Below are 57671 nucleotides of genomic sequence, written 5' to 3'. Positions count from 1 at the left end.
GGTCTTCATGCTCGCACGGCAGAGCTACCTGACCGAGGCGATCCCGGTGCGCTACCGCGCGCGGGCGTTGTCGACGCTCGGGGGAGTGATGCGCGTCGGCATGTTCCTGGGCCCGTTCGTGGGCGCGGGCGCCATGGGGCTGTGGCACCTGCGGGGCGCGTATGCCGTGTGCGTGGTCGCGCTCGCCCTGGCCGGCGTGCTCGGCGCGACCCTGCAGGACCTGCCCCCGCACGTCGACGAGAACGGAACGCCGGCGGCGGTGACCGTCCGGCGGGTGCTGGTCGACCACCGGAAGGTCTTCCTGACCGTCGGCATGGGAGTGCTGCTGGTCTCGATGATCCGTGCGACGCGCCAGGCCGTCATACCGCTGTGGGCGGAGCACATCGGGATCTCGGCGCAGACGACGTCGATCATCTACGGCATCGCGGGTGGCATCGACATGCTCGTGTTCTACCCGGCGGGCAAGGTCATGGATGTCTTCGGCCGGCGCTGGGTGACGGTGCCGTCGATGATCGTCATGGGATTGTCGATGATGGCGATCCCGCTCACCCACGGGGCGGTCGTGTTGTGCGTCGTCGCCTGCGTGCTCGGGTTCGGCAACGGCATCGGTTCCGGCATGGTGATGACCCTGGGCGCCGACTTCTCACCCAGTCTGGGGCGCGCCCAGTTCCTGGGGATCTGGCGCGAGCTGTCCGATGCGGGCTCGTCGGTCGGCCCGGCGGTGCTGTCCTGGGTGACCGCCGCGATCGCGCTCAGCGCGGGAATCGTGGTGTCGGGCGTCTTCGGCCTGCTCGGCGCCCTCGTGATGTGGTTCTCGGTCCCGGCCAAACGCCGTCGCAAACCGCCTCAGGACTCGAAACTCTGCTCCGCTGAAGGGAACTCGCCGGACGCGACCTCGCGGGCGTAGTCCTGTGCCGCGCGGCTCAGCTCGCCGCGCAGGTCGGCATACTTCTTGACGAAGCGTGGCGCCTTGCCGCCCCGCAGCCCGGCCATGTCCTGCCAGACCAGCACCTGGGCGTCGCAGTCGGGGCCGGCGCCGATGCCGATCGTCGGTATGGCGAGCGCCTCGGTCACCTTCCGCGCGACCGGTGCCGGCACCATCTCCATCACCACCGAGAAGCACCCGGCTTCCTGCAGCGCGAGCGCATCCTCGAGCAGTCGTGCGGCACCGTCGCCGCGACCCTGCACGCGATAGCCGCCGAGCACGTGCTCGCTCTGCGGGGTGAAACCGATGTGCCCCATCACCGGGATGCCGGCACGAACCAGCAGCTCGACCTCGGGCACCATCGCCTTGCCGCCCTCGAGTTTGACGGCGTGCGCGAGACCCTCCTTCATGAAGCGGGTGGCGGTCGCGAGCGCCTGCTGCGGGCTTGCCTGGTAGGACCCGAACGGCAGGTCGGCGACCACCATCGCGTGCGAGGTGGAGGTCGCCACGGCCCGCACCAGCGGGACGAGGTGGTCGACAGTCACCGGCACGGTGGTCTCGAAGCCGAACACGTTGTTGCCCGCAGAGTCCCCGACGAGCAGCACGGGGATGCCGGCCTGGTCGAAGATCTCCGCGGCATACATGTCGTATGCCGTGAGCATGGCCCACTTCTCGCCCTTGGCCTTCTTCGCGTGCAGGTGCGGCACCCGCACCCGCCGTTGCGGTGCCGTTTGCGCCCCGGTGCCGTAGGGCGCGGGGACTTCCGAGGTCTGCTCCGTCATGGCACCCGAGCCTATCGGCGCGAGCACGGTAAAGAGACCGTCAACGACATGCATGAACACCTTAAAGAAACCTGGATATTGCCTCCTGGTCGGCCGTGAAACGGAAAGGCTGCTGATCGCGCCGCCTCACATCCCCGTCCGAGGCGGCCTCTGTATTGGAGGAACAGTGACCAGACGCGTCTACCAGACAGCAGCCGGCGTCACGGCCTGCGCCGCGACCGCGGCGTTCGCCCTCGCCGGCGTGGCCCAGCCCGCCGACGCCCAACCCAGTCAGCCGGTGGCACCCGGCGCCGCGCACCGAGCGGACAACCTGCCCAACCCGCGCGCCGAACAACAGGCCGCCCAGCGCCAGGCGGCGGTCGACCAGCTCGTCAAGGGCCAGGCGAAGCTGAAGACCATCAACGGCAGCAAGGTCATCGAGCTGCAGGCGCCCGAGAGCAGCGCGAGCCACGACAAGCGTGGCAAGGGCACCAAGCCGAAGAAGGGCAAGTACGTCCAGTACGACGCCGAGCAGTCGACCAAGATCTTCACGACGCTCGCGGAGTTCGGCAACCAGAGCAAGCCGGCGGCCGGCGGCACCGAGGGGCCGCTGCACAACGCCATACCGAAGCCCGACCGCACCGAGAACAACTCGACCTACTGGGTCGACGACTTCAACCAGGCGCACTACAACGACCTGTTCAACGGCAGCGGCGAGTCGTTCCGCAGCTTCTACAAGGCGCAGTCGCTCGGTCGCTTCGACGTGACGACCGAGGTCGACGACTGGGTGCAGGTGCCCTACAACGAGGCTCGTTACGGGCACAACCCGGTCAAGGGTGACGGCACCAGCGAGGCGGAGGGCTACTGGTCGTTCGTCAAGGACTCACTGACCGCCTGGTACAACAAGCAGGTCGAGTCCGGCAAGACCGACGAGCAGATCAAGCAGGGCCTGCAGCAGTTCGACACCTGGGACCGCTACGACTACGACGGCGACGGCAACTTCAACGAGCCGGACGGCTACATCGACCACTACGAGGCGATCCACGCCGGCGAGGGTGAGGAAGCGGGTGGCGGAGCACAGGGCGCCGACGCCATCTGGTCGCACCGCTGGGCCGTGCAGACCGGCATCGGCACGACCGGGCCCGAGGGCAACAAGTCCGGTGGCGTGCAGATCGGCAACACCGGCATCTGGGTGCAGGACTACACCACGGAACCCGAGAACGGCGGACTAGGTGTGTTCGCACACGAATTCGGCCACGACCTGGGTCTGCCGGACCTCTACGACACCAGCGGTGGCGGCGACAACACGGTGGGCTTCTGGAGTCTGATGAGCAGCGGCTCGTGGCTCAACCACGGCCGGGACTCGATCGGGACCACGCCGGGTTACCTGGACGGCTGGTCGAAGGTGCAGCTCGGCTGGAGTGACCTGCAGACCGTGCAGTACGGCGACGCGGCCGACATACACCTCGGTCCGGCGGACCAGGACAACCGACGCGAGCCGCAGGCGGTCGCCGTGAGCCTGCCCGACAAGAAGATCACCACCACCTACAACACGCCGAAGTCCGGCTCCTACGAGTGGTGGAGCGGCGGCGCCAACAACCTGAACAACACGCTGTCGCGGGAGATCGATCTCACCGGCGCCACGTCCGCGTCGGTCTCGGCGGCGATCTGGTACGACATCGAAGAGGGCTACGACTACCTCTACGGTCAGGTTTCCACCGATGGCGGCGCCACCTGGACGACCGTCGGCAACGGCGTCACCGGCACCAAGAAGTCGTGGAGCACGGTCAGCTTCGACCTGGCGCCGTATGCCGGCAAGAAGGCGCTCTTCCGGTTCGCCTACCAGACGGACGGCGGCGTCTTCCTGGACGGCGCGTTCCTGGACGACCTCACGGTGACCGTCGACGGCCGGACCACCACGGACGACGTGGAGTCAGCGACGTCGCTGTGGACGCCGAAGGGCTTCACCCGGATGACCGGCAGCAACACCGTCACGGCCACCAACTACTACCTGGCCGAGTCGCGCCGCTACGCCGGTTACGACACGACGCTCGAGGTCGGGCCGTACAACTTCGGCTTCCCGGACAAGCCGGACTGGGTGGAGCACTACCCCTACCAGGACGGGCTGCTGGTCTGGTATGTCGACAACGAATACGCCAACAACAACACCTCGCAGCACCCGGGCCACGGACTGGTGCTGCCGGTCGACGCCCACCCGAGTCCGGTCGTCTGGCCGACCGGTGAGCTCGCGTCCAACCGGATCCAGTCCTACGACTCGACGTTCGGCACCGACAAGACCGACAAGTTCACGCTGCACCGCAAGGGCACGACGCTGAACATGCCGAAGCAGGCGGGTGTCGCGGTGTTCGACGACTCGAACCCGGACGCCTACTGGTCGGCGGGCAACCCCACCGGTTCGGTGAAGGTGGCCGGCAGCGGCACCCGGATCGTCGTCCAGCACAAGCAAGGTGACGGCCTGCGACTGCAGGTGGCGTTCCGCAAGTAACGGTCACACCCTCCGCCGAGAGGCTCAGAACGCGCCCACAGGCTCAGTTGCACGGGCCTGACCCGGCCGCATGTCTGAGCCTCTCGGTGCGTAGGTGAGCCTCTCGGCGTGCGGTAGGGCAGGATTCAGTCATGGATCGTCAGCAGGAATACGTGCTCCGCACCATCGAGGAACGCGACATCCGGTTCATCCGCCTGTGGTTCACCGATGTGCTGGGCACGCTGAAGTCGGTGGCCGTGGCGCCGGCCGAGCTGGAGGGCGCCTTCGCCGAGGGCATCGGCTTCGACGGCAGCTCGATCGAAGGACTGGCCCGCGTCTACGAGTCCGACATGCTGGTGCTGCCGGACGCCGACACCTTCCAGGTGTTGCCGTGGCGCGGCGAAAACCCAGGCACCGCAAGGATGTTCTGTGACATCCGGCTGCCGGATGGGTCGGCCAGTATGGCGGACCCGCGCTACGTGCTGCAGCGAGCACTGGCCAAGGCGGCGGACAAGGGACTGACCTTCTACACGCATCCGGAGATCGAGTTCTACCTGTTCGAGAAGGACCTGCGGCCGGGGCAGCCGCCGACGCCGATCGACAACGCCGGGTTCTTCGACCACGTCCCGCACGGCACCGGTCACGACTTCCGCCGGTCGGCGATCACCCTGTTGGAGCAGATGGGCATCTCCGTGGAGTTCTCCCACCACGAGGCCGGCCCCGGCCAGAATGAGATCGACCTGCGCTACGCCGACGCGCTCAGCACCGCCGACAACATCATGACGTTCCGCACGGTCATCAAGGAGGTCGCGCTCGAGCAGGGCGTCTTCGCGTCGTTCATGCCCAAGCCGCTCGCCGACGCGCCCGGCTCCGGCATGCACACCCACGTGTCGCTGTTCGAGGGCGACCGCAACGCGTTCTTCGAGGCCGGGGCGCCATACCAACTCTCCGCAACCGCAAGGCGTTTCATCGCCGGCATCCTGCGCCACGCCGGCGAGATCAGCGCGGTGACCAACCAGTGGGTCAACTCCTACAAGCGCATCTGGAGCGGGGCCGAGGCGCCGCCCTACGTCTGCTGGGGACACAACAACCGCAGCGCGATGGTGCGGGTGCCGATGTACAAACCGTCCAAGGGGCAGAGTTCGCGCATCGAGGTGCGTTCGCTCGACTCCGCGGCCAACCCCTACCTCGCCTACGCCGTCGTGCTGGCTGCCGGCATGAAGGGCGTCGACGAGGGGTACGAGCTGCCGCCCGAGGCCGAGGACAACGTGTGGACGCTCACCGACCGTGAGCTGCGCGCGATGGGCATCGACCCGTTGCCGGCGTCCCTGGACCACGCCATCCACATGATGGAGCACAGCGAGCTGGTCGCCGAGACGTTGGGCGAGCACGTCTTCGACTTCTTCCTGCGCAACAAACGCGCCGAGTGGGCCGCCTACCGGGACCAGGTGACGCAGTACGAGCTGGATCAGTACCTGGGCCGGCTGTAACGGTGGGTGTTTCCCTCACTCGGCCGGTTCTGGCGCGGGCCGGCTTCACCGAGCCGGAGCGGGCGCTCGGCATGCTCCCGGAGCTCGTCGTGCCGCCGGAGAGCATCGGCTCGCTCGCGCAGGCAGCATCCCCGGATCATGCGCTGCTGGGTCTGGCGCGCCTGGGTGAGGTGTTGCCGGACCGCGAAAAGGACCGGCTGGCAGCGCTTTTCGATGATGACCGGGCCGGCTGGGACCGGCTGGTGATGTTGCTGGGCGCCTCCACCGCGCTCACCGATCACCTGGTGCGCCACCCCGAGCACTGGCACGACGTCGTGAACGCCCGGGTGCGCAGCAAGGCGGAGCTCTACACCGCGCTCGCCGCCGCGGTCGGGGACGCCACCGGCACCGAGGCGTATGACGCGCTGCGCGTCGCCTACTACCGCCAGCTGCTGCAGATCGCGGCGGTCGACCTGACCGGTGATGCCGTCGCCCAGTTCCCGGAGATCTCCGAAGCGCTCGCCGAGCTCGCCGGCGCGGCCGTCGCGGCGGCGCTGCAGATCGCGCGGAACACGGTGGACGGCGCCGACACCTGCCGGCTCACCGTCATCGGCATGGGCAAGTGCGGCGGCCGGGAACTCAACTACATCAGCGACGTCGACGTCATCTTCGTCGCCGAGCCGGCCGACGGTGTCGCCGAGGCCGACGCGATGGAGGTCGGCAGCAAGCTGGCCATGGAGATCATGCGCGCCTGCTCGGTCGCGACCGGGGAGGGCGCGCTGTGGCAGGTCGACCCGGCGCTGCGGCCGGAAGGCAAGCAGGGCCCGCTCGTGCGCACGGTCGAGTCGCATCGCGCCTACTACGACCGGTGGGCCAAGACCTGGGAGTTCCAGGCGCTGCTCAAGGCGCGGCCGATCGCCGGTGATGAGGAGGTCGGGGCGGCATACCTGACCGCGATCCAGCCGCTCGTATGGCGGGCCGCCGACCGCGACCACTTCGTCGAGGACGTCCAGGCGATGCGCCGGCGAGTGGAGGAGCACGTCCCCGCCGCCGAGGCCGGGCGTCAGCTGAAGCTCGGGCCGGGCGGCCTGCGGGACATCGAGTTCAGCATGCAGCTGCTGCAACTGGTGCACGGCCGCACCGACGAACGGCTGCGCAACCGCGGCACGCTCGCGGCGATGGAGTCGCTGTCCCGCGGCGGTTACGTCGGTCGCGTCGACGCGCACGAGCTGGACCAGGCCTACCGGCAACTGCGCGTGCTCGAGCACCGCATCCAGCTGTCCCGGATGCGACGCACCCACCTGATGCCGAACAACCTCGCCGAGCTGCGGATGCTCGGCCGGTCGGTCGGCCTGCGCGTCGATCCCGAGACCGAGGTCGTCAAACAGTGGCGCGACCGGGCGGCCAACGTGCGCCGGTTGCACGAGCGGATCTTCTACCGGCCGCTGCTCACGGCGGTCGCCAACCTGTCCGGCGACGACGCCCGGCTCACCCGGGAGAACGCCGAGGACCGTTTTGCCGCACTGGGGTTCCGCGACGCCAAGAGTGCCGTGCGGCACCTGGAAGCACTGACGGCCGGGGTCAGCCGGCGCGCGGCGATCCAGCGCACCCTGCTGCCGGTCATGCTGCAGTGGTTCTCCGAGGAAGTCGACCCCGACCTCGGGTTGCTCGCCTTCCGCAAGCTCAGCGACGCGCTGGGCTCGACACACTGGTTCCTCAAGATGCTGCGCGACGAGGGCCGGGCCGCCGAGACACTGGCGCGCTCCCTGGCCGCCAGCCGGTATGTCGGGCAGCTGCTCGAGAACGCGCCCTCGGCGGTGCGCGTCTTCGGCTCCCATCACGCCCTCGTGCCGCTCACCCGCGCGCAACTGCTCACCGTCATGCGAGCCGCGGTCGACCGGCAGCCGGACGACGACGAGGCGGCACTGCTCGCGATCCGGTCGGCACGCCGCAACGAGCTCATCCGCATCACGGTCGCGGACCTGACCGGTGCGCTCGACCTGGACGCGGTCGAGCGCTCGCTGACCGACCTGGCGGCGGCCACGTTGCAAGGCACGCTCGAACTGGCCATCCGGCATGTCGAAAAACAAAGCCGGACAACGCTTTCCACCGCGATCACGATCATCGGCATGGGTCGCCTCGGCGGCCGTGAGATGGGCTACTCGTCCGACGCGGACGTGATGTTCGTGCACGATCCGCTGCCCGGCGCCGACGCCCAGCTCGCGCAGAGCCAGGCCGAGGAGGTGGCGACCTTCCTCAGCACCGGCCTCAGCGCGGCCGGCCCCGACCCGGCGCTGGTGGTCGACGCCGACCTGCGCCCCGAGGGCAAAGCCGGGCCGATCGTGCGCACCCTCGCGTCATACGCCGCCTACTACGAGCGGTGGTCGGAGGGCTGGGAGGCGCAGGCGCTGCTGCGGGCCCAGCCGATCGCCGGGGACCAGGCGCTCGGTAGCAGGTTCACCGACCTGATCGATCCGCTGCGGTGGCCGGAGGGCGGCATCGACGCGTCGGCGGTGCGCGCCATACGCATGCTGAAGGCCCGGATGGAGGCCGAGCGGCTGCCGCGCGGCGCCGACATCCGCACCCACTTCAAACTCGGTCGCGGCGGGCTGTCCGACGTCGAGTGGACCGTGCAGCTCGCGCAGTTGCAGCACGCCCACGAGATCCCGGAGCTGCGGCATCCGGGCACCACGACCCCGCTGCGCGTGATGGCGCAGCACGGCCTGCTCGAGGTGCGGGACGCCGCCAAGCTGCGCGAGTCGTGGACGCTCGCGAGCCGGTTGCGGAACGCGTCCGTGCTGTGGCGGGGCCGGCCGGTCGACTCGCTCCCGGGGTCGATCGCGGATGCCGACGGCATCGCCCGGATCCTCGGTTCGCCGGTCGGTGCGGGGCACGAGCTGTCCGAGCGTTATCTGCGCGTCTCCCGTCGTGCTCGGGAGGTCGTCGAGCGCGAGTTCTACGGCACCGATCCCGACGAGGTGCGGGACACCGACCCGACGCGCTGAACTGCGATCGCACCCTCAGCGGCGCGCGAGGATCCGGCGCCGGACCGGGCGGCGCTGCGCTTCGCGCGCACCGATCGCGCCGAGCTTGCCGTGGATCGTGAGCTCGGTGGTGAGCAGCACGGCGATCGCCTGCGCCACGAGGAGCGCCACGAGCACGAGCAGCTGCACGGCCGCCGCCTCCAATGCGCTCGCACCACCGAGCAGCGCGCCGACGAACGCCCCCGGCAGGGTCACCAGCCCGACCGTCCGGGTCTGGTCCATACCGGGGATCAACGCCAACGCAGCGTCGTCGCGGGCGACCACGTCGGCCGCCTGAGCCGACGTGAGCCCGATGGACAAACCGGCCTCGAACTCGCCGTACCGGCTGCGCAGGGAGTCGTGAATTCGTTTGCCCGACAACGACGTCGCGACCATCGAGTTGCCACCGACGATGCCCAGCACCGGGATCACCGCGATCGGCCTGATGGGCACCAGTCCCGTCGCGAGCATGCCGAGCACGCCAGGCACCACGCCGCCGCAGATGGGCACCAGCGTCCACCACGTCGCGTGGCCGAGGATCCGGTGGGCGCTGGTGTATGCCGCCACGGACAACATCAGCGCACAGAACAGCAAGGACAACGGCCAGGACCGGAGCACCGCGCCCACCACGAGGCCGACGGCGGCCAGCTGGACGCAGGCGCGCACACCGGCCGTGATCTGCCCGAACCCGCTGCCGAGGCGTCCCCACCGCACGATGCCGGCCGCCAGGAACGTCGCGACGACGGCGAAGAGAAGCACCACGACGGCGTCGTGCCAGCCGTGCATCTGGACCAGGGTCATGGGTGGAGTATCCCGGTCGCGGCTGCGCCTCTGCCCCACCGGCGCGCGTGATTCCGGGGAGCGGACGCGACGCGGAGCCACTCCTCGCGGCAATTAGACTTGGCCGCGTGATCAACCGCCTTGACCTGCGCGGTGCGGCGCTTCGCGGCATGGACGCCCTGGCACTGCGCAACGCGCTGCCCCGAGCCGAACTCGACGTGGAGGCCGCGCTCGACATAGTGCGGCCCATCTGCGAGCAGGTCCATGCCGGCGGTGCGCAGGCGGTGCTCGAGCTGGACGAGAAGTTCGACGGCGTCCGGCCGCCCTCGCTGCGGGTGCCTGCCGACGTCATCGCAGCAGCGGTCGCACAGCTCGACCCGGCGCTGCGTGAGGCGTTGCTCGAATCCATTCGTCGCGCCCGCATCGTGCACGAGGCGCAGCGCCGCACCGAGATCGTCACCGAGGTGGTGCCCGGCGGCACCGTGACCGAACGGCACGTTCCGGTCGAGCGTGTCGGTCTCTATGTGCCCGGCGGCCAGGCCGTCTATCCCAGCAGCGTCGTGATGAACGTCGTGCCGGCGCAGATCGCCGGGGTCGGCTCGCTCGCGGTCGCCAGTCCACCGCAGCGCTCCAACACCGGCGACTTCGCCGGATACCCGGATCCGACGATCCTCGCGGCCTGCGGCCTGCTCGGTGTCGAGGAGGTCTATGCCGTCGGCGGCGCCCAGGCGGTCGCCATGTTCGCGTATGGCGCCCTCGACGAGTCCGGGCAAACCGTCTGCGAGCCGGTCAATCTGGTCACCGGCCCCGGCAACGTCTACGTCGCGGCGGCCAAGCGGCTGCTACTCGGTGTCATCGGCATCGACGCCGAGGCCGGGCCGACCGAGATCGCGATCCTCGCGGACGAGACGGCCGACGCACAGCTCGTGGCGGCCGACCTGATCAGCCAGGCCGAGCACGACGAACTGGCCGCCTCCGTACTGGTCACCGACAGCGAGGAGCTCGCGGCCGCGGTCGAGCAGGCCCTGGAGGAGCGGGTCGCTCTCACCAAGCACGTCGAGCGCGTCCGCACGGCGCTCGGCGGTCCGCAGTCGGGCATCGTGCTCGTCGACGGACCGGACGAGGGTGTGCGCGTCGTCGACGCCTATGCCGCCGAACACCTCGAGATCCAGACCCGTGACGCCGCAGCGGTCGCCGCGCGGATCCGCAACGCCGGCGCCATCTTCGTGGGTGACTACGCACCGGTGAGCCTCGGCGACTACGCCGCCGGCTCCAACCACGTGCTGCCGACCGGTGGCTGCGCCTGCCACAGCGGCGGGTTGTCGGTCCAGACGTTCCTGCGGGGCATCCACGTCATCGACTACTCCCGTGACGCGCTGGCCGAGATCGCCGACACCGTGGTCACCCTGGCGACGGCGGAGGACCTCCCGGCACACGGTGATGCCGTGACCGCGCGATTCGAATGAGAAGCCTCCAGGAGCTGGTCCGCGCCGAGTTGCGCGGACAGACGCCGTATGGCGCGCCGCAACTCGACGTGCCAGTCGCGGTCAACACCAACGAGTCGTCCTACCCCGTGCCGCAGGTGGTGGTCGACCAGATCGCCCGGGACGTCGCCGCGGCGGCCGGCTCGCTCAACCGCTACCCGGACCGCGAATTCGTCCGGCTCCGAGAGCTTTTGGCCGGCTACCTGCGGCGCACCACCGGCGAGCCGGTGACAGCCGAGCAGGTCTGGGCGGCCAACGGCTCCAACGAGGTCCTGCAGCACATCGTGCAGGCGTTCGGGGGAGCGGGCCGGACCGCGCTCGGCTTCACCCCGTCATACTCCATGCATCCGCTGATCAGCAGCCGCAACGGGACGACCTGGATCGACGGGCTGCGCGACGCCGACCCCGAACGGTTCGATCTGGACGGCGACCTGGCGGTGGCGCAGACCCGCAAGCACGACCCCGAGTTGATCTTCCTCTGCTCGCCGAACAACCCGACCGGCACCGCGCTGGACCTCGAGGTCGTGCAGCGTGTCTACGACGCCACGGAGCGGGCGATCGTCGTGGTCGACGAGGCCTACACCGAGTTCGCCCGCGAGGGCACCCGCAGCGCGGTGACCCTGCTGCCCGGCCGGAACCGGTTGGTGGTCAGCCGCACCATGTCCAAGGCGTTCGCGTTCGCCGGTGCCCGGCTCGGATACCTCGCAGCAGCACCGGAATTCACCGAGCTGCTGCGCCTGGTGCGGCTGCCCTATCACCTTTCGACGGTGACGCAGGCGGTCGCCTGCGCGGCGCTGGAGCACACCGACACGATGCTGTCGATGGTCGACAAGATCAAGACGACCAGGGACGAGCTGGTGGCCGGCTGCGCCGAACTCGGGCTGCGTCCGGTGCCGAGCGACGCCAACTTCGTGCTGGTCGGTGGCTTCGACGACGCGGCGGCGACGTGGCAGGCTCTGCTGGACCGCGGCGTGCTGGTGCGCGACGTCGGCATACCGCATCACCTGCGGATCACCGCCGGAACACCCGAGGAGAACGACGCCGTGCTGCGTGCGCTCAGATCACTGGTCGAAGGAGAACAGGCATGACGACGGAGCACCGCACCGCGCACATCGAGCGCGCGACCAAGGAGAGCCAGATCGACCTGACTCTCGACCTGGACGGCACGGGCGCGGCCGACGTCTCGACGGGAGTGCGGTTCTACGACCACATGCTGGAGAGCTTCGCCAAGCACAGCCTGATCGACCTGCAGGTCAAGGCGACCGGTGACCTGGACGTCGACGCGCACCACACTGTCGAGGACACGGCCATCGTGCTCGGCCGGGCGGTGCGCCAGGCGCTGGGCGACAAGAGCGGCATCTCCCGCTTCGGTGACGCGACGGTGCCACTGGACGAGGCGCTCGTGCACGCCGTCGTCGACGTCGCCGGCCGGCCTTACGTCGTGCACACCGGCGAACCCGAGGGGCAGGTCTACGCGATCATCGGCGGCAACTACACCGGCGCGCTGACCCAGCACGTGCTGGAGAGCTTCGGGCACCACGCCGCGATCGCGCTGCACGTCCGGGTGCTCTCCGGACGCGACCCGCACCACATCGTCGAAGCGCAGTTCAAGGCCGTCGCGCGAGCGTTGCGGGCAGCCATCGCGCGTGACCCGCGGGTGGTCGGCATCCCGAGCGCCAAGGGAGCGCTGTAGGCCGCATGCCACAACCTCGCTCCCGGGGCACCGGCCTGTTGCTGTTGCACGGTGACGTCAAGACCGCATCCGCCTGGGTGCGTCAGGGAGTCGTGCCCTCGTATGTCGTGCCGCTCGCCGGCTGGACCGCCGTCGTCCCCGGCGGACCGTCGCAGGCCGGCACGCCGTACGACGACGCCGTCCGCGTGTTGCTGGCACGCCGCGTGCCGTCCCGCATGCGCGCCGCCATCGGGCTGTTCCGGCTGGACGACCGCGGCGTGCTGGTCGTGCATCCGCGCGGCTGGCGCGCGCTGCCCCGGTGGCTCGTCTGGGAGCGCGGTGAAGGGGTGTCCGCGCTGCCCGGTCACCCGGCGGCCCGGCCCGGCGACATGGCGATGGCCGCAGGTGTCGTGCCGGAGTCGGTGCGCGCCATACGGGACATCCTCAACGACCGCACAGCGCTGCTCGACGACGTCCTCGCCGACCTGATGGGCGCACTCGCTCTTCCCGGCGAGCGGCTGCTCAGCGGTCAGGTCAAGGACGCCGAGGGTGCCGCGCTGGTCGAGCCGGTGGCCAAGGCGGTCGAGCGTTTCTCGCGAGTCACGAAGGAAGACAAGGAAATCCGGACCGAGTTGGAGCAGTTGTGAAGAGGCGCATCGTGGTCTTCGACTACGGCAGCGGCAACGTGCGTTCGGTGGTCCGGATGCTCGAGCGGGTCGGTGCGGACGTCACGCTGACCGCCGATCGGCAGGCTGCGCTCGACGCCGACGGCCTCTACGTGCCGGGCGTGGGCGCCTTTCACGCGTGCATGATCGGCTTGCGTGATGCCGGGGGACCGCAGCTGATCGCCGAACGGTTGCGCCTCGCACGTCCGGTGCTCGGAGTCTGCGTGGGCTTCCAGGTGCTCTTCGACGGGTCCACCGAGCCGACCTCGATCCAGCCGCCTCCGCCGGGCCTCGGCCATTTCGCCGGGATCGTCGAACGACTCTCCGCACCGGTCGTCCCGCACATGGGCTGGTCCCGTGTCGCACCCGCTGCGGGCTCCGCGCTCCTCGCCGGCATCGAGGACGAGCGGTTCTACTTCGTGCACTCGTATGCCGCCGCCCAGCTCCTCGCCAGCCGCGTGGCCGGCAACCCGCTGGTGACCACGGCCGAGCACGGCGCCGGCTTCGTGGCGGCCGTGGAGGACGGCCCGTTGGCGGGCACGCAGTTCCACCCGGAGAAGTCCGGGGACGCCGGCGCGCACCTGGTGGAGAACTGGCTGGCCGGCCTGTGACGCGCGTCGGTCGACCTCGCCTCTCGCGTCGGTCGAGCGCCGCGCCGAGCGCCGCGCCGAGTAGCCCGTGAGGAACGAGCGGGCGTATCGAGGTGTAGCCCGTGAGGAACGAGCGGGCGTACCGAGGTGTAGCCCGGAGCGCTAGCGGAGGGCGTATCGAGACCCGCGCATGCCTGACTTGAAACACACGCACTAGGAGGAGAATTCGATGGTTGACGAGGCGCCGAGGCTCGAACTGCTGCCCGCGGTCGACGTGGCCGGCGGGCAGGCCGTGCAGCTCGTGCAGGGCGTGGCGGGGACCGGCGGACAGTTCGGTGACCCGCTGGCCGCGGCCCGGGCCTGGCAGGACGCGGGCGCCGAATGGCTGCACCTGGTCGACCTCGACGCGGCCTTCGGGCGAGGCAGCAACGCGGAGCTGCTCGCCGGCATCATCCGGCAGCTCGATCTCAAGGTCGAGCTGTCCGGCGGCATACGGGACGAGGCGTCGCTGACCGCCGCGCTGGCGACGGGGTGTCGCCGGGTCAACCTCGGCACGGCCGCGCTGGAGGACCCCGAGTGGACCGCGCAGGCCATCGCGGCCCACGGGGACCGCATCGCGGTCGGGCTCGACGTCCGCGGTACGACGCTGGCGGCTCGTGGCTGGACGAAGGAGGGCGGCGACCTCTGGGAGACGCTCGACCGGTTGGACCGCGAGGGCTGCGCTCGCTACGTCGTGACCGACGTCGCGAAGGACGGCATGCTGCAGGGGCCCAATATCGCTCTGCTGCAAGAGGTCTGCGCCCGCACGGATCGCCCCGTCGTCGCGTCCGGCGGCGTGTCGACGCTGGACGACATCCGGGCGCTGCGCGAACTCGTCCCGGCCGGGGTCGAGGGCGCGATCATCGGGTCCGCGCTCTACCGGGGCGCGTTCGAGCTCGGCGACGCGCTCGATCTGGCAGGCCGTCCGCAATGAGCGACGGTCGCGCGGACTCGGCCGGCCAGTCCTTCTCGGGGCGCTCGCTGTCCGGCACCGGTTTCGATGACGACGACGGTTCGATCGACCCGCAACTCGCGCTGGCGCTGGCAGACCCACGCGACGAGGAGCGGCTGATGGCGGCGCTCGCCCGGGCACGGCTTCTGGTGCCGATCGTGGCCGCGCCGACGGACGTCGACGAGTCCGGCGAGCACGCTGTGGAGAAGAGCACTGACATGGCGGTGGTGACGCTGACCGCACCGTCGGGCGAGCGCGCGCTGCCGGTCTTCACCGACACCGCGGCGCTGGCCGCCTGGGACGCGGCCGCGAGACCGTCACCGGTGCGGGCCGACCTGGCCGCGCAGGCGGCGATCGCCGAGCAGTGTGACGTGATGGTGCTGGACGTCGCGACGCGGTCGCTGGTGTTGCGCCCGAGCATGCTCTGGGCCCTGTCCCAACGTATGACGTGGCGACCGCCGCACCTGGATGCCCATGTCCAAGCAGCGGTTTCGCAGGCGACTCTCGACGAGCCGGACATCGCCGCGGCGAGGTGCGAGGCCGGTGGTGCGCCGGGTGAGTTGCGCGTCGTCCTCAGCGTGCTGCCCGGTCTGACCCAGCAGGAGCTGCAGGCGCTGGCCCAGCGGGTCGGTGAGCAGATCGCGACAGACGGGGAGACCCGCGCCCGCATCGACGGCCTGGCCTTCTCCGTCGTCTCCGCCACTCCCTGACCCACACCCTCCCCTCACCGAGAGGCTCAGCAATGGCCGAGAGGCTCAGTAATTCCGCTCCTTCGACGGCGGATTGCTGAGCCTCTCAGTGTGTTTCTGAGCCTCTCGGCGCAGTGAGGCCGGGGTTGGTCAGTGGGTGGGTGGGAGGTGGTGGCGGGCGTGCCTGGGCAGCAGGAAGGTCAGCGCGAACGCGACGCCGACCGCCGCGATGGCCACCCACGCCGTGACCTGCGTAGCGTGGCCGAAGAGGGCGGCGAGAGAGCTGGTGGTCCCGTCGGCCTGGCTGAAGAACACCGTGCCGAGCACGGCCACACCGAGGGAGCTGCCGATCTGCTGCACCGCGGTCATCGACCCGGACGCGGAGCCCGACTCGTGGTCCTCCACGCCGCTCATCACGATGTCGAAGAAGGGCGTCATCGCCATACCCATGCCGAGGCCGATGACGGCCAGCGCCGGAGCCAGGCGCAGCCCGTCGATTCCGGCGCCGGACCAGCCGATCGTGCCGATCATCACGGCCAGGCCGACTGCGACCACCACGTAACCGAGGTGCATGGTGGTTCGGCCGAGTCGCGCGGTGAGCGGCTGACCGAGAACGAAGCCGACCATCATGGCCCCAGCCTGGGGTATGGCGGTCAGGCCCGCCTGCAACGGCGTGTAGTGCAGACCGAGTTGCAGGTAGAGCGTCAGCACGAGTGAGGACCCCATCAACGCGCTGAAGAAGGCCAGCCCGGTGATCAGCCCGCCGGTGAACGCACGCTTGCTGAACAGCGTCGGGACGACCAGAGTCGACCGTCCGGCACGATCGCGGCTGCGCTCGAGGAACCCGAAAGCAGTGAAGGACAGCAGCGACACGGCCATCATCGCGAAACACCATACCGGCCAACCGTGTTCCCGTCCTTGGACCAGCGGATACACGAGCAGGAACATGCCGCCGGCGGCCAGCAGGACGCCGGGGACGTCGAGGCGCAGCCCGCGGTCGGGACGGTTCTTCGGCAGATAGCGGACGGCTCCGATGAGCCCGGCGATCCCGATCGGGATGTTGATCGCGAAGATCGCCCGCCAGCCCAGACCGGCGAGGTCGGCGTCGATGAGCCAGCCGGCGAGGATCGGGCCGCCCACCGCGCCGATGCCCATGATCGGGCCGAACGCCCCGAATGCCTTCGCGCGTTCCTCGGGCGGGAACATCTCGTTGATGATGCCGAGACCCTGCGGCAGCAGCGTGGCACCGAGCAGACCCTGCAACACACGGCAGCCGATCAGCACGGCCGGATCCTGGGCGCCGGCACAGAGCAGCGAGAACACCGTGAAGCCGGCCATGCCGGTGAGAAACATGCGCTTGCGGCCGAACATGTCGCCGAGCCGGCCGCCGACGAGCAGCCCGGCCGCCATGGCGAGTGTGTAGCCGGCGGACAGCCACTGGATGGTCACGCCGCCGCCGCCCAGATCGCGGGTGATGCTCGGTCCGGCGATGCTCGTGACGAGGGAGTCGAGCAGATCCATCACTTCGGCGCAGAGCACGACGAGCAGGGCGATCCAGCGCCAGCGGTAGACGGCCGGCGGGTGGTCGGTTGTTTCGGGCGGGGCGGCTTGAGTCGTCATGAGCGAGGCACTGTTCTATCTACGAACGGCGTTCGCGTCAAGTACAGTGTTCGTATGACGACCGAAGACCTGCCGCCCGCGCCGTGGCGTCGACCGCGGCGACCGCAGCGCAGGCGTGACCGGCCCGCGCTCAGTCGGGAGGCGATCGTGGCGAAGGCGCTGGAGATCGTCGACGCCGACGGTGTCGACGCGGTCAGCATGCGCAGGGTCGCCACCGAGCTGGGCACCGGTCCGGCCAGTCTCTATGCGTATGTCGCAGGCAAGGACGAGTTGCTCGCGGCGGCATACGAGCTCGCGCTGACCGAGGTCGCGAACCCCGAGCCGGGCCGTCCGTGGCAGGAGATGCTCCGGGAATTCGCCTGGGGGATGTACCGATTGCTTCGCCGGCATCGCGATCTGGCGAAGCTGAGCTTTGCCGACATACCGACCGGGGCCGAGGCGCTGGACGGCGTGGAGCTGTTGCTCGCGGCGATGATCGACCAGGGGGTGGGCGCACGTGACGCGTCGTGGCTGTTCGATCGGCTCGCGCTCTACATCGGTGCGGACGCGCTCGAGGGGCACCTGCTCCAGGAGCGGTTCAGGACGACCGACGAGGCGTCCGCACAGCGCGCGGGGGAGGAGTGGGTCGCGCAGATCCGCGACTACTTCGCCCAGCTACCGGCTGATCGCTACCCGGCGATCACGGCCAACGTCGATTCGATGATGGACGGTGACAGCGAGGAGCGCTTCGGTTTCGGTGTCGACCTGCTCATCGCCGGCATCGAGGCGCGCAACCCCGACGCGGTGCACAATTGCCGAAAGGCCTAGCAATTGCCGAGAGGCCCAGCAAAACCCCTCGTGTGACGGCGATTTACTGAGCCTCTCGGTGCGCTTCTGAGCCTCTCGGCGAGAGAGGGGCGCGGCAGGTCAGAGGTTGATCATGTGGCCGACGATGCCCTCGACGGCTTCCTTCATCGCCTCGGACAGCGTCGGGTGGGCGAAGATGTTGCGGGCGACCTCGTCCGCGGTCAGGTCCCACTTCTGCGCCAGCGTCAGCGCGGGCAGCAGTTCGGTCACCTCGGGGCCGATGAGGTGCGCGCCGAGCAGTTCGTTGTGCTCGGCATCCGCGACGATCTTGACGAAGCCGGCCGTCTCCGCCATACCGCGGGCCTTGCCGTTGGCGGAGAAGGGGAACGACGCGGTCTTGACGTCATACCCCTTGTCCTTGGCCTGCTGCTCGGAGTAGCCGAAGGACGCGATCTGCGGCTGGCAGAACGTCGCGCGCGGGATCATGTCGAAGTCGATCTCGACCGTCTCGGCGTCGCCGATGGTCTCGGCGGCGACGACGCCCATCGCCTCGGCGGTGTGCGCCAGCATCAGCTTGCCGGTGACGTCGCCGATCGCGTAGACGCCGTCCACGTTGGTGCGGCCGCGCTCGTCGACCGCGATCGCGCCGCGGTCGGTGATGGCGACGCCGGTCGCCTCCAACCCGTAACCGTCCAGGCGCGGCGCGAAACCGATCGCCTGCAGCACCTTGTCGGCCTCGAGCACGGTGGACTCACCGCCGGCGGCGGGGGAGACGGTGACCTTGACCGGTCCGGAACCGGTGTCCTCGATCTTCTCGACCTTGGTCGAGAGCATCACCTTCACGCCGAGCTTCTTGTAGTGCCGGAGCAGCTCCTTGGACACGTCCGCGTCCTCGGTCGGCACCATCCGGTCCAGGAACTCGACGATGGTCACGTCGACGCCGTAATTGGTGAGGACGTATGCGAATTCGACACCGATCGCACCGGATCCGGCGATGATGATCGACTTCGGCAGGTTGTCGGTGAGGATCTGCTCCTCGTAGGTCACGACCCGGTCGGACAGCTCGGTGCCCGGGATGAGCCGGGTCGTGGCCCCGGTCGCGATGATCACCTTGTCGGCGCTGACGGTCTCGGTGTCACCGGAGGTGAGCTGCACCTGGATCGTGTGCGCGTCGGTGAAGGTGCCCGTGCCCTCGAACTCGGTGATGGAGTTCTTCTTCATCAGGTAGTGGACGCCCTTGGCGCTGGCGTCCGCGACGCCGCGGCTGCGCTTCCACGCCGTGCCGAAGTCCATCGACACCTCACCGGAGATGCCGAAGGTCTTGGCCTCCTTGGTCAGGATGTGCGCGATCTCCGCGTTGCGCAACAGCGCCTTGGACGGGATGCAGCCGACATTGAGGCAGACACCGCCCCAGTACTGCTTCTCGATGATGGCGGTCTTGAGGCCCAGCTGGCTCGCGCGGATCGCTGCGACATACCCACCGGGGCCTGCACCGAGGACGACGACGTCAAAGTGTTGTGCCACGGCCGAAACGATATCGCTATGCCAGCAGCGCTCGTGCAAGCGTCTCATCGACCACCAGTCGGCTGACCTTGCCGCCGGCGATCGCGGCCCGCACGATCGGCGCACGTGCCGCGCCGCTGACCAGCCCGATGACGGTCGGTATGGCGACCAGCTGTTCGTCGGAGAGCGTGATGATGCGGTCCGCGAGACCGCCGCCCACCGCATGGCCTGCCTCGTCGATGAAGACTCCGCTGATCTCGCCGATCGCTCCTGCCGACCGCATCGCGACGCGCTCCTCGCTGGTCGCCAGGTCGTAGAGGGTGGACTCGCCGGCGGCCCAGCCGCCGATGCCGACGACCGCGACGGTGACCTGCGCGACGTGGCTGAGCGCCTCGCTGACCTGCGGTTGGCGTCGGAGCATCCGGGCGCTTGCCGGATCGGTCGCGACGAGCGGCGCATAGAAGTGGTGGGCGGTGCCGCCGCTCAGGTTGGCCGCGGACCGGACCAGGTCCACCGGCGATTGCAGATCGGGTATGGCGAGCGCGCCCGACAACTGGACGATCGGCACCGGGGGGAGGGCGCGCAGCATGCCGACCGTCGCAGCCACACTGCGCGACCAGGGCAGGCCGAGCACGTCCTCCGCTGTCAGCAGGTGGGTGAGCTCGGCCGCGGCCAGCGTCCCGATGTCCCGTCGCACCTCGGCCGCGGACCGGCCTTCGTGGGTGCGCAGCACCACCGCCCCGTCGATCCCCAGAGCGGCGGAAAGCTGTTGGGAGAGCGCGTGATCCGCGCTCGGCACGCCGGCGATCTCGATGCGGACCACGCCGGTGGCGCGGGCCGTCTCCAGCAGCCGGGCGACCTTGAACCGGGAGATCCCGAGCGCCGCCGCGATGTCGATCTTCGACTGGTCCTGCAGGTAGAAGCGCCGCGCGACGTCAGCGAGCAGGGCCCGTCCGGAGCCCGCACTGGAGCGTTCCGGCGCCTCTTCGTCGCTCATCGCTGGCTCCTTACTGATTCTGCTGCGTTCCGATCCGCCCACGACAGTGTTGCGTATGCCACACTGTACTCATCTGCGCATCTAATCGCTCAAATGAGCATCGGAGGAGGACGCATGACTGGTCGTAGGAGACGGATCGCCGTGCTCGCGGCAGCCGCGATCGCCATGACGACGGTTTCCGGTTGCGGCGCGGCCGCAGGCTGGGGCGGCGGAGGAGGCGGCGGCGGGAGTCACACCATCAACGTGCTGATGGTCAACAACCCGCAGATGATCGACCTGCAGAAGCTCACCGACAAGTACTTCACGAAGAAGACCGGCATCCAGGTCAACTACACCGTGCTGCCCGAGGACGACCTGCGCGACAAGGCGAGCCAGGAGTTCTCCTCGCAGGCCGGGCAGTACGACGTCGCGAGCCTGTCCAACTTCGAGATCCCGATCTACGCCAAGACCGGGTGGGTCGCGCCGCTCTCGTCATACATCGCCAAGGATCCCGGCTTCGACCAGCAGGACATCCTGAAGCCCATGCAGACCGCGCTGACGGTGAACGGCAAGGTGTATGCCGAGCCGTTCTACGGTGAGTCGTCGTTCCTGATGTACCGCAAGGACATCCTGGCGGCCAAGGGCATCACGATGCCCGCGCACCCGACCTGGCAGCAGGTCGCGGACATCGCCCAGAAGGTCAACGGTGCCAAACCCGGTATGGCGGGCATCTGTCTGCGCGGCCAGCCCGGCTGGGGCCAGGTGATGGCACCGCTCACCACCGTCGTCAACACCTTCGGCGGCACGTGGTTCACCAAGGACTGGCAGGCGCAGGTGGACGGCAAAGGCTTCACCGACGCGACGAACTTCTACGTCAATCTGGTCCGCAAGTACGGCGAAAAGGGCGCGGCACAAGCAGGATTCACCGAGTGCCTCAACGACCTCACGCAGGGCAGCGTGGCCATGTGGTACGACGCGACCTCGGCGGCCGGCTCGCTCGAGGCGACCGGCTCGCCGGTCAAGGGCAAGATCGGTTACGCGCCGGCACCCGTCGTGAAGACCAAGAACGCCGGCTGGCTCTACACCTGGGCCTGGGCGATCGAGCAGTCCAGCACCAAGAAGGACGCCGCCTGGAAGTTCATCTCCTGGGCGAGCAGCAAGGAGTACGAGCAACTGGTCGGCGAGAAGCTCGGCTGGACACAGGTCCCGTCCGGTTATCGCAAGTCGCTCTACTCCAACCCGAAGTACGTCGCGCAGGCCAAGGCATTCGCCGATCCCACCCTGCACGCGATCTCGTCGGTCGATCCGAACAACCCCGGAGTCCAGCCGCATCCGGTGGCCGGCATCCAGTTCGTCGACATTCCCGAGTTCACCAACCTCGGCACCGAGGTGAGCCAGGACATCAGTTCGGCGATCGCCGGCAAGAAGTCGGTCGCGAGCGCGCTGAGCCGCGGGCAGCAGCTGGCCGACGACGTGGCAAAGCAATACCGCAAGCGGGCAGGAGAGTGACCCATGACTGCTGAATCCACCATGACGGCGGAACCTGCTGTCGCCCAAGGCAAGTCGTCACTGGCGAAGGCCGGTGCGTGGGCCCGTCGGGCTCCGCTGCTGCCTGCGTTGATCTTCATGATCATCGTCACCCAGATCCCGTTCATCGCGACTCTGGTGATCTCGTTCATGAACTGGAACGCCTATTACCCGGGCGATCGGGGCTTTGCCGGCATCGACAACTTCGCCACGGTGCTGACCGACGTCAACGCACGTGAGGCGATCATCGTCACCATCCTGCTGACCGTCGGTGTCGTGCTGGTCAGCCTGGTGATCGGCCTGGGGATCGCGCTGTTGCTGGACCGCAAGTTCCTCGGCCGCAGCGTGGCCCGGACGCTCATGATCACGCCGTTCCTCATCGTGCCGGTCGCGGCGGCGCTGCTCTGGAAGCACGCGCTCTACAACGCGCAGTACGGCCTGCTGAACGGCGTGCTGCGGTGGGTCTTCGGCGACAGCGCGCCGCAGCCGGACTGGATCAGCGACCATCCACTGATCTCGATCATCGTCGCGCTGGTCTGGCAGTGGACGCCGTTCATGATGCTGATCCTGCTCGCCGGCCTGCAGAGCCGGCCGATGGACGTCGTCGAGGCGGCGAAGATCGACGGTGCGTCGAGCTGGCAGATCTTCACCAACATGACGTTGCCGCACCTTCGGCAGTACATCGAGTTGTCCGGGCTGCTCGGCGCGATCTACATCGTGCAGAACTTCGACGCCGTCTTCACGATCACCTCCGGTGGCCTGGGCACGGCCAACCTGCCGTACTACATCTACGAAACCTTCTATTCCGCACACGATTACGGCACCGCGTCGGCAGCCGGGGTCATCGTGGTGATCGGCACGATCATCATCGCGACCTTCGCGCTCCGCACCGTGCTCAGCCTCTTCCGGGAAGGAACCAGGTAAATGACCACCGTCAAAGCCGCCCAGGCCGGCCCGCAACTGCGCGTCGCCGGCAGCAACAAGCGGTCGGGAGTGTTACTGACCGGCGCCACCTGGATCATCTCGGTGCTGTTCGTCTTCCCGGTTGCCTGGATGATCTGGACGTCGTTCCACTCGGAGACCGACGCCGCGACCAACCCACCGAAAGTGCTGTCGGCGTTCAGTGTTCAGGGCTACCGTGCCTTCTTCGGCGGCAACCCGTGGCCGCCGATCCTCAACTCGCTGACCGCGAGCATCATCTCCACGGCACTCGTGCTGTGCCTGGCACTGCCGGCGGCATACGCACTGTCCATCCGGCCGGTGAGGAAGTGGAGCGACGTGCTGTTCTTCTTCCTGTCGACCAAGTTCATGCCTGTCGTGGCAGCCCTGTTGCCGGTCTACCTCTTCGCCGAGAAGATCCACTTCCTCGACAACATCTGGTTGCTCGTCATCCTCTACACATCGATGAACCTGCCGATCGCGGTGTGGATGCTGCGGTCCTTCCTGGCGGAGATCCCGTCGGAGATGCTCGAAGCAGCGCAGGTCGACGGCGCCGGGCTGATCCGCACGCTCCGCGAGATCATCGCGCCGGTGGTGATGCCGGGCATCGCGTCGGCGGCGCTGATCTGCTTCATCTTCAGCTGGAACGAACTGCTCTTCGCCCGGGTGCTGACCGGCACCCGCGCGGAGACGGCACCGGTCTTCCTCACCGGGTTCGTGACCAGCCAGGGCTTGTTCCTCGCGCAGGTGTGTGCCGCGTCGTTCGTCGTGTCGCTGCCGGTGCTGGCGGCCGGCTTCGCCGCCCAGGACAAGCTCGTCCAGGGTCTGTCGATGGGCGCGGTACGGTGACCTCGATGGCGACGAAACTCTCTGCAGGCACGGTGGATTCGCTCGACCCGCGAGTAGTGGTGCCGTCATACGACCGCTCGGCGATGACCAGCGGCATCGTGCACCTGGGTGTCGGCGGCTTTCACCGGGCGCACCAGGCGATGTATGTCGACGCGCTGATGTCCGGTGGTACTGCAATGGATTGGGCGTTCACCGGCGTCGGGGTGCTGCCCCGGGACAAACGGATCGTCGAGGTCCTCAACGCGCAGGACGGTCTCTACACGTTGGTCGTCAAGCATCCCGACGGGCGGCTCGAGCCGCGGGTCATCGGCTCGATCCAGCGACTGCTCCACGCGCCGAGTGACCCCGACGCGGTGCTCGCCGTGATGAGCGACCCCGCCACCCGGATCGTGTCGCTGACGATCACCGAGGGCAGCTACCTGATCGATCAGGTCACCGGCGAGTTCGATCCGCACCATCCGTCGATCCAGTCGGACCTCGCCGAAAATGCGGTCCCGTCAACGGCATTCGGCTTCATCGTCGAGGCGTTGCGACGTCGGCGCGCTGCGGGCGTCGCGCCGTTCACGGTGATGACCTGCGACAACCTGCCGGGCAACGGCGACGTCGCCCACCGCACGATCACCGCGTTCGCGCGGCTGAAGGACGAGGAGCTCGGCAGCTGGATCGACGCCAACGTCTCGTTCCCGAACTGCATGGTCGACCGCATCACGCCGGTGACGACGGAGGAGGACATCGCCCGGCTCGCCGACGAGTTCGGGATCGACGACGCCTGGCCGGTCGTCACGGAACCGTTCACCCAGTGGGTCCTGGAGGACCGATTCCCTACGGGGAGACCGCCGTTGGAGGATGCCGGCGTCCAGGTGGTGCCGGACGTGATGCCCTACGAGCTGATGAAGCTGCGGCTGCTCAACGCCAGTCATCAGGCGCTCTGCTATCTCGGGTACCTCGCGGGTTACCGCTATGCGCACGAGGTAGCGCAGGACGAGGAGTTCGCCCGATTCCTGTTCGGATACATGAAACACGAGGGCGAGCCGACGCTGCCGCCGGTGCCTGGTGTCGACCTCACGGCATACGAGCACGAGCTGATCGACCGCTTCGCCAACCCCGAGATCCGTGACACGCTCGCCCGCCTCTGTGCCGAGAGCAGCGACCGCATCCCGAAATGGCTGGTGCCGGTGATCCAGGCGGACCTGGCGGCGGGGCGTGCTGTGGACCGCGCGGCGCTGGTCGTCGCGTCCTGGGCGCGGTATGCCGAGGGCGTCGACGAGCAGGGCCACCCCATCGAGATCGTCGACCATCGCAAGGATCAGGTCGTGGCCGCGGCGGCGCGGCAGGCGGACGACCGGCTCGCGTTCCTGCGCGATCCGAGCCTGTTCGGCGATCTCGTGGAGCAGGAGGCATTCACCGGCCCCTACGTCGCGGCGCTGGACTTGCTGCACGCGAAGGGCGCCGCAGCCACCCTGCGCGACACGATCACCCGCCTCGGCGACTGACCGCCAACCCAATTGCCGAGAGGCTCACCAATGTCCGAGAGGCTCAGCAACACACGCTGAAATCGGCCCGTTTACTGAGCCCCTCGACCTGTTTCTGAGCCTCTCGGCAAGAGGGCTGTGGACAAGTTCTGCGGCCCATGCGCGACTGGTGCCACGGTCACTCGGCATGAGCATCTCATCGGACACGTCCGCCTTCGCATCGCCGCTGGCGAACCACATGCAGGCAAGAGCGGCGCACGTCGAGCAGTTGCACGCCACGGTGCAATCGACACCCCAGCACCGGCTGCGGGCGTTCGGTCTGCGAGTCGGCGAACTGGACAAGCTACGGCGAAACGCCTACGCATTCTGGGGAGGTGAGCTGGCTCCGGACGACGCACTCATCGTCATGGCCTGTGCAGTGAGCGATGCAGCGGACAGTCCCCCGGTCTTCTCACACGGCACGGCGAGGGCGATATGGGATCTGCCAGCGATCGGTGCGACTTCACGATGGGTGGAGCACCTCGTGCCCCCTGGGACGCGCGGCCGGACGCCGAACGTGCGGCGTCGACGAACCGACTTGTCGACGGAGGCGGTGGACATCGGCGGGTTTCTCGTGACTCCCTACGAGCAAACACTCGTCGATCATGCGCGGGACGCCCGGCTCGAGTCGGGTATCTCGGTGTGCGACAACGCGCTTCACCTCGAATTGACCACTCGCGACTTGCTGCTCACCGAACTCGAGCGGGTTCCCAGAGGCCGCCGCGGTCGCCGTATGGCGGAGCTCGCCATACATCTGGCCGACGGCAGAGCCGAGTCCCCGCTTGAATCATTGAGTCGGACCCGGATGTTCCAGCTGAGCTTGCCGATGCCAGAACTCCAACACTGGTTCTACGACGGCGAAGGACTCATCGGCCGTACCGACTGCTACTGGCCCCAGCTCGGACTCGTAGGGGAGAGCGACGGCGACTTGAAATACGCTGTGCCAGAAGATGACTCGGGCCGAGAAGCCGTGGATGCGCTGCTGCAAGAGAAGCGGCGCGAGCAACGATTGCGACGCCACCCGGACGTTCACGACGTCGGCCGGTGGGGCTGGGCTGACGCGCTGCCACCCGGAAAACTGCATCTCGTACTCGCGGCCCACGGCCTGCGTCCGGTCCTGGACGGTGGCTGGCCGGTGCCGGACGGGCCGCTCCCCAAGCGTGCCTTCCTCCCCATCGACAGGCTCAGATAAGTGTTGAGGGGCTCAGATCGGCACGGCTTTGCGAGGGGTTTTCTGAGCCTTTCGAGATTTGGTGAGCCTTTCGGGAGAGGGGGTCGGGGAATCGTCGTCCATGCGTGTCAGGTGAAGAGCTGCTCGCCGATGTAGTGGCCGGTCCTGGGTGCGGGCGGGACAGCGAAGATGCCGGAGCCGATGTGCTGGACGTATTCGTTCATTCGGTCCGACGCACCGAGCTTGGTCTGTAGCGCGATGAAGTGTGCCGGGTCGTTCTGGTAGCACACGAAGAGCAGCCCCGCGTCGAGCTGGCCGTCCTGGTTGATCCCGTCGGTGTAGTTGTAGCCACGGCGCAGGATCTGGATGCCGTTGTTGTTCTCGTGCGCCGCCAGCGCGACGTGTGAGGTCAGCGGGATCTGGGGTTTGCCGTCGGCACCGGTCGCGGCGAAGTTCGGGGTGGTCATCTCGTGGCCGCCGGAGAGCGGCGCACCCTCGAGCTTGGTGCGGCCGAAGATGTTCTCCTGGTCGCTGACCATGTCGGCATCCCAGATCTCCAGGTTCATCTGGATCTTGCGGACGACCTGATAGGTGCCGCCGGCCAGCCAGCCGTCGGCGACCCACACGTGCTTGTCGAACTCCGCCGGCGTGCGCAGGTTGCGGGTGCCGTCCTTGAAGCCGAACAGGTTGCGCGGTGTCTGCTGACCCTGACCCGCGGACGCTCGCCCGAAGCCCAGCACCGCCCACCGGGTGTGCGCGGTGTCGCGCACCATCCGGGCCAGATTGCGCACCGCGTGGTAGGCGACCTGGGGGTCGTCCGAGCACACCTGGAGGCTGAGATCACCGCCGGTGGTCTCCGGGGCCAGCCGGTCGCTCGGCAGGTCCGGAAGCTCGCGCAGCAGCGCCGGTCGTTTGGCGGCCAGGCCGAACCGGCGGTCGAAGATGCCGGGGCCGAGGCCCACGGTCACGGTGAGGCTGGCCGGGTCCAGCCCGGTCGCCTCGCCGCTGTCGCCGCCGACCGCGTCGACGCGGGTGGGCTGCACCTGGCCGACCGGCCGCCCCTTCATCAGCTGCGCGATGGCGGCGGTCCACCGGGCGAGCAACGCCTGCAGGTCCGTCGCCATGGTGCCGTCGACGAGATCGAACGTCATGTAGATGGCGTAGCGCTGCGGAGGGGTGGCGATGCCGGACGGGTGCGCCTCGTCGTAGAACGGGTGCGACGTCGTGAGGTCGATCTGGTCGCGGTCGGCGGCCGCGGCCTGCTCGGGCCACAGGCCCCACGCGGCTCCTCCGGCGGCGAGGGCGCCCAGCGCCATACCTCCGGCGGTGCCCTGGACCAGCCGCCGGCGGGAGACTCCGTCGCGGCTCATTGGGCGGTGGCCACCTTTTCACCGACCTTGGACAGCGGGTCCTGCAAGCCCTGCACCGTCTGACTGAGCGTCGACGCGTCCTTGGCGCGCAGCGCCGGTGTCCAGTAGACGAAGCCGCCCGCGATCTTGGCGTCCCGGTATTTGTTGAGCTTGCCCTCGACGGCCGTGAACTGCTTGGCGATCGTCGTCGTCAGCGTCGGGTCGATCTTCTCCAGGCCCGGCTTCAGGAAGGCGAAGGCCTGCTGCGCACCCTCGACGTTGGCGTTGAAGTCCACCAGGTCCAGGTGGCTGTACTTCTCCTCGGTGCCCTTGATCTTCTCGGTCTGCACCTCCTCCAGCAGCGCCGCGGCGCCGTTGGCCAGGTCTTCCGGCCGGTAGGTCAGTCCCTTGGTGAGCCCGACCAGCTTGCCGATGTTGGTCTTGAGTTCGGCGGCCAGTTTCTTGGTGTGCGGGGTGATCTTGCCGCCCTGCCAGAGGTCCTTCTCGATCGCGTGGAACCCGTGCCAGCCCGCCTTGGGATCGAGGTTCGACTGCCGCATGTCGATCAGGTAGTCGAGGTTGCCGGCATTGTCGGTCGGTGTGAACCGGGGCAGCACGAATCCGTCGACGTCGGACTCGATCTTCTCGTAGAACGGCCGGGCCAGCGCGTACTGCTTCGTGGCGGCAGCCAGGTCTCCCCGGTCGATGGCGGCCACGAGCTTGCCGACGGCCGTCTGCATCGACTGCACATTGGTCGTGACGTATGACGCGTAGCCCTTCACGCCGTGCTGGAGCAGTGCGCTTGCGGTGCCACCGGTGGAGGTGGGTGCCGAGCCGGTGACCGTGAAGTTCTGCAGTTCCTGCTGCGCGCCCGGGCAGTAGATCTGATAGGTGCCACCGCTCAGCGTCACGGTGAACTTGACCGGGGCCAGCCCCGGCGCGAGATTCTCCTTCTCGCCGAGGATCCGCTGGTCGCTCTGCAACTCCACCTCGGTGATGGCCGTGGAGTTCTTGTTGGTGATGTTGAAGGTGATCGGCCCGGCGGCAGCCGACTTCTTGTCCACCCGGCACCCGTCGCTGTCGCCGCCGGTCAGGGTGATGTTCACCTGCGTGACACCGTTGCCTGCCGGCTTCGTCGTGCTGCTGGCGGGAGAGCCGCCCTTCGGCGAACTGCCGGCCGACGCCGAACCGCAGGCGGTCAGAGCCACCGCCATACCGGCAGTGAGGGTGGTCGCCGCGATGCGGCGGGTTGTCTGACGGGACATGCGTGCTCCTTGGCGTGCGTGCGATCGGTGAAGGGGATGTGAGGTCAGGCGGCCGCACCGGCCGGCACCTTCGCGGGGTCGGCGGTTGACGGGGCCGGGCGGCGCGCGGCCGACCACACGGCGCCGAGCAGCCCGGCGGCGGCCACGAGGAGGCCGACCGGCACGGCGTGGCGCCAGAAGTTGCGCTCGGCCGCGCTGCTGGCGCGGCTGAGACTCGCGTGGCCGACCCGGTCGACGTATGACGAGCCGACCGACCAGCTGGAGGGAGTGGCTGCGCGGGCCGGTGCGACCGACATCGTCCGTGCGGAGCTCAGTCCGCCGCCCGTCAGCGTGACGACCTGCGTGCGCCGGCTGGTGGCGTCGAGCAGGCGACCGTCGTACGCCCACGCGGTGACTGTCGCGGTGCGGGACCAGTGTGCGTCGAACGGGCCAGGGTTGCGGACCGGGTCGAAGCCGACCGGCAGCTTGTTGCCCGTCATGGCGATCAGCTGGTCGAGAGTGACGGTGGCCGGCGCGGCGCCGGTGATGTCCGGGTGGCCGACGTAGCGCGTGGCGGCGAGTCCACCGTGGCTCTCGGGTCTCGGATCCGACAAGCGGACGCGAGTGGTCCGGCCGTCGAGGGTCACCGCCAAGGCCGGTGTCGAGCCGGAGGTGAGCCGGGCCTGGCCGACTCGCCGGCCGTCGGCTCCGACCAGCGGCGCACTGTCGGGTGTGGTCAAGGATGCGGCCGGCACGGAGAAGAACAGGACCGCCGCGCCGGCGACGCAGCCACCGGCCAGCAGTTGCTTGAGGCGGCGGCTCGCCACGGCGCCGGGACGGTGCCGCTGCGGCCAGAAGAGGATGAGCGTCATCGGCACCAGGTAGCAGATCCAGCCGAGCACTTCGACCAGGCGGGGGTCCGGCGGGATGCCGAGCACGCCGGTGAAGAGCGCTCCGCGGATGGACCCGTTCGGCGCGAGCCAGTGCAGGTCGAGAGTGCGCTGCTGTCCGGCGTTGAGCCAGTGCGCCTCGTGCGCCGTCCGCAGCGCGCTCAGCACCAGTCCGGCGGCGACCAGCACGAGGAACGCACTGGTGATCTTGAAGAATCGGCCGAGGTTCAGTCGCACGCCGCCCCGGAAGATGCCGAGCCCGACCAGGACGGACGTCAGGACTCCGAGCACCGCGCCGCCGGCCGCGGCCGCGGTGTTGTCCGCGGCGTGGAACGTCGCGAGCAGGAAGACGGCGGTCTCGAAGCCCTCCTTCAGCACAGCCAGGAAGGCCATGGCGGCCAGAGCCCGCGACGTGCCGTCGCCGAGCGCGTCCTGGGCGGCGGACTCCAGCTCGCGCTTCAGGTGACGGGCGTGTGTCGCCATCCAGATGATCATTCCGGTGACGAAGATGATCGCGACGGCGCCGATCACCGTCTCCATGCCCTCCTGTGCCTGCTGCGGCAACGCGGTCTCGACCAGCCGCAGCACGACCCCCACCGCGACGCTGATGACGACAGCGAAAGTCACGCCGATCCACATCGGAGTGAGCCGGCGGCCATGCGTGCGCAGGAAGGTGGCGATGATGCCGACGATCAGTGCGGCTTCCAAACCTTCGCGCAGGCCGATCACGAACGTCGCGAGCACGATGACCTCTCGTCGAATTAATTAGGCAAGGCTTATCTAACATGGACGAGCATAGCCGGTGCTCGGGGACCGGCAGACCGGGGCACCCGATAGCCTCCGATCATGCTGATCCGGGATGCCGAGCATGAGTGAGCCATTGGTCGCCGGGGTCGACAGCTCGACCCAGTCCTGCAAGATCGTCGTCTGCGAGGCGGCGACCGGCCGGGTCGTGCGGCAGGCGCGAGCCGCACATCCTGACGGAACACAGGTCAGCGCCGCGGCCTGGTGGGCGGCGTTCGACTCGGCGCGAGCCGGCGGCCTGCTCGACGGGGTACGGGCGATCGCGATCGGTGGGCAACAGCACGGCATGGTCACCCTGGACGCCGACGGCGAGCTGGTGCGCGATGCCATGCTGTGGAACGACACCAGCTCGGCACCGCAGGCGGCCCGGATGATCGACGAGTTCGGCGGCCCGGCCGCCTGGGTCGACGCCGTGGACCTGGTGCCGGTGGCGAGTTTCACCGGCACCAAATTGCGTTGGCTGGTCGACAACGAACCGGACAATGCCGCCCGCACCGCGACGGTCGTGCTGCCGCACGACTGGCTGACCGGTCGGATCCTCGCCGACGGCAACGGTTTCGAGGGCTGGACCACCGACCGCGGCGACGCGTCGGGTACGGCGTACTGGTCACCCGTGACCGGCACCTATCGACTCGACCTGTTGCGGCTGGCGTTCGGCCGGGAGCTCGGGCTCCCGCGAGTGCTCGGGCCGTCGGAGGCTGCGGGTCGGACGACCGACGGGATGCTGGTCGCGGCCGGGACGGGCGACAACGCCGCGGCGGCTCTGGGACTCGCGATCGAGCCCGGTGACGTGGTCGTCTCGCTCGGCACCAGCGGCGCGGTGTTCACCGTGCACGACCGACCGGTCGGGGACCTCAGCGGCGCAGTGGCCGGCTTCGCCGACGCGACCGGACGCCACCTGCCGTTGCTCGCGACGCTCAATGCGGCGCGGGTGCTCGTGGCCGCCGCTGGGACTCTGAACGTGGATCTTGCTGGTCTGGACGCCCTCGCGGCGCAGGCCCCGATCGGTGCGGACGGCCTGACCCTGTTGCCGTTCCTGGACGGCGAGCGGACACCCAATCTACCGACGGCACGCGGAACGCTGGCCGGCATCACCCGCTCCAACTCGACGCCGGCGCATCTGGCGAGGGCGTATGTCGAGGGCATGCTCTGCAACCTCAGGGGATGTCTTGATGCGTTGGCTGACAACGGAATTCACGCCCGGCGCGTGCTGCTGATCGGTGGCGCCGCCGCTGCTGCGACGGTGCGCTCGGCGGCCGCGGACATTTTCGGAGTGCCGGTGCTGGCGCCGGAGCCGGCGGAGTACGTCGCGCTGGGCGCCGCGCGTCAGGCGGCGTGGGCGCTGTCCGGTGCGGACGCGCCCCCGGACTGGGCGGTGCCGGTCGCCGCCACGGTCGAGCCCTCCGATCCGGACGCCGGTGAGAGCACGGCACGGCGTTATCGCGAGGTGCTGGCCGCCGCCCATCCGGGAGCCGCCATCGGCTGAGCCGGATGTCCCCGGGATGCCGAGAGCCGGCCGAATCGGTACCCCACCAAGGGGATTCGAAACGACCGGCTCGAAGGAGAAGGACGACGCGGGTCAGGAGTCTCCGCGCTCGTAGGCGAGTTGCTCGGCATACGGGCGCATCCGCGGGAGTTCGCGCGGCGTCGACGTCGACCCGTGCGTGCGGGTCATCCTGCCGCGGTGTACGTGGTCGAGCAGTTTCGACGTCGTACGACGCACGACCGGCGAGGTGTGTGGTGGCATCCCGAAAGTCCTTTCAATGGCTGGCTCCTCGGACAACAGGATTAACGGAGGATCTCTCCGGATAATTCCCGCGTGCGGAAACTTTCTTTTCGAAAGTTCTCACCGCGGTGGGTGGTGCCTCTCGATGTGCTGGGACGCACAGCGGGCAACCGGCGCGGCGGGCATAAATCGCTGGCCGCGGGAATTTCGATATGGAAGTATTGGAACCGGCCCTTCTCGGGCCGCTTCCGCGTTCCCGACACCACCGAAGGAGTGACACCCGCATGTCCTTGCGTCCCTACCAGCACGTTTTGAACATCACCGACGCCCGCCGGGTGCTGCTCCTCGGTTTCCTCTTGCGGATCCCGATCTTCTCCGCCGGGGTCGTGCTCACGCTGCACGTCGTGCAGTCACTCGGCCGCTCGTACTCCGAGGCGGGCCTCGTGGCAGCGGGTTCGACGATCGCCATCGCGGTGTCCGGGCCGTGGCGAGGCAAGCTGCTGGACCGCATGGGCTTGCGCCGTGTGGTGCTCCCGTCGCTCGTGGTGAGCGCCGCCTGCTGGGCGGTCGCGCCGTTCGTCGGCTACTGGCTGCTGCTCGTACTCGCGACTGTGGCAGGCCTTTTCGTCGTGCCGACCTTCTCGATCATCCGGCAGGGCGTCATCGCCGCGGTGCCCGACAAGGACCGGCGCACCGGGTTGTCGCTCGACGGTATGAGTGTCGAGCTGTCCTTCATGGTCGGTCCCGTCGTCGCGGTCTGGCTGGCGACCGTCTTCGACACCCGGTTCGTGCTCTTCGGCCTCGAGATGCTCGGAGTGCTCGTCGGTGTCGTGCTGTATGTCGTGAACCCGCCGCTGCGCGCTGCGGAGCCGGAAACCGACGCGGCCGGTCAGGTCGTGCCGCGGCGTGCCTGGTTCCGGGCCGGCTTCCTCGCCGTCTGCGCGGCCGCCGCTGCATCGACCATCGTGCTCGGCGGCAGCGACGTCGCGATCGTCGCTGCGATGCGCGACTTCGACGCCGTCGGCTCGATGGGCATCGTGCTGGTCCCCTGGGGAGCCGGCTCGTTGCTCGGCGGCCTGGTCTACGGGGCGCTCTCCCGACCGGTGCAGCCGTTCCTGCTGCTGCTCGGTCTGGCGGTCGTGACCGCGCCCATGGCGTTCGCGGGCGGCACCTGGTCGCTGGCCGGGCTCGCGCTGATCTCCGGACTGTTCTGTGCGCCGACGATCACGGCGACCGTCGATGCGGTCAGCCGCGTCGTCCCGTCGGTGGCTCGGGGCGAGGCGCTGGGCTGGCACGGCTCGTTCATGACGGCCGGCTCGGCGCTCGGAGCGCCGATCGCCGGTGCCGCCATTGACCTCTGGGGCTTCGGCGGTGGCTTCCTGCTGGTGTCCGCGCTCGGTGCCGCGGTGGCACTCGCGGGTTACGCCGGCCTGCATCTGCACCGGGTCCGCGTCGCGCAGCACGCGCTCGCGGCCTGAAACCCACTCCACGAACAGGTTTCGGCAACTCGTACGCTCGTTCTCGTGACCCGGATCGCAGTCTTCTTCCTCGGCGGCACGATCAGTATGACCGGAACCGACGGCGGCGGTGCCGTGGTCCGGCTCACCGGGGGTGACCTGCTGCACGCGGCGGCGGTCACCGAGCTGGGCATCCAGATCGACGCCGTCGACTTCCGGGCGATCGGCAGCTCACGCATCACGATGGCGGACGTGGCCGAACTCCTGGTCGCGGCCGGCGACGCCGTCGCCGCCGGTGCCGAGGGTGTCGTGGTGGTCCAGGGCACCGACACGATGGAGGAAACCGCGTTCCTGATGGACCTGTGGTGGGGCCATGACGGACCGATCGTGTTCACCGGTGCCATGCGCAACCCCGGGCTGCCGGGCCCGGACGGTCCGGCGAATCTCGTGGCAGCCCTGCGCGTCGCCGCCGATCGGAACTGCTCCGGGCTCGGCGCCCTCGTCGTGATGAACGACGAGGTGCACGCTGCCCGGTTCGTCGCCAAGCGGCACACCAGCAGCGTCGGCGCGTTCGGTTCGCCCAACGCCGGACCGCTCGGCCGGGTGGACGAAGGCAGCGTCCGCATCCTCACCCGGGTGGCCCGCCATACTCCCGTCCCGGCGCCGGTTCGGGGTGCCCGGGTGCCGCTGCTGGTGACGGTGCTGGACGACGACGGCCGGCTCTTCGACGCAGTCGAGGACGCCGACGGTGTCGTGGTGGCGGCGTTCGGCGTCGGTCACCTTCGGCCGGAGATTGCCGACCGCGCAGCGGCGCTCGCGGCGACGCGTCCCGTCGTGCTCGCCTCGCGCACCGGCGCCGGCCGCGTCCACGTCGCGACCTACGGCGGAGCCGGCAACGAGATCGACCTGACCGACCGCGGGCTGATCCCCGCCGGGCCGCTCGACCCCTACAAGGCGCGGCTGCTGCTGATGGCGCTGCTGGCGTCCGGCCTGTCCGGAACGGAGGCGGCGACCGCCTTCGGGCGGTATGTCGGTGCTCGCCCGTAAAGTGCGTCCGGTGAGCTCACTACCCCCATCCGGGACGTTGTCCGCGGCACAGGCGCGCCGGATCACCCTGGTGTCGCAAGGGTTTCGGGACACGCGTCACCAACAGTCCACCATGCGCACGCTCACGCGCGCGGTGGAGCGCACCGGCCTGCTCCAGATCGACTCCGTCAACGTGCTGCAGCGAGCGCACTTCATGCCGCTCTTCTCCCGGACCGGCGGCTACGACGTCGCGCTGCTCGACCGTGCCGCCGGCCGGGCCCCGCGGCGGCTGGTCGAATACTGGGCGCACTGCGCGGCATACATGCCGGTGGAGCTGTGGCCGGTGATGACCCACCGCATGCGTGACTACCGCGCCCGGGGGCATGCCTGGTTCGGCGTGCCGGCGGACCCGACGCTGCCGAAGGCACTGCTGCGCGAGATCGAGCAGGGTGGCCCGGCGACCGCGCGCGACCTGGACGACGGCCTGCCACGCACCCGGGACAACTGGGGCTGGAACTGGTCCAACACCAAGAAGGCGCTCGAGTTCCTGTTCTTCGCCGGCGAACTCAGTGTCGCGCGTCGCAACACCGCCTTCGAGCGGGTCTACGACCTGCCCGAGCGCGTGATCCCCCCTCACGTCCTCGCCCAGCCGGAGCCCACTCTGCTGGACGCCACCCGTGAGCTGCTCCGCCGCGCCGCCCGATCCTACGGAGTGGCAACCGAATTCGATCTGCGCGACTACTTCCGGCTGCAGACACCGGGCAACGTGCATCGCGAGCAGGTCGGCCCCGCGTTGCGATCGCTCGTGGAGGACGGCGAGCTGCTGCCGGTGACCGTCGAGGGCTGGCGGAAGCCGGCATACCTGCACCGCGACGTGACGGTGCCCCGTGCGGTGAGTGCGCGTGCGCTGCTCAGTCCGTTCGACCCGCTGGTGTGGTTCCGGGAGCGCACCGAAGCGCTCTTCGACTTCTTCTACCGCATCGAGATCTACGTGCCGGAGGCGAAACGGGTGCACGGTTACTACGTGTTGCCGTTCCTGCTCGGCGACCGCATCGTCGCCCGCGTCGACCTGAAGGCCGACCGCCCCGGCCGGGTGCTGCAGGTGCTCGGGGCCTATGCCGAGCCGAGCGCGCCGGAGCACACTGCAGCCGAGCTGGTCGAGTCGTTGCGGGAGCTGGCCGGCTGGCTCGATCTGGATGATCTGCAGGTCTTCGCCCGTGGCGACCTGGCGCCGGCCCTCGCCGCCGAGGAGGGCCGGCGCGCGGTGCTGCAGCCGTGAGGTGTCAGCCGACGCCGATCGCGAGCACGAGCAGACCCGGGGTCTGGTTCCCGGGCTGATCGGCACGTCCTGGCCGGAAAGCGCCTTCCACCGGAACGGAAACGCACACATTCGACCAGCGGCTCACACCCAGTGGTACTCCACCTCCGGGCGGCCGGCCCCGGCATACCGCGAACGTCGCGCGGCGAGGCCCGCCTCGCACAGATACTCCGCGTAGCGGCGGACCGTCACGCGGCTCACCGGTAGTCGTTCGGCCAGGTCCCGGGCGGACAGGGCACCGTCGTGCTCGCGCAGCACGGTGCTGACCCGCACGAGCATCTCCTCCGACAGGCCCTTGGGCAGCGGCACCGGGCCGGTCGGCCGCAGGACACCGAGCATCTCGTCCACCTCCGACTGACTGGCCACGGCCGATCCGCGAGCCGCCCGTTCGACATACGCGCGGTAGGCCTCGAGGCGGTCGCGCAGCGTCGCGAAGGTGAACGGCTTGAGGACGTACTGCACCACGCCCAGGGAGACGGCCGACCGCACGATGTCCAGCTCGCGGGCCGAGGTCACGGCGATGACGTCCGCCCGGTGCCGAGCCGAGCGCAGCGCTCGCAGGATCTCCAGCCCGTGCCGGTCGGGCAGGTTCATGTCGAGCAGCACCACGTCGACCGGCGTGTCCTGCAGCACCTGGATCGCGTCGTGGCAGCTGCCGACGGTCGCGACCACGCGGAAGCCGTCGACCCGACCGACATACGCGGTGTGCGCCTCGGCGGCGATCGGCTCGTCCTCCACGACGAGCACCTGCAGCTCAGGCATCGGAGCCTCCTTCCGGCGCGGGCAGTCGTATGACGAAACGCGTGGGCGGCCCGAGTACGTCGATCGTTCCGTGCAACCGGTCCACGGCCTGCGCGACCAGCGCCAGACCGACCCCGCGCCGGCCCGCCTGACCGGACTCCTTGGTCGAGTAACCGCGCCGGAACGCCTCCTCCGCGTCACCGCTCAGTCCGGGGCCGTTGTCGGTCACGCTCAACGTCGCCCAGCCGTCGGCGACCTCGGCGGCGAAGCGGACGACCCGCTCGCCCGGGAGCTCGGCGACGGCGTCGAAGGCGTTGTCCACCAGGTTTCCGACGATCGTCACGAGGTCCCCGGTGGGTGCCGCGTTCTCCGGCCAGCAGGTGTGCCGATCGATCTGCAGGGTGATGCCGCGCTCCCGCGCCTGCGCGGCCTTGCCGAGGAGCAGGGCGGTGAGGGCGGGTTCGCCGTCCACCGCATCCACGACACGGTCGGCGAGTCCCTGAGCCTGGTCGAGTTCTTCGGTCGCGAAGGTGAGCGCCCGGTCGGTGTGACCGAGCTCGATGAGCGAGACGATCGTGTGCAGCCGGTTGGACGCCTCGTGGGTCTGGGACCGGAGCGCCTCGGTCAGACTGCGCGCGGAGTCCAGCTCGCCTGTCAGCGCCACGAGTTCGGTCCTGTCGCGCATGGTGACGACATACCCGAGCGGCTTCTCGGCGGGCGCCACGACGGCCTTGCTGACGACCAGCGTGCGTCCGCCGGCGATCTGCAGCTCGTCGTGACGGGGCGCGTCGTCGGTGAGCGTCGCGACCATCGGCTCCGGCAGACCGAGCCGATCGGGTGCCCGCTCGGTGAAGTGCTCGGGCAGCCGGAGCAGCCGCACCGCTTCGTCGTTCGCGATCCGGATCCGGCCGGTCAGGTCGGTGAGCAGCAACCCGTCGGTCACCGCGTGCAGCACCGCGTCGTAGTAGTCGTACATCTGCTGCAGCTCCTGAGCTCGCAGCCCGTGGGTCTGCCGCCGCACCCGGCGGGTGACCAGCGCGGTGCCGAAACCCACCAGCAGTGCTGCCGCAAGCCCCGCGCCCAGCACACCCGGCAGCTGCTCGCTCACCCGGTGGCTGACCGCCTCCTTGCGGATCCCGACCGAGACCAGACCGATGACCGTGCCGTGGTCGGTGACCGGCACGACGCAGCGGCGGGACGGGCCGAGCGTGCCGGTGTAGTCCTCGACCACCTCACCGCCGGCGACGGCGGGTGCGATGTGCCCGACGAAACGGTGCCCGATCTGGGCGGGATTCGGGTGGCTGTAGCGGATGCCGGCCGGACTCATGATCACCACGAAGTCGGTGCCGGTCCGCTTCCGGATGCGCTCGGCGAGTGGTTGCAGGGTCGCCGACGGGTCGGCGCTGTGCAACGCCGCGACGACCTCGGGGGTGGCGGCGACCGAGCGGGCCACCGCCAGCACCTGCGCGGTCGCGCGGTTGGTGCTGTAGCGGCTGGCCTGCAGGAACGCGCCGCCGACGCCGGCAGCGATCACCAGCAGCGCGACGACGACCTGGAGCGCGAAAGTCTGGGTGGCGACCGACCAGCGGCGCGGTGATCGCAGCACGCCGCCTCGCCACGTCCTGGCTCCCGTCATCAGCTGCCTCCGGTGAACTCAATGAACACAAGCGTGACCGCCGTCACGTCAGCGGCCATTGTCGTGGACGTTCCCCTCACCCGGACCGGGGACATGAGTCATGGGAGACCCGCAATGAGCATCACTGTGCAGAAGACCGCGGCGGACGGGACGCCACCGCATCGCAAAGACCGAACGCACTACTTGTATGTCGCCGTCGTCGCCGCCATGGTGGCGGGCATCGCCGTCGGCCTCATCTGGCCGGACTTCGGCGTGCAGCTGAAATGGCTCGGCACCGGCTTCGTCAACCTCATCAAGATGATGATCTCACCGATCATCTTCTGCACGATCGTGCTCGGGATCGGCTCGGTCCGCAAAGCGGCACAGGTCGGCCGGATCGGTGGTCTGGCGCTCGGCTACTTCCTGGCCATGTCGACGGTGGCGCTCGCGATCGGGCTGGTGGTCGGCAACGTCATACATCCCGGCGCGGGCCTGCACCTCACCAGGGAACTCGCCGCCACCGGGCACAGCCAGGTCAGCTCCGAGGCGACCGGCACCGTCGACTTCGTCCTCGGGCTGGTGCCGGACACCCTGGTCTCGTCGCTGACCTCGGGGTCGGTGCTGCAGACGCTGCTCGTCGCGTTGCTCGTCGGGTTCGCGTTGCAGAAGCTCGGCCCGGCCGGTGAGCCGATCCTGGCCGGCATCAAGCACTGTGAGCGGCTGGTCTTCAAGCTGATGCAGATGATCATGTATGTCGCGCCGGTCGGCGCCTTCGGCGCGATGGCGGCGGTGGTCGGCGCCACCGGATGGAAAGCACTGCAGGGTCTGGCGGTCGTGATGATCGCGTTCTACATCACCTGCGCGATCTTCGTCTTCGGCGTGCTGGGCGCCATTCTCTGGGTGTGCGCGCGGGTCAACGTCTTCTCGCTGCTGCGCTACCTGGGCCGCGAGTTCCTGCTGATCCTGTCGACGTCGTCGTCCGAGTCGGCGCTGCCTCGGCTGATCGCCAAGATGGAGCACCTCGGCGTCTCCCGGCCGGTCGTCGGCATCACCGTGCCGACCGGATACTCGTTCAACCTGGACGGCACCGCGATCTACCTGACGATGGGGTCGCTGTTCATCGCCGACGCGCTCGACAAACCGTTCAGCCTGGGGCAGCAGATCTCACTGCTGATCTTCATGGTGATCGCCTCCAAGGGTGCCGCGGGCGTCACCGGCGCGGGTCTCGCCACGCTGGCCGGCGGACTGCAGTCGCACCGTCCCGACCTGGTCGAGGGTGTCGGGCTCATCGTCGGCATCGACCGGATGATGAGCGAGGCGCGCGCGCTGACCAACTTCGCCGGCAACTCGATCGCTACTGTGCTCGTCGGGCACTGGACCGGCAACCTGGACCGAGTGCAACTGGACGCGGTGCTGAGCGGCACGGCGCCGTTCGACGAGAGCATGCTGGACCAGCCGGCCGCCGCCGTCGAGCCACCAGCGCAGCGCGACGAACTCGTCCCGGCTGGCTGAACGAGCCGGCCCGCCCCGGCATGGCGCACCGTGCCGGGGCGGGCTCAGCAGCCGTCGGGATCCGGTGCGGGCAGCACGTCGCCGTGGAGTGCGCCCTCGGCGTGCAACCACAGCGACACGATGTTGTCGCCGAACGCCGAGGAGTATGACGTCGACTCGACGCAGCCGCCTTGGTTGAGGCCGCCGATCATGCCGACGACCTTGGGCCGTTCGCCGTCGGTGACCAGCCACGGGCTGCCACTGCTGCCGCCCACGTAGCCGTGGCAGTCGAAACTGGGGTGCCCCTTCGTCCAGTAGACGGTAGTGGTGCAGTCGATCGGCTCGTCGGCGTCGTTGTTGTAGGCGATGTCGGTGACCCGCTGCCCGGATGCGGGTGCGAGTCCGATGTCCGCCGCGCCGGTGACCGATTGCACCGTTCGCGGCTCGCCGTCGATGGTTCGGGGTGCGACCTTCAGCATCGCCATGTCCTGCTGCGGGTCCTGGTCCCGCAGCCAATCGGGCAGAGCGTAGGCGGCGGTGACCGTCCAGCGGCCTTCCGGGGTAGCGCCGCTGTGCCAGTCGGGCACGAACGTCCACCCCACGCCGGAGCCCGACACGCAATGCGCGGCGGTGAGCACCAGATCGCCGGTGTGCGAGTTGATGACGGTAGCCGTGCAACCCTGCTGGCTGGCACGTGGGGCGAAGATCACCCCGATGAACGGTCTGCCCGGGCTGGGCGCTGCCGATGGTGTGTGGTGTCCGGGCTGCGCCATCGCCGACCCGCCGGCAACCGCAGCAGCCACCGCGGACAGGGCGACGACGCCGCGCAGGAAGCGGCGGAACGAGTTGCGCATCGGCGGACGGCTCTCCTTCAGCGGTCGCAGTCGGTTGGTCGGGCAGTCGGTCGATATGCTAGGGGAGAGACCTGACGCGCGGGGCCTTTTCGCGCCGCTGTCGGGAGGGTCTCGGACGGCCCGATTTCGTCTCGCCCCCGGACGGGCGGTACCATAGTGGCACCGACTGCTCCGGTGTGAGCCGAAGCAGTGTGCAAGAGAAGCGGAAGCTTCCACCTCGCGCGGCAGACATGTCGCCAGGTCCGGTCCAGTGACGAGCACGTCGCCGTTCACGTCGTATGACGGGCAGTGACCAGCGCGCCGGCTGTGCTGCGGCTGAGGCTTCTCGAGCACCCGATGGGTGACGAGGAGCCTTTCTTCGTTTCCCGAGAGCAAATGACCACGAACGAAGGAGCTTCACATCAGCGCTGAGCCTCGTATCAACGACCGCATCCGGGTCCCGGAAGTGCGGTTGGTTGGGCCGAACGGAGAGCAGGTCGGCATCGTGCGCGTCGAGGACGCGCTGCGACTGGCCGCCGAAGCAGACCTGGACCTGGTCGAGGTCGCACCCATGGCCAAGCCGCCCGTGGCAAAGCTCATGGACTACGGCAAGTTCAAGTACGAAGCCGCCATGAAAGCCCGCGAGTCGCGCAAGAACCAGGTCAACACCGTCATCAAGGAGATCAAGCTCCGCCCGAAGATCGACCCGCACGACTACGGCACCAAGAAGGGCCACGTCGAGCGGTTCCTGTCGGCGGGCGACAAGGTCAAGGTGACCATCATGTTCCGCGGACGTGAACAGTCCCGGCCGGAGCTCGGTTTCCGGCTGCTGCAGCGTCTCGCCGACGACGTCCAGGAGCTGGGCTTCGTGGAGAGCGCGCCCAAGCAGGACGGCCGCAACATGATCATGGTGCTGGGACCGACCAAGAAGAAGGCGGAGGCACGGGCCGAAGGCCGTCGCCGCCGCGAGCAGGCGCAAGCGGAGCAGACCGCGAACGCCGAAGCCTGAACTTGATTCAGCCAGGCTTCCCTGAGCCACCTCGCGCCACCAGCGCGTGAGTTCGCAAGCCGGCCCTGCCTCACGGCGGGCGGGTACGTCACGTAACGAAGGAGATCGGCTATGCCGAAGATGAAGACCCACAGCGGCGCCAAGAAGCGCTTCAAGATCAGCGGGTCGGGCAAGGTCATTCGGCAGCGTGCACGCCACGTGCACAAGTTCCAGGAGCGTTCCAGCCGCTCCGCGCGGCGCCTGGTGCCCGACATCGAGGCGTCGGCACCCGACAGCAAGAAGATCAAGAAGCTGCTGGGCAAGTAACACCCACTTCACCGAGTCCGATGGCCGCTCTGCGGCCTGAGTGACGAACCACTAGCAACTAGAAGGAGATTCACGTGGCACGCGTGAAGCGGGCGGTCAACGCCCAGAAGAAGCGCCGCACCGTTCTGGAGCAGGCGAGCGGCTACCGGGGTCAGCGTTCGCGGCTCTACCGCAAGGCCAAGGAGCAGGTCACCCACAGTCTTGGCTACAGCTACCGTGACCGCCGCGCCCGGAAGGGCGACTTCCGTCGCCTCTGGATCCAGCGGATCAACGCCGGTGCCCGCGCCAACGGCATGACGTACAACCGGTTCATCCAGGGCCTGAAGGCCGCCGAGGTCGAGGTCGACCGTCGCATGCTCGCCGAGCTGGCCGTCAACGACGCCGCGGCGTTCGCCGCGCTGGTCGAGATCGCCCGCGCGAACGTGCCCGCGACCAGCGATGCGCAGGCCGACTCGGTCGCCTGACACCGCACCACTCATTTCTCGAACGCCGGCCACGGCAGCCTTGTCCGTCCTCACCAATCCCCGCGCGGAGCGGGTGAAGGCGGTCCGGGCGCTGGGCCGGCGTTCGGCGCGTCAGCGGACCGGCCGCTTCGTGGTCGACGGGCCGCAAGGCGTCCGGGAGGTGCTGCGGTTCGCACCGCACAGCGTTGTCGACCTGTATGTCGAGAGTTCCTCCCTGGATCGGCATCGCGAACTGCTGCAACTCGTCGAGCAGCCAGATCCACCTGTGCATCAGTGTGATTCGGCCGTCATGAGTGCGCTCGTCGACACCCAGCACCCGCAGGGCATCGTCGCGGTGTGCCGACCGGTCGATGTCCCGGTGGACCGTGCGCTCGCGGCCGACGACGGGTTCGTCGTCGTGCTGGCGCACGTGCGTGACCCTGGCAACGCCGGCACCGTCATACGCAGCGCCGACGCCGCGGGTGCCCGCGCCGTGATCCTGTCCGATGCGAGCGTCGACCTCTACAACCCCAAGGTGGTGCGTTCGACCGCGGGATCGTTGTGGCACCTGCCGATCGCGGTCGGCGGCGCTGTCACCGACCTGATCACCGCCTGCCGTGCCCGCGGACGCCGGGTGCTCGCCGCGGACGGCGCCGGCCGCACCCTGTTGCCGGACGCCGACCTCTCCGGACCGCACGCCTGGCTGATGGGCAACGAGGCATGGGGCCTCGAACAGTCCACTCGCGAGCTCGCCGACGAGGTCGTCCGGGTGCCGATCCACGGGCACGCCGAGTCGCTCAACCTCGCGATCGCCGCGACCGTCTGCATGTACGCCAGCGCCGAGCGCCGGTGAGCGGCTGAGGTCCCGCGCCCACCGACCACCTAGACTTACCGACCGTGTCAGGTCCGAACACGTCATACGATCCCGTCGAGGTGGCCGCTCTCGACCCCGCCGCCATCGAGCACGCCGTCCAGCAGGCGCTGGAGGCGTTCGCCGCGGCCGGCACCCTCGACGAGCTGAAGCTCGCGCGGACCGCGCACCAGGGCGACAAGAGCCCGCTCGCGCTGGCCAACCGCGAGATCGGCGCGCTACCGCCGTCGGCGAAGGCGGAGGCGGGCAAGCGGGTCGGCCAGGCACGCGGGCGGGTCGGCGCAGCGCTCAAGGAGCGGCAGGCGCAGCTGGAGACCGAGCGCGATGAGCGCATCCTCGTCGAGGAAGCCGTCGACGTGACGATGGTGCCCGGCCGCCGGCCGCTCGGGCGTCGGCACCCGGTCGACCTGATGGGGGAGCGGATCGCGGACCTGCTGGTGGGCATGGGCTGGGAGATTGCCGAAGGACCCGAGGTCGAGGCGGAGTGGTTCAACTTCGACGCCCTCAACTTCGACGTCGATCACCCGGCACGGCAGATGCAGGACACCTTCTACATTGCGCCCGAGGACAGCGGTCTGGTGCTGCGGACGCACACCTCTCCCGTGCAGGCGCGCTCACTGCTCGAACGTGGTGTGCCGCTGTACGTCGGGTGCATCGGCCGCGTCTACCGCACCGACGACCTCGACGCGACGCACATGCCGGCCTTCCACCAGATCGAGGGCATCGCGGTCGACAAGGGCATCACCATGGCGCACCTCAAGGGCACCCTCGACCGGATGGCGAGCGAGCTGTTCGGCGACGGCATCACCACCCGGCTGCGTCCGTCGTTCTTCCCCTTCACCGAGCCGTCGGCCGAGATGGATTTGCGCTGCTTCGTATGCCGGGGCACCGACCCCGACTGCCGCTCGTGCAGCGGCACCGGCTGGATCGAGTGGGGTGGCTGCGGCATGGTCAACCGAAACGTGTTGCGCGCCTGCGGTATCGATCCGGACGTCTACACCGGATTCGCCTTCGGCATGGGCATCGACCGGGCGCTGCAGTTCCGCACCGGTCAGTCGGACATGCGGGAGCTGATCGAGGGCGACGTACGTTTCGACGCGCAGTTCGGGATGGAGATCTGATGCGCATTCCGTTGGATTGGCTGGGCGACTATGTCGAGCTGCCGTCCGATGCGACCGGTGCCGAGGTGGCAGCGGCGCTGGTGCGAGTGGGCCTGGAAGAAGAAGGTCTGCACGGCGGTGAGGTCACCGGGTCGCTGGTGGTCGGCAAGGTGCTCACCATGCAGCCGGAGCCGCAGAAGAACGGCAAGACGATCAACTGGTGCACGGTCGACGTCGGTGCCGCGAACGGCACCGGAGAGCCGCAGGGCATCGTCTGCGGCGCGCACAACTTCGCGGTCGGTGACCTCGTCGTCGTGGTGCTGCCGGGTGCGGAACTGCCTGGCGGCTTTGCGATCTCGGCGCGCAAGACCTACGGCCACGTCTCGGCCGGCATGATCTGTGCCGCGGACGAGCTGGGTCTGCCCGACGACGGTTCGGGCGGCATCATCCGGCTCGCCGAGCGGGTGCCGGGCGCAGACCTGAAGCCGGGACAGGACGCCATACCGCTGCTCGGCCTGGACCGCGAGACGGTCGAGATCAACGTCACCCCGGACCGCGGCTACTGCTTCGCGATCCGGGGAGTGGCGCGCGAATACGCGCTGTCCCGGGACCTGCCGTTCACTGACCCGGCCGCCCAGCTCGCCAAGGCCGCGCCTGCGGGCAACGCCGGCGGCCACCCGGTGCGGATCGCGGACGACGCACCACTGCGCGGCACCGTCGGCTGCGACCGTTTCGTCGCGCGCATCGTGCGCGGGGTCGATGTCGCGGCGCCGACCCCGACCTGGATGGCCACCCGGCTGACCGAGGCCGGCATGCGGCCGATCTCCTTGCCGGTTGACATCACCAACTACGTGATGCTCGGTCTCGGCCAGCCGTTGCACGCCTACGACCTGGCGACGATCGACGGACCGATCGTCGTCCGGCGCGCGCGTGCCGGTGAGAAGCTGAAAACGCTTGACGGCGCTGAGCGTTCGCTCTTCCCGGAGGACCTGCTCATCACTGAGGGCGGCGAGCGCGGTCTGGGCATCGCCGGAGTCATGGGCGGGTTGGACTCCGAGGTGAGTGACGCCACCACCGACCTGCTCATCGAAGGTGCGCACTTCGACCCGATCACCGTCGCCCGCTCCGCCCGGCGGCACAAGCTGCCCTCGGAAGCGTCGCGACGTTTCGAGCGCGGCGTCGACCCCCAGCTCGCGCCGGCAGCCGTCGAGTTGGCCGTGCAACTGCTCGTCGAGCTCGGGGGCGGCACCGCTGACAGCGGAGTGACCGACGTCGACAACACCACCGGGCCGGCGCCGATCCGCTTCGACCCGGCTCTCGCCTCCGCCCTCGTCGGCATGTCGTATGACGACGAGCAGGTCCGCCGCGTGCTGCAGGACGTCGGGTGCGAGGTCGACTCGAGCTCGGCCATCTGGCAGGTGACCGCACCATCCTGGCGACCTGACCTGCAGACCGGTCCCGACCTCGTGGAGGAGGTGGCACGGGTGGTCGGCTATGACCGGATCCCGTCCGTGCTCCCGACACCGCCCGGCGGCCGCGGGCTCACCCACGGCCAGCAGGTGCGCCGATTGGTCACCAACGTGCTGGCCGCGCAGGGCTTTTCGGAGGTGTGGTCAGCACCGTTCGTCAGCGACGAGCGGCACGAGGCACTGGGCTACCCGGCTGACGCCGCGCGGGCACGCACCGTGCGGATCGCCAATCCGCTCTCCGAGGAACAGCCGCTCATGCGGATCTCGATCCTCTCGACGATGGTGGACGCCCTCAAGCGCAACATCGCCCGCGGCATCAAGGACGTCGCGCTCTTCGAGCAGGGACTCGTGGTCGCCCTGGAGGACGGGCAACAGCCCGCGCCGACCTCTCCGGTCGGTGTGTTCCCCGGGCCCGACCTGCTGGCCCGGATCCGCGCCGCAGTGCCGCCGCAGCCACGCCACCTCGGCCTGCTCATGGCGGGTGAGGCTGTCCGGAGCGGCTGGTGGGGTGCCGGCCGGGCCGCCGACTGGAGCGACGTCATCGCGGCGGTGCGCAACATCGCGGAGGCGCTCGCCGTGCCGGTGCAGGTCAGCGCGGCTGTTGATGCGCCATACCATCCGGGCCGCTGCGCGCAGTTCACTCTGGCCGACGGAACACTGATCGGCCACGCGGGCGAACTGCACCCCAAGGTGCTCCAGCGACTCGGTCTGCCCGCTCGCACGGTCGGTGCCGAGATCGACCTGGACGTCCTCGTCGCCGCGAGCGACCGCGCCGTGACATCCGTGCCGATCAGCACCATGCCGCTCGCACACAGCGATGTCGCGCTCGTCGTCGATCGCGAGATGACCGCTGGCGCAGTCGAATCCGCGCTCCGCGAAGGTGCCGGCCCGTTGCTGGAATCGGTGGTGCTGTTCGACGCCTACCAGGGCGACCAGACCGGAGAGGGCAAGAAGTCGCTCGCCTACCGGATGGGCTTCCGTGCGCCGGACCGTACCCTCACGACCGAGGAGGTCAACGCCGCCCGCGACGCGGCCGTCGCATCGGCGGCCGCGGCCACCGGCGCGGTCCAGCGCGTCTGAATCACACCCCACCCATCCGCGAGAGGCTCAGAAACGACTCGACAGGCTCACTAACAGCGGGCCGGGACATGCGGATTTCTGAGCCTCTCGGCAGTTTGTGAGCCTCTCGGGATGGGCCGCGCGGAGCCGGTGTGGGGCATCGCACCCGAGACGGCATGACTATGCGAGATCATGTATAGTCATGCAGGTGTTGTCAGTTGCGGTCGCCGGAGCCAGTGGCTATGCCGGCGGTGAGATCCTTCGTCTGCTGATCGGCCACCCCGAGGTGTCGATCGGCGCCGTTACTGCGGCCTCGTCGGCCGGTGACCGGCTGGGTCAGCACCAGCCGCAGCTGGCGCCGCTCGCGGACCGGGTCCTCGAACCCACCACCGCCGAGACGCTGTCGGGCCACGACGTCGTCTTCCTCGCCCTGCCGCACGGCGCCTCTGCCGCGATCGCCGGTCAACTGGGTGACGACGTCACGATCATCGACTGCGGTGCGGACTTCCGGTTGGCCGATCCGCAGGCCTGGCAACACTTCTACGGCAGTGACCACGCGGGCACCTGGGCCTACGGCCTCCCCGAGCTGATCGTCGAGGGCGGACAGAAGCAGCGCGCGCAGCTCGTCGGCCAGTCACGCATGGCGGTGCCGGGCTGTTATCCCACCGCCTGCTCGCTGGCCCTCGCACCGGCATTCGCGGCGAGCGTCGCCACGTCCGATGTGGTCATCGTTGCCGCCAGCGGGACGTCGGGTGCCGGCAAGTCGCTGAAGCCGCATCTGCTGGGCGCGGAGGTCATGGGTGCGATGAGCCCCTACGGAGTGGGTGGCGCCCACCGCCATACTCCCGAGATCGAGCAGAACCTCAGCCGCGCCGCAGGCAGCGATGTGCGGGTGTCCTTCACGCCGACGCTCGCGCCGATGCCTCGCGGCATCCTGGCCACCTGCTCGGCCGCCCTCGCGCCGGGTGTCACCGCCTCGTCCGTGCGCGCCGCCTACCAGGAGGCGTATGACGCGGAGACGTTCGTGCACCTGCTGCCCGAGGGCGTCTGGCCCTCGACCGGTGCAGTGGTCGGCTCCAACAACGTCCAGTTGCAGGTGACTGTCGACGAGCGCGTCGGGCGGCTCATCGCAGTCGCCGCCGAGGACAACCTCACCAAGGGCACTGCCGGCGGAGCGGTCCAATCGCTGAACCTGGCACGGGGATTCGACGAAGCCCTCGGCCTCCCCACCGCAGGCGTTGCGCCGTGACGCGGTTCTCAGCAAGCGAAGGAATCAACCCATGAGTGTCACTGCGGCCAAGGGCTTCCGGGCGGCGGGCGTCACCGCCGGACTGAAGGCCAGCGGCAAACCGGACGTGGCCGTGGTCGTCAACGACGGTCCCGAACACGTCGGCGCAGCCGTCTTCACGAGCAACCGGGTCGAAGCCGCGCCCGTGACATGGTCGCGTCAGGTGGTGAGCGATGGCCGGGTCGACGCGGTGATCCTCAACTCCGGTGGCGCCAACGCGATCACCGGAGCACAAGGCTTCGCGGACACCCACGCGACTGCCGAGCACCTCGCCGAGCAGCTGGGCATCTCCGCGGGTGACGTCGTGGTGTGCTCCACCGGCCTGATCGGTGAGTTGCTGCCGATGGACACGCTGCTCGCGGGCGCCGACGCGGCCGTGAAAACGCTGTCGCCGGAAGGCGGCCCGTCTGCGGCCGAGGCGATCATGACGACCGACACGGTGCCGAAACAGGCACTGGCGGCCGGCGACGGCTGGTCAGTCGGCGGGATGGCGAAGGGCGCCGGGATGCTGGCACCCGCGCTCGCGACGATGCTCGTCGTGATCACGACGGACGCGCTCGTCGACGCGGCGGAGGCAGGCGCGGCATTGCGCGCGGCCACCGCGCAGACGTTCGACCGGATCGACTCCGACGGCTGCCAGTCCACCAACGACACGGTGCTGCTCATGGCATCGGGCGCGTCCGGTATCCGTCCGGACCCGGGGCAGTTCGGTGCCGCCCTGACCGGTGTGTGTGCGGACCTGGCCCGACAGCTCATCGGTGATGCCGAGGGGGCGGCTCATGACATCGAGATCGAGGTCACGCACGCGGCGACGCTGCAGGACGCGCTCGAGGTCGGCCGGTCCATCGCCCGCAACAATCTCTTCAAGTGTGCGATCTTCGGGCAGGACCCCAACTGGGGCCGCATCCTCGCCGCAGTCGGCACGACGCAGGCAGCGTTCGAGCCGAGCCGGCTCGCCGTGTCCATCAACGGGATTCAGGTATGCCGCGACGGCGGCGTCGGTGACGATCGCAACCTGGTCGACTTGACCGCGCGTGCGGTGCACATCGTTGTCGACCTGGACTCGGGCGACGAGACCGCGACGATCTGGACCAACGACCTGACCCACGACTACGTCCACGAGAACTCGGCCTACTCCACATGAAGCGAATCCCGACCGACCTCGCCACTGCGGCCGTCAAAGCCACCACCCTCGTCCAGGCGCTGCCCTGGCTGGAACGCTTCCGCGGCGCGCTCGTGGTCGTCAAGTACGGCGGCAACGCCATGGTCGACAACGAGCTCAAGGCCGCATTCGCCCAGGACGTCGCCTTCCTGCGCTATGCCGGTCTGCGACCGGTCGTCGTCCACGGGGGTGGACCGCAGATCCAGGCCATGCTCGACCGGCTCGGCATCGAGTCGGAGTTCAAGGGCGGCCTCCGGGTCACCTCGACCGAGGCGATGGACGTCGTCCGCATGGTGCTGACCGGCCAGGTGTCCCGCGAACTCGTCGGGCTGATCAACCAGCACGGCCCGCTCGCGGTCGGTATGTCGGGCGAGGACGGCGCCCTGTTCGGAGCGCGGCGCCGGGGCGCCGTCGTCGACGGTGAGACGGTCGACATCGGCCACGTCGGTGACGTCGTCACCGTCAATCCCGACGCCGTGCAGGACATTCTGGCTGCCGGACGGATCCCCGTCGTGTCGTCGGTGGCGCCCGATCTGGACGTGGACGGCGAAGTCCTGAACGTCAACGCCGACACAGCCGCAGCGGCCCTCGCGGTCGCGCTCGGCGCACACAAGCTCGTCGTGCTGACCGACGTCGAGGGCGTCTACGCGGACTGGCCGGACAAGGACAGTCTGCTCAGCTCCCTTCCGGTCAGCCAGGCCGAGGAGTTGATGCAGCGCGTCGACGCCGGCATGGTCCCGAAGCTGGAGGCGTGCGTCCGCGCGATTCGCGGCGGCGTGCCGCAGACGCACGTCGTGGACGGCCGGTCGGCGCACTCGATCTTGCTGGAGATCTTCACAGACGAGGGCATCGGCACGATGGTCCTCCCCGACGAACCCACGGAGCCGCAATGAGCCTGAACGATCAGTGGCTGCAACGTTATTCGGACACCATTCTCGGCGTCTTCGGCACACCACCGCTGGTGCTGTCGCACGGCGACGGCTGCTACGTCTGGGACGTCGACGGCCACCGCTACCTCGACCTCGTGGGCGGCATCGCCGTCAGCGCGCTCGGTCACGGCCACCCGGCTCTGGTGGCCGCCGTCTCCAAGCAGGCGTCCGAGGCGGTGCACATCTCCAACCTCTTCACCTCACCCGGACAGGTCCTGCTCGCCGAGCGGCTGCTGCAGATCAGTGACGCTCCTGAGGGCTCGAGGGTCTTCTTCGCCAACTCCGGCACGGAGGCCGTCGAGGCGGCCATCAAGCTGGCCCGCCGCACCGGCCGGACTGGCATCGTCGCCGCCGAACACGCTTTTCACGGCCGGACGACGGGCGCGCTGGCGCTGACGCACAAGGCGGCCTACCGCGAGCCGTTCGAGCCGTTGCTCCCCGGAGTGGTCCACGTGCCGTATGACGACGTCGACGCGCTCCGGTCGGCGGTCGACGAGACGACGAGCGCCGTCGTCCTCGAGCCGGTGCAGGGCGAGGCAGGTGTCATCGCACCGGCGGCGGATTTCCTCCGGCAGGCCCGTGAAATCACCTCTGCTGCAGGTGCTTTGCTGATCATCGACGAGATTCAGACCGGGATCGGCCGGACCGGCAAATGGTTCGCGTTCCAGCACGCGGGGATCGTGCCCGATGCGATCACCATCGCCAAGGGCCTGGGCGGCGGGGTGCCGATCGGGGCGATGATCACCTTCGGGCCGGACGTGTCGGCGTTGTTGACGGCCGGCCAGCACGGCACCACCTTCGGCGGCAACCCGCTGGCGGCCGCTGCCGGGCTGGCAGTGCTGGGCAGCATCGAGGACGAGCGGCTGCTCGAGCACGCGACGCAGATGGGGGAGCACCTCGAGGCTGCCGTCGCCGCCGCCGGCATACCGCACGTCACCGGCGTCCGCGGGCAGGGCCTGCTCCGCGCGATCACCTTCGACCAGCCGATCAGTGCGGCCGTTGCGACGGTGGCCCGCGACGCCGGCTACATCATCAACCCCGTTGCGCCGGCCGCGATTCGGCTCGCACCCCCGCTCGTCGTGCAGTCAGAGCAGCTGGACGACTTCGTGGCCGCGCTGCCCAGCATCGTCGAGGAGGCAACACAGTGAGCGTGCGGCATTTTCTGCGTGACGACGACCTGACCCCGGCCGAGCAGGCGGCGGTGCTGGAGCGCGCCGCGCGTCTCAAGGCCGACCGGTTCGCGCTGCGTCCGCTCGCGGGCCCGCGCGCCGTTGCGCTCATCTTCGACAAGCCGACGCTGCGCACCCAGCTGTCCTTCACCGTGGGCGTCGCCGAGCTCGGTGGCCATCCGATGGTCATCGACGGCAACCTCGCCCAGATCGGCAGCCGGGAGTCGATCGCCGACGTGACGCGGGTGATCGAGCGCCAGGTCGCCGCGATCGTATGGCGCACCTACGGGCAGTCCAGCATCGAGGAGATGGCCGCGAATTCGACTGTCCCCGTAGTGAATGCGCTCACCGACGACTTCCACCCGTGTCAGATCCTGGCCGACCTGCTGACGATCACCGAGCACAAGGGCACGCTCCCCGCCCTGACCATGACGTATGTCGGCGACGGCGCCAACAATATGGCCCACTCCTATCTGCTCGGCGGTGCCACGGCAGGGATGCACGTGCGCATCGGAGCACCCGGGACGCACCAGCCCCGGGCCGACATCCTGCAGCGGGCGGGCGAGATCGCCGCGACGACCGGGGGCTCCGTGCAGGTCACCGACGACCCGATCGCGGCCGTGCTGGGCGCTGACGTGGTGATCACCGACACCTGGGTCTCGATGGGCCAGGAGGCGGAGGCCGGCGACCGCAAGGGCGTCGAGAGTCCGTTCGGCAAGTTCGCCGTCGACACCGGCCTGCTGGGTCATGCAGCGCAGGACGCCATCGTGATGCACTGCCTGCCCGCCTACCGAGGTTTCGAGATCAGTGCGGAGGTGATCGACGGCCCGCAATCGGTGGTCTGGGACGAGGCCGAGAACCGCCTGCACGCTCAGAAGGCCGTGCTGTCGTTCTTGCTCGAATCATGAGCTTTTACGCGCCGATGGCGAGAGCGCGATGACCAACGACAGCTCGCTGGCCAGCAGCCGGGCTGCACGCCAGCAGCGCATCGTCGACATCCTGACCCGCGAGTCGATCGGTTCGCAGGCGTCGCTGGCGCAACGCCTGAAGGCCGACGGCATCCAGGTCACTCAGGCGACGCTGTCGCGGGACCTGCTGGACCTCGGCGCCGTCAAGGTTCGCCTCGGCCGGCAGCAGGTCTATGCCGTGCCCGGTGAAGGCGGTGACCGCGCGCTGGTCACCGGTGCCGACGCGTCGGAGGCGGACAACCGGTTGCGGCGCATCTGTGCCGATCTGTTGGTGACAGCAACGATTTCGGGCAATCTGGTTGTCCTGCGAACTCCGCCGGGAGCCGCCAATTTCCTGGCGTCCGCGATCGACCATGCGCACCTGCCTGATGTGCTCGGCACGATCGCCGGGGACGACACCATCCTGATCATCGCCGCCGACGGCACGGCGGCCGAGGTGAGCGACCGCCTGCTGGACCTGGCGGCCGACGGCTGAACCCTCTGTCGGTCGAGTAGGGCGAGGCGCTGGCCGAGCCCGTATCGACACCCTCCGACCCTCTATCAACGACAACCGAGAGTGAGCATGCAGTGACCGACGCCGAAGAACGATTGAGCTTGTGGGGTGGGCGCTTCGCCGGCGGACCGGCCGATGCCTTGGCAGCGCTCTCGAAGTCGACCCATTTCGACTGGCGTCTGGCGCCGTACGACATCGCCGGCTCCAAGGCCCACTCCAGGGTGCTGCACGCCGCCGGCCTGCTGGACGACGAGACGCTGACGGCCATGCTGGCCGCGCTGGACCGGCTGGCAGCCGACGTGCGCAGCGGTGCATTCGTGCCCGCTCCGGACGACGAGGACGTGCACACCGCTCTCGAGCGCGGGCTGATCGAGCGTGCGGGAGCGGACGTCGGCGGCCGGCTGCGCGCCGGCCGGTCCCGCAACGACCAAGTAGCCACGCTGTTTCGCATGTACCTGCGCGACCACGCCAGGTCGGTGTCCGCGCTGCTGCTGGACGTCGTGGACGCCCTCATTGCCCAGGCGGCGCAGCACCTCGACGTCCCGATGCCGGGCCGTACGCACCTGCAGCACGCACAACCGGTGCTGCTCGCGCATCACCTGCTCGCGCACGCGTGGGCGCTGCTGCGGGACGTCGATCGGTTCCGCGACTGGGACCGCCGGGCAGACGAATCGCCATACGGGTCAGGGGCGCTGGCGGGATCATCGCTGGGGCTGGATCCTTTGGCGGTCGCCAAGGACCTCGGCTTCAGCAGGTCGAGCCGCAACTCGATCGACGGCACCGCGGGCCGCGACTTCGTCGCAGAGTTCGCGTTCGTGTCCGCCATGGCGGCTGTCGACATCTCCCGGATCGCCGAGGAGGTCGTGCTCTGGGCGACCAAAGAGTTCTCCTTCGTCACCCTCGACGACGCCTACTCGACCGGCTCGAGCATCATGCCGCAGAAGAAGAACCCGGACGTCGCGGAACTCGCTCGCGGGAAAGCGGGCCGGCTCATCGGCGATCTTGCGGGGCTGATGACCACGCTGAAGGCACTCCCGCTCGCCTACAACCGCGACCTGCAGGAGGACAAGGAGCCCGTCTTCGACGCGGTCGACACCCTCGAAGTGCTGCTGCCCGCCTTCTCCGGCATGGTCGCGACGCTGACCTTCCACCCCGAGCGGCTGAGTTCCCTTGCCCCGCAAGGTTTTGCGCTCGCGACCGATGTGGCCGAGTGGCTGGTGAAGGAGGGTGTGCCGTTCCGGGTCGCGCACGAGGTGGCCGGTGAGTGCGTGCGGGTGTGCGAGTCGCGCGGCATCGAGCTGTGGGACCTGACCGACGAGGATCTGGCTGCGATCAATCCGGCACTCACACCGGACGTTCGCTCCGTATTGAGCGTCGAGGGTTCCTTGGCGTCGCGGGACAGCGCCGGCGGCACTGCCCCGGTGCGCGTCGCCGAGCAGCTGCAGCAGGCCCGCGACGCCGGGGCCACGGCCCGCGACTGGGCGACGGCGTAGGAGTGCGACACTGCCGGCGTGACGATGATCGTGCAGCTGGTCGGCCCTCCCGCGTGTGGCAAACGCACCATCGGCGCCGCCCTCGCGGAGCGCTCCGGTGCGAAGCTGATCGACAACCACCTGATCAACGACCCGGTGTTCACCGCGCTCGGCGTCAACGGACGGGGACACCTGCCGTCACAGGCCATCCCGATGGCCGGACGAGTGCGCGCAATAGTGCATGAAGCGGTCCTCGCGGCGCCGGCCGACGTCTCGCACATCTTCACCAACTGGCTGGTCGACACCCCGGAGGACGCACGAGCCGCCGACGAGATCAGGAACCTGGCCGGACGACGCGGTGCCGACTTCTACCCGGTATGGCTCAGCTGTGCCGCCGAGCAGATCCGCCACCGGTTGAGCCTGCCCGACCGGGCCGTCCGCAACAAGCTGCGCGATCCGTCACGCATCGACGACATCATCGCCCAGGGCACGACCCCTGCGCCGGACGACGCCCTCCAACTCGATACCTCGGTCAGCACCCCCGAAGCGGCAGCCGCCCAGATCCTCGCCTGGATCGATGCTCACCACTGAGCCCTTCATCACCGCGCACCGGTTGCTCGGAGCTCACCTGGTCGGCCGCGGCGTCACGGCTCGGCTCACCGAGGTCGAGGCGTATGCCGGCCAGCGCGACCCGGGCTCGCACGCGTTCCGGGGGCCCACGCCTCGCAACGAGGTGATGTTCGGCCCCGCCGGTCACCTCTACTGCTATTTCAGCTACGGCATGCACATCTGCTGCAACTACGTGTGTGGACCGGACGGCACCGCTGCCGCCGTTCTGCTGCGGGCCGGTGAGATCGTCGACGGCATCGAACTCGCCCGCGAACGCCGGGGCGCCGTCCCGGACCGAAATCTCGGGCGCGGACCGGCGTGCCTGACCCAGGCGCTCGGGATCGTCCTGAGTGACAACGGCACCGCGTTGCACGACCCGAGCTCCGCGGTGCGTGTCGAGTTCCAGGACGCGCTGCCGGAGGCGTCGATCCGGTCGGGACCGCGCGTCGGTGTCAGCGGCCCCGGCGGCGACGGCGCGACATACCCGTGGCGCTTCTGGATCGCCGGCGACCCGACCGTCTCGGCATACCGAGCCGCGAAACCGCGTCGTCGGGACGCGGGGGCATAGGGCAGGCTTGGCCGCGGCGGCCGTTCGCCGCCATACGAACCGAAAGGACGGAACACATCGTGAGCGACATCTTCGACGAGTTGCAGTGGCGAGGCCTGGTGGCACAGACCACCGATCTCGAGTCACTGCGCGGTGCTCTTCGAAGCGGACCGATCACGATGTATGTCGGCTTCGACCCCTCCGCCGACTCCTTGCACATCGGCAACCTCGTGCAGCTCATCGTGGCGCGCAAGATGCAGCGGGCCGGGCACCGGGTCCTGTGCCTCGTCGGCGGTTCCACCGGGCTGATCGGCGATCCCAAACCCGAGGCGGAGCGGGTGCTGCGCAGCAAGGAAGAAGTCGCCGAAGCGGTCGAGAAGATCCGTCAGCAGGCGGCATCGCTGCTGGACTTCGACGGCGACAACCCGGCGACCATGGTCAACAACCTGGACTGGACCGCGCCGATCTCCGCGCTCGACTTCCTCCGCGACTACGGCAAGCACTTCCGGGTCAACGCGATGATCAAGAAGGAAGCGGTCGCGCGCCGGCTGAACAGCGACCAGGGCATCAGCTACACCGAGTTCAGCTACCAGATCCTGCAGGGCCTGGACTACCTGCACCTCTACCGCGCGGAGGGCTGCACGCTGCAACTCGGCGGAAGCGACCAGTGGGGCAATCTGCTGGCCGGTGTCGACCTGATCCACTCCGTCGAAGGCGTGTCGGTGCACGCGATGACGACACCGTTGATCACCGACGCCGCCGGCCGCAAATACGGCAAATCGGAAGGCAACGCGCTGTGGCTCAACCCCGACCGTATGTCGCCCTACGCCTTCTACCAGTTCTGGATCAACCTTGACGACGCCGACGTGATCGACAAGATGCGGGTGTTCACCGAGCTGGACGAGCAGGCCATCGACGACTATGCCCGACAGGTGAGCGAGGCGCCGTTCCGGAGGGCGGCGCAGAAGGCCGTCGCCGCAGAGATGACGACCCTCGTGCACGGAGCCGACGCCACTGCCGCCGTCCAGGCAGCCTCCGAAGCACTGTTCGGCAAGGGCGACGTGGCTGCGTTGGATGCCTCGACGCTGCGCGATGCGACCGCCGAGCTGCCGGGGGCGCATGTCCCGGTCGGTGCCAGCGTGGTGGACGCACTCATCGCGGTCGGCATCGCGGACTCCCGTAATGCGGCGCGTCGGCTGATCGGTGAAGGGGGAGTCTCGGTCAACAACGTCAAGGTGTCCGATGCGGACGCGGTGCTCGACAAGTCCGCCTTCCTCCACGGCGAGGTCGCGCTGCTCAAGCGCGGACGCAAGCACCTGGCCGCCGCCCGTACTCCTGCCTGAGCCGCCTGCCAAGCACCCGCACACCGGCTCCGGCTGGTCGAGTCCGACCGGCCGGAGCTGATTTGCGTGGGGGACGGCCGCTGGGTAATGTCTCTCCTTGCGCCTCGTGGACGACGGCATCATGACGGAGTCGTTGTGTGGCTGAGCTCACGGGCGCAGGGTCTGGTTTCGAGTTGTCTGCCTCAGCGGACATCGGGTAAGCTAGATCCTCGTCGCCGGGAGGCACGGACACCAGCGGCGCAAGCTGCGGCGGCCGGTTCCGAGCAACGCAATCCACTCTTCTTCCGATCGATCAGGTCGCTTCGGCTCGCCGAAAACGCCGATTTGGAAAGAGCCGGAAGAGAGTGTTAAGTTTTAAGAGCCCCGAGAGCGACACGCGAAAGCGAAGAGCGAAAGGGTGCGGTCGTTTTTTGAGAACTCAACAGCGTGTCGAGTGATTGATGCCAATTGTTTGTTGGTTTTTGATCGTTTTTGTAGCATTTTTGCTCTTGATCGATTTTTTAGCCATGTTTCGGATTTTTCAT

Annotated in this window: 50 protein-coding genes (1 of these 50 running past the window's edge); 38 read left to right on the top strand and 12 right to left on the bottom strand. The window is 69.0% G+C overall.

Going from position 1 to position 57671, the window contains the following annotated elements:
* A protein-coding gene (locus ACN8HC_RS13695) for an MFS transporter (protein WP_490075396.1) crosses the window boundary here: on the top strand, positions 1-907 show its 3' portion. It extends 341 nt beyond the left edge of the window; only the last 907 of its 1248 coding nucleotides appear in the window; the start codon falls outside the window, past its left edge; its stop codon occupies positions 905-907.
* Here ACN8HC_RS13695 and panB read toward each other — a convergent pair.
* Positions 847-1707 (bottom strand): 3-methyl-2-oxobutanoate hydroxymethyltransferase, encoded by an 861-nt coding sequence (gene panB / locus ACN8HC_RS13690; protein ID WP_490075395.1) that lies wholly within the window; start codon positions 1705-1707, stop codon positions 847-849. The two genes, ACN8HC_RS13695 and panB, sit on opposite strands and share 61 nt — an antisense overlap.
* Before the next feature lie 166 nt (positions 1708-1873).
* Between panB and ACN8HC_RS13685 the strand changes: the two genes are divergently transcribed.
* The 3 genes from ACN8HC_RS13685 (at position 1874) to ACN8HC_RS13675 (ending at position 8645) form a co-directional block, all read left to right on the top strand.
* Positions 1874-4192 (top strand): immune inhibitor A domain-containing protein, encoded by a 2319-nt coding sequence (locus ACN8HC_RS13685; protein WP_490075394.1) that lies wholly within the window; start codon positions 1874-1876, stop codon positions 4190-4192.
* A gap of 131 nt (positions 4193-4323) precedes the next feature.
* Positions 4324-5661, top strand: a complete 1338-nt coding sequence (locus ACN8HC_RS13680) for a glutamine synthetase family protein (protein WP_490075393.1) — start codon at positions 4324-4326, stop codon at positions 5659-5661.
* A 2-nt stretch (positions 5662-5663) separates the two neighbouring features.
* Positions 5664-8645: a bifunctional [glutamine synthetase] adenylyltransferase/[glutamine synthetase]-adenylyl-L-tyrosine phosphorylase gene (locus ACN8HC_RS13675; RefSeq protein WP_490075392.1), complete on the top strand. Its 2982-nt coding sequence runs from the start codon at positions 5664-5666 to the stop codon at positions 8643-8645.
* Positions 8646-8660: 15 nt separating this feature from the next.
* Here ACN8HC_RS13675 and ACN8HC_RS13670 read toward each other — a convergent pair whose 3' ends face one another.
* A complete protein-coding gene (locus tag ACN8HC_RS13670; protein ID WP_490075391.1) occupies positions 8661-9464 on the bottom strand; it encodes an ABC transporter permease in 804 nt (267 codons plus the stop codon).
* A 107-nt stretch (positions 9465-9571) separates the two neighbouring features.
* Here ACN8HC_RS13670 and hisD point away from each other — a divergent pair, with 107 nt between their 5' ends.
* From hisD to ACN8HC_RS13635, 7 genes are all read left to right on the top strand, one after another.
* Positions 9572-10909, top strand: a complete 1338-nt coding sequence (gene hisD, locus ACN8HC_RS13665) for a histidinol dehydrogenase (RefSeq protein ID WP_490075390.1) — start codon at positions 9572-9574, stop codon at positions 10907-10909.
* Positions 10906-12015, top strand: coding sequence for a histidinol-phosphate transaminase (locus ACN8HC_RS13660; RefSeq protein ID WP_490075389.1), 1110 nt, complete (start codon positions 10906-10908; stop codon positions 12013-12015). The genes hisD and ACN8HC_RS13660 overlap by 4 nt, the downstream gene beginning before the upstream one ends.
* Complete coding sequence (gene hisB / locus ACN8HC_RS13655) at positions 12012-12620, top strand: imidazoleglycerol-phosphate dehydratase HisB (protein WP_490075388.1); 609 nt, start codon at positions 12012-12014, stop codon at positions 12618-12620. Before ACN8HC_RS13660 ends, hisB begins: the two co-directional genes overlap by 4 nt.
* Before the next feature lie 5 nt (positions 12621-12625).
* Positions 12626-13246, top strand: coding sequence for a hypothetical protein (locus ACN8HC_RS13650; protein WP_490075387.1), 621 nt, complete (start codon positions 12626-12628; stop codon positions 13244-13246).
* Positions 13243-13875, top strand: a complete 633-nt coding sequence (hisH, locus tag ACN8HC_RS13645; protein ID WP_490075386.1) for an imidazole glycerol phosphate synthase subunit HisH — start codon at positions 13243-13245, stop codon at positions 13873-13875. The genes ACN8HC_RS13650 and hisH overlap by 4 nt, the downstream gene beginning before the upstream one ends.
* Positions 13876-14083: 208 nt before the next feature.
* Complete coding sequence (gene priA, locus ACN8HC_RS13640; RefSeq protein WP_490075385.1) at positions 14084-14827, top strand: bifunctional 1-(5-phosphoribosyl)-5-((5-phosphoribosylamino)methylideneamino)imidazole-4-carboxamide isomerase/phosphoribosylanthranilate isomerase PriA; 744 nt, start codon at positions 14084-14086, stop codon at positions 14825-14827.
* Positions 14824-15555 (top strand): SseB family protein, encoded by a 732-nt coding sequence (locus ACN8HC_RS13635; protein WP_490075384.1) that lies wholly within the window; start codon positions 14824-14826, stop codon positions 15553-15555. Before priA ends, ACN8HC_RS13635 begins: the two co-directional genes overlap by 4 nt.
* A 129-nt stretch (positions 15556-15684) precedes the next feature.
* On the opposite strand, the gene ACN8HC_RS13630 is transcribed toward ACN8HC_RS13635, so the two are convergent.
* Positions 15685-17154: an MFS transporter gene (locus ACN8HC_RS13630; protein ID WP_490075383.1), complete on the bottom strand. Its 1470-nt coding sequence runs from the start codon at positions 17152-17154 to the stop codon at positions 15685-15687.
* A gap of 54 nt (positions 17155-17208) precedes the next feature.
* Here ACN8HC_RS13630 and ACN8HC_RS13625 point away from each other — a divergent pair, with 54 nt between their 5' ends.
* Positions 17209-17961: a TetR/AcrR family transcriptional regulator C-terminal domain-containing protein gene (locus ACN8HC_RS13625; RefSeq protein WP_490075382.1), complete on the top strand. Its 753-nt coding sequence runs from the start codon at positions 17209-17211 to the stop codon at positions 17959-17961.
* 99 nt (positions 17962-18060) lie between these two features.
* On the opposite strand, the gene lpdA is transcribed toward ACN8HC_RS13625, so the two are convergent.
* Complete coding sequence (gene lpdA / locus ACN8HC_RS13620; protein WP_490075381.1) at positions 18061-19464, bottom strand: dihydrolipoyl dehydrogenase; 1404 nt, start codon at positions 19462-19464, stop codon at positions 18061-18063.
* A 16-nt stretch (positions 19465-19480) separates the two neighbouring features.
* Complete coding sequence (locus ACN8HC_RS13615) at positions 19481-20440, bottom strand: sugar-binding transcriptional regulator (protein WP_490075380.1); 960 nt, start codon at positions 20438-20440, stop codon at positions 19481-19483.
* A gap of 114 nt (positions 20441-20554) precedes the next feature.
* Here ACN8HC_RS13615 and ACN8HC_RS13610 point away from each other — a divergent pair, with 114 nt between their 5' ends.
* From ACN8HC_RS13610 to ACN8HC_RS13590, 5 genes are all read left to right on the top strand, one after another.
* Positions 20555-21928, top strand: a complete 1374-nt coding sequence (locus ACN8HC_RS13610; RefSeq protein ID WP_490075379.1) for an ABC transporter substrate-binding protein — start codon at positions 20555-20557, stop codon at positions 21926-21928.
* A gap of 3 nt (positions 21929-21931) precedes the next feature.
* Entirely contained in the window at positions 21932-22870 is a 939-nt protein-coding gene (locus ACN8HC_RS13605; RefSeq protein ID WP_490075378.1) for a carbohydrate ABC transporter permease, read from the top strand.
* Entirely contained in the window at positions 22871-23734 is an 864-nt protein-coding gene (locus tag ACN8HC_RS13600) for a carbohydrate ABC transporter permease (protein WP_490075377.1), read from the top strand.
* Positions 23735-23739: 5 nt separating this feature from the next.
* Positions 23740-25227 carry a mannitol dehydrogenase family protein gene (locus tag ACN8HC_RS13595; protein ID WP_490075376.1) on the top strand — a complete coding sequence of 496 codons (1488 nt, stop codon included), beginning with the start codon at positions 23740-23742 and terminating at the stop codon, positions 25225-25227.
* 571 nt (positions 25228-25798) lie between these two features.
* The gene (locus ACN8HC_RS13590; RefSeq protein ID WP_490075375.1) at positions 25799-26437 is read left to right on the top strand and encodes a hypothetical protein; all 639 of its coding nucleotides are present in this window, start codon (positions 25799-25801) and stop codon (positions 26435-26437) included.
* 107 nt (positions 26438-26544) lie between these two features.
* Here the strand turns inward: ACN8HC_RS13590 and ACN8HC_RS13585 are convergent, their stop codons facing one another.
* Genes ACN8HC_RS13585 through efeU form a run of 3 tightly spaced genes read right to left on the bottom strand, consistent with a single transcriptional unit; the run spans position 26545 to position 30643 of the window.
* Positions 26545-27786: a Dyp-type peroxidase gene (locus tag ACN8HC_RS13585; protein ID WP_490075374.1), complete on the bottom strand. Its 1242-nt coding sequence runs from the start codon at positions 27784-27786 to the stop codon at positions 26545-26547.
* The gene (gene efeO / locus ACN8HC_RS13580) at positions 27783-29030 is read right to left on the bottom strand and encodes an iron uptake system protein EfeO (RefSeq protein WP_490075373.1); all 1248 of its coding nucleotides are present in this window, start codon (positions 29028-29030) and stop codon (positions 27783-27785) included. Before efeO ends, ACN8HC_RS13585 begins: the two co-directional genes overlap by 4 nt.
* Before the next feature lie 44 nt (positions 29031-29074).
* Positions 29075-30643 (bottom strand): iron uptake transporter permease EfeU, encoded by a 1569-nt coding sequence (gene efeU, locus ACN8HC_RS13575; RefSeq protein WP_490075372.1) that lies wholly within the window; start codon positions 30641-30643, stop codon positions 29075-29077.
* A 124-nt stretch (positions 30644-30767) separates the two neighbouring features.
* Between efeU and ACN8HC_RS13570 the strand changes: the two genes are divergently transcribed.
* Positions 30768-32189: a xylulokinase gene (locus ACN8HC_RS13570; RefSeq protein WP_490075371.1), complete on the top strand. Its 1422-nt coding sequence runs from the start codon at positions 30768-30770 to the stop codon at positions 32187-32189.
* 93 nt (positions 32190-32282) lie between these two features.
* Here the strand turns inward: ACN8HC_RS13570 and ACN8HC_RS13565 are convergent, their stop codons facing one another.
* Positions 32283-32450 (bottom strand): hypothetical protein, encoded by a 168-nt coding sequence (locus tag ACN8HC_RS13565; protein WP_490075370.1) that lies wholly within the window; start codon positions 32448-32450, stop codon positions 32283-32285.
* A gap of 263 nt (positions 32451-32713) precedes the next feature.
* On the opposite strand from ACN8HC_RS13565, the gene ACN8HC_RS13560 reads away from it, so the two are divergent.
* The 3 genes from ACN8HC_RS13560 to ACN8HC_RS13550 are packed head-to-tail and all read left to right on the top strand — an operon-like array spanning position 32714 to position 36191.
* Complete coding sequence (locus ACN8HC_RS13560; RefSeq protein ID WP_490075369.1) at positions 32714-33907, top strand: MFS transporter; 1194 nt, start codon at positions 32714-32716, stop codon at positions 33905-33907.
* Positions 33908-33952: 45 nt separating this feature from the next.
* Positions 33953-34933 (top strand): asparaginase, encoded by a 981-nt coding sequence (locus tag ACN8HC_RS13555; protein WP_490075368.1) that lies wholly within the window; start codon positions 33953-33955, stop codon positions 34931-34933.
* Positions 34934-34943: 10 nt separating this feature from the next.
* On the top strand, positions 34944-36191 hold the full coding sequence (locus ACN8HC_RS13550; protein WP_490075367.1) for a winged helix-turn-helix domain-containing protein: 1248 nt from the start codon (positions 34944-34946) through the stop codon (positions 36189-36191).
* Positions 36192-36314: 123 nt separating this feature from the next.
* Here the strand turns inward: ACN8HC_RS13550 and ACN8HC_RS13545 are convergent, their stop codons facing one another.
* Positions 36315-36992, bottom strand: coding sequence for a response regulator (locus ACN8HC_RS13545; RefSeq protein WP_490075366.1), 678 nt, complete (start codon positions 36990-36992; stop codon positions 36315-36317).
* Complete coding sequence (locus tag ACN8HC_RS13540) at positions 36985-38607, bottom strand: sensor histidine kinase (protein ID WP_490075365.1); 1623 nt, start codon at positions 38605-38607, stop codon at positions 36985-36987. Before ACN8HC_RS13540 ends, ACN8HC_RS13545 begins: the two co-directional genes overlap by 8 nt.
* Positions 38608-38721: 114 nt before the next feature.
* Here ACN8HC_RS13540 and ACN8HC_RS13535 point away from each other — a divergent pair, with 114 nt between their 5' ends.
* A complete protein-coding gene (locus tag ACN8HC_RS13535; protein WP_490075364.1) occupies positions 38722-40098 on the top strand; it encodes a cation:dicarboxylate symporter family transporter in 1377 nt (458 codons plus the stop codon).
* 44 nt (positions 40099-40142) lie between these two features.
* On the opposite strand, the gene ACN8HC_RS13530 is transcribed toward ACN8HC_RS13535, so the two are convergent.
* Positions 40143-40931 carry a trypsin-like serine peptidase gene (locus ACN8HC_RS13530; RefSeq protein ID WP_490075363.1) on the bottom strand — a complete coding sequence of 263 codons (789 nt, stop codon included), beginning with the start codon at positions 40929-40931 and terminating at the stop codon, positions 40143-40145.
* 400 nt (positions 40932-41331) lie between these two features.
* Between ACN8HC_RS13530 and infC the strand changes: the two genes are divergently transcribed.
* The 16 genes from infC to tyrS all read left to right on the top strand — a co-directional run bounded on the left by infC (position 41332) and on the right by tyrS (position 57147).
* Positions 41332-41919: a translation initiation factor IF-3 gene (gene infC / locus ACN8HC_RS13525; RefSeq protein WP_490075484.1), complete on the top strand. Its 588-nt coding sequence runs from the start codon at positions 41332-41334 to the stop codon at positions 41917-41919.
* A gap of 111 nt (positions 41920-42030) precedes the next feature.
* A complete protein-coding gene (gene rpmI, locus ACN8HC_RS13520) occupies positions 42031-42225 on the top strand; it encodes a 50S ribosomal protein L35 (RefSeq protein ID WP_490075362.1) in 195 nt (64 codons plus the stop codon).
* 74 nt (positions 42226-42299) lie between these two features.
* Positions 42300-42689 carry a 50S ribosomal protein L20 gene (rplT, locus tag ACN8HC_RS13515; protein ID WP_490075361.1) on the top strand — a complete coding sequence of 130 codons (390 nt, stop codon included), beginning with the start codon at positions 42300-42302 and terminating at the stop codon, positions 42687-42689.
* A 40-nt stretch (positions 42690-42729) separates the two neighbouring features.
* Complete coding sequence (locus tag ACN8HC_RS13510; protein ID WP_490075360.1) at positions 42730-43521, top strand: TrmH family RNA methyltransferase; 792 nt, start codon at positions 42730-42732, stop codon at positions 43519-43521.
* Positions 43522-43565: 44 nt separating this feature from the next.
* A complete protein-coding gene (pheS, locus tag ACN8HC_RS13505; protein ID WP_490075359.1) occupies positions 43566-44660 on the top strand; it encodes a phenylalanine--tRNA ligase subunit alpha in 1095 nt (364 codons plus the stop codon).
* Positions 44660-47188, top strand: coding sequence for a phenylalanine--tRNA ligase subunit beta (gene pheT, locus ACN8HC_RS13500; RefSeq protein ID WP_490075358.1), 2529 nt, complete (start codon positions 44660-44662; stop codon positions 47186-47188). Before pheS ends, pheT begins: the two co-directional genes overlap by 1 nt.
* 181 nt (positions 47189-47369) lie before the next feature.
* The gene (gene argC, locus ACN8HC_RS13495) at positions 47370-48416 is read left to right on the top strand and encodes an N-acetyl-gamma-glutamyl-phosphate reductase (protein WP_490075357.1); all 1047 of its coding nucleotides are present in this window, start codon (positions 47370-47372) and stop codon (positions 48414-48416) included.
* Between the two features lie 31 nt (positions 48417-48447).
* A complete protein-coding gene (argJ, locus tag ACN8HC_RS13490; protein ID WP_490075356.1) occupies positions 48448-49599 on the top strand; it encodes a bifunctional glutamate N-acetyltransferase/amino-acid acetyltransferase ArgJ in 1152 nt (383 codons plus the stop codon).
* On the top strand, positions 49596-50510 hold the full coding sequence (gene argB / locus ACN8HC_RS13485) for an acetylglutamate kinase (protein ID WP_490075355.1): 915 nt from the start codon (positions 49596-49598) through the stop codon (positions 50508-50510). Before argJ ends, argB begins: the two co-directional genes overlap by 4 nt.
* Complete coding sequence (locus ACN8HC_RS13480) at positions 50507-51694, top strand: acetylornithine transaminase (RefSeq protein ID WP_490075354.1); 1188 nt, start codon at positions 50507-50509, stop codon at positions 51692-51694. The genes argB and ACN8HC_RS13480 overlap by 4 nt, the downstream gene beginning before the upstream one ends.
* Positions 51695-51696: 2 nt before the next feature.
* Complete coding sequence (gene argF / locus ACN8HC_RS13475; protein ID WP_490075483.1) at positions 51697-52623, top strand: ornithine carbamoyltransferase; 927 nt, start codon at positions 51697-51699, stop codon at positions 52621-52623.
* Between the two features lie 28 nt (positions 52624-52651).
* Positions 52652-53158: an arginine repressor gene (locus ACN8HC_RS13470; protein WP_490075353.1), complete on the top strand. Its 507-nt coding sequence runs from the start codon at positions 52652-52654 to the stop codon at positions 53156-53158.
* Between the two features lie 92 nt (positions 53159-53250).
* A complete protein-coding gene (argH, locus tag ACN8HC_RS13465) occupies positions 53251-54669 on the top strand; it encodes an argininosuccinate lyase (RefSeq protein WP_490075352.1) in 1419 nt (472 codons plus the stop codon).
* Positions 54670-54687: 18 nt separating this feature from the next.
* Positions 54688-55239, top strand: coding sequence for a P-loop nucleotide/nucleoside kinase family protein (locus ACN8HC_RS13460; RefSeq protein ID WP_490075351.1), 552 nt, complete (start codon positions 54688-54690; stop codon positions 55237-55239).
* A complete protein-coding gene (locus ACN8HC_RS13455) occupies positions 55226-55825 on the top strand; it encodes a DNA-3-methyladenine glycosylase (protein WP_490075350.1) in 600 nt (199 codons plus the stop codon). Before ACN8HC_RS13460 ends, ACN8HC_RS13455 begins: the two co-directional genes overlap by 14 nt.
* A gap of 59 nt (positions 55826-55884) precedes the next feature.
* Positions 55885-57147, top strand: a complete 1263-nt coding sequence (tyrS, locus tag ACN8HC_RS13450; RefSeq protein ID WP_490075349.1) for a tyrosine--tRNA ligase — start codon at positions 55885-55887, stop codon at positions 57145-57147.
* Positions 57148-57671: the final 524 nt, after the last annotated feature.

Source organism: Flexivirga sp. YIM B11880 (genome assembly GCF_058148645.1).
This window is presented reverse-complemented; position numbering and strand designations above follow the sequence as displayed.

Coding starts and splice junctions, on each gene's coding strand:
- panB (WP_490075395.1), bottom strand. CDS start 1,707: ATGACGGAGCAGACCTCGGAAGTCCCCGCGCCCTACGGCACCGGGGCG.
- ACN8HC_RS13680 (WP_490075393.1), top strand. CDS start 4,324: ATGGATCGTCAGCAGGAATACGTGCTCCGCACCATCGAGGAACGCGAC.
- ACN8HC_RS13670 (WP_490075391.1), bottom strand. CDS start 9,464: ATGACCCTGGTCCAGATGCACGGCTGGCACGACGCCGTCGTGGTGCTT.
- ACN8HC_RS13660 (WP_490075389.1), top strand. CDS start 10,906: ATGAGAAGCCTCCAGGAGCTGGTCCGCGCCGAGTTGCGCGGACAGACG.
- hisB (WP_490075388.1), top strand. CDS start 12,012: ATGACGACGGAGCACCGCACCGCGCACATCGAGCGCGCGACCAAGGAG.
- ACN8HC_RS13650 (WP_490075387.1), top strand. CDS start 12,626: ATGCCACAACCTCGCTCCCGGGGCACCGGCCTGTTGCTGTTGCACGGT.
- priA (WP_490075385.1), top strand. CDS start 14,084: ATGGTTGACGAGGCGCCGAGGCTCGAACTGCTGCCCGCGGTCGACGTG.
- ACN8HC_RS13635 (WP_490075384.1), top strand. CDS start 14,824: ATGAGCGACGGTCGCGCGGACTCGGCCGGCCAGTCCTTCTCGGGGCGC.
- ACN8HC_RS13630 (WP_490075383.1), bottom strand. CDS start 17,154: ATGACGACTCAAGCCGCCCCGCCCGAAACAACCGACCACCCGCCGGCC.
- ACN8HC_RS13625 (WP_490075382.1), top strand. CDS start 17,209: ATGACGACCGAAGACCTGCCGCCCGCGCCGTGGCGTCGACCGCGGCGA.
- ACN8HC_RS13615 (WP_490075380.1), bottom strand. CDS start 20,440: ATGAGCGACGAAGAGGCGCCGGAACGCTCCAGTGCGGGCTCCGGACGG.
- ACN8HC_RS13610 (WP_490075379.1), top strand. CDS start 20,555: ATGACTGGTCGTAGGAGACGGATCGCCGTGCTCGCGGCAGCCGCGATC.
- ACN8HC_RS13605 (WP_490075378.1), top strand. CDS start 21,932: ATGACTGCTGAATCCACCATGACGGCGGAACCTGCTGTCGCCCAAGGC.
- ACN8HC_RS13600 (WP_490075377.1), top strand. CDS start 22,871: ATGACCACCGTCAAAGCCGCCCAGGCCGGCCCGCAACTGCGCGTCGCC.
- ACN8HC_RS13595 (WP_490075376.1), top strand. CDS start 23,740: ATGGCGACGAAACTCTCTGCAGGCACGGTGGATTCGCTCGACCCGCGA.
- ACN8HC_RS13585 (WP_490075374.1), bottom strand. CDS start 27,786: ATGAGCCGCGACGGAGTCTCCCGCCGGCGGCTGGTCCAGGGCACCGCC.
- efeO (WP_490075373.1), bottom strand. CDS start 29,030: ATGTCCCGTCAGACAACCCGCCGCATCGCGGCGACCACCCTCACTGCC.
- ACN8HC_RS13570 (WP_490075371.1), top strand. CDS start 30,768: ATGAGTGAGCCATTGGTCGCCGGGGTCGACAGCTCGACCCAGTCCTGC.
- ACN8HC_RS13565 (WP_490075370.1), bottom strand. CDS start 32,450: ATGCCACCACACACCTCGCCGGTCGTGCGTCGTACGACGTCGAAACTG.
- ACN8HC_RS13560 (WP_490075369.1), top strand. CDS start 32,714: ATGTCCTTGCGTCCCTACCAGCACGTTTTGAACATCACCGACGCCCGC.
- ACN8HC_RS13545 (WP_490075366.1), bottom strand. CDS start 36,992: ATGCCTGAGCTGCAGGTGCTCGTCGTGGAGGACGAGCCGATCGCCGCC.
- ACN8HC_RS13540 (WP_490075365.1), bottom strand. CDS start 38,607: ATGACGGGAGCCAGGACGTGGCGAGGCGGCGTGCTGCGATCACCGCGC.
- ACN8HC_RS13535 (WP_490075364.1), top strand. CDS start 38,722: ATGAGCATCACTGTGCAGAAGACCGCGGCGGACGGGACGCCACCGCAT.
- ACN8HC_RS13530 (WP_490075363.1), bottom strand. CDS start 40,931: ATGCGCAACTCGTTCCGCCGCTTCCTGCGCGGCGTCGTCGCCCTGTCC.
- rpmI (WP_490075362.1), top strand. CDS start 42,031: ATGCCGAAGATGAAGACCCACAGCGGCGCCAAGAAGCGCTTCAAGATC.
- pheT (WP_490075358.1), top strand. CDS start 44,660: ATGCGCATTCCGTTGGATTGGCTGGGCGACTATGTCGAGCTGCCGTCC.
- argC (WP_490075357.1), top strand. CDS start 47,370: ATGCAGGTGTTGTCAGTTGCGGTCGCCGGAGCCAGTGGCTATGCCGGC.
- argJ (WP_490075356.1), top strand. CDS start 48,448: ATGAGTGTCACTGCGGCCAAGGGCTTCCGGGCGGCGGGCGTCACCGCC.
- argB (WP_490075355.1), top strand. CDS start 49,596: ATGAAGCGAATCCCGACCGACCTCGCCACTGCGGCCGTCAAAGCCACC.
- ACN8HC_RS13480 (WP_490075354.1), top strand. CDS start 50,507: ATGAGCCTGAACGATCAGTGGCTGCAACGTTATTCGGACACCATTCTC.
- ACN8HC_RS13470 (WP_490075353.1), top strand. CDS start 52,652: ATGACCAACGACAGCTCGCTGGCCAGCAGCCGGGCTGCACGCCAGCAG.
- ACN8HC_RS13455 (WP_490075350.1), top strand. CDS start 55,226: ATGCTCACCACTGAGCCCTTCATCACCGCGCACCGGTTGCTCGGAGCT.